The sequence below is a fragment of the Burkholderia seminalis genome (assembly GCF_001718535.1).
GTDB classification, from domain to species: Bacteria; Pseudomonadota; Gammaproteobacteria; order Burkholderiales; family Burkholderiaceae; genus Burkholderia; species Burkholderia seminalis.
This window is the reverse complement of sequence record NZ_CP013400.1, coordinates 2169539-2226157: the sequence shown is the minus strand read 5'-3', so window position 1 is coordinate 2226157 and position 56619 is coordinate 2169539. Positions and strand designations below refer to the sequence as shown.

At 68.8% G+C, this 56619-nt stretch carries 50 protein-coding genes (2 of these 50 only partly in view); 33 read left to right on the top strand and 17 right to left on the bottom strand.

Features of this window, described 5'->3' with window-relative positions:
- On the bottom strand, nt 1-946 hold the 5' portion of the coding sequence (locus WJ12_RS30535) for an FAD-dependent oxidoreductase (RefSeq protein ID WP_069245976.1). The gene continues 674 nt to the left of window position 1, outside the view; only the first 946 of its 1620 coding nucleotides appear in the window; the start codon lies at nt 944-946; the stop codon falls past the left edge of the window.
- On the bottom strand, nt 946-2460 hold the full coding sequence (locus WJ12_RS30530) for a polyamine aminopropyltransferase (protein WP_049033466.1): 1515 nt from the start codon (nt 2458-2460) through the stop codon (nt 946-948). Before WJ12_RS30530 ends, WJ12_RS30535 begins: the two co-directional genes overlap by 1 nt.
- A 121-nt stretch (nt 2461-2581) precedes the next feature.
- On the opposite strand from WJ12_RS30530, the gene WJ12_RS30525 reads away from it, so the two are divergent.
- The 6 genes from WJ12_RS30525 to WJ12_RS30505 are packed head-to-tail and all read left to right on the top strand — an operon-like array spanning nt 2582 to nt 6477.
- Nucleotides 2582-2968, top strand: a complete 387-nt coding sequence (locus WJ12_RS30525; RefSeq protein ID WP_034189370.1) for a DUF350 domain-containing protein — start codon at nt 2582-2584, stop codon at nt 2966-2968.
- 26 nt (nt 2969-2994) lie between these two features.
- The gene (locus WJ12_RS30520; RefSeq protein WP_059556808.1) at nt 2995-4035 is read left to right on the top strand and encodes an SPFH domain-containing protein; all 1041 of its coding nucleotides are present in this window, start codon (nt 2995-2997) and stop codon (nt 4033-4035) included.
- Nucleotides 4036-4044: 9 nt separating this feature from the next.
- Entirely contained in the window at nt 4045-5553 is a 1509-nt protein-coding gene (locus WJ12_RS30515; protein WP_059556807.1) for a DUF4178 domain-containing protein, read from the top strand.
- Nucleotides 5550-5699: a hypothetical protein gene (locus tag WJ12_RS36170; RefSeq protein WP_155291822.1), complete on the top strand. Its 150-nt coding sequence runs from the start codon at nt 5550-5552 to the stop codon at nt 5697-5699. The genes WJ12_RS30515 and WJ12_RS36170 overlap by 4 nt, the downstream gene beginning before the upstream one ends.
- Entirely contained in the window at nt 5696-6079 is a 384-nt protein-coding gene (gene speD / locus WJ12_RS30510; RefSeq protein WP_049035595.1) for an adenosylmethionine decarboxylase, read from the top strand. The genes WJ12_RS36170 and speD overlap by 4 nt, the downstream gene beginning before the upstream one ends.
- A gap of 44 nt (nt 6080-6123) precedes the next feature.
- Entirely contained in the window at nt 6124-6477 is a 354-nt protein-coding gene (locus WJ12_RS30505) for a hypothetical protein (protein WP_226103936.1), read from the top strand.
- 208 nt (nt 6478-6685) lie between these two features.
- Here WJ12_RS30505 and WJ12_RS30500 read toward each other — a convergent pair whose 3' ends face one another.
- Nucleotides 6686-7138, bottom strand: coding sequence for a type II toxin-antitoxin system RatA family toxin (locus WJ12_RS30500; RefSeq protein ID WP_034189375.1), 453 nt, complete (start codon nt 7136-7138; stop codon nt 6686-6688).
- Between the two features lie 191 nt (nt 7139-7329).
- On the opposite strand from WJ12_RS30500, the gene WJ12_RS30495 reads away from it, so the two are divergent.
- Together WJ12_RS30495 and WJ12_RS30490 are read left to right on the top strand one after the other, a co-directional pair.
- The gene (locus WJ12_RS30495; protein WP_034189376.1) at nt 7330-8370 is read left to right on the top strand and encodes a bifunctional nicotinamide-nucleotide adenylyltransferase/Nudix hydroxylase; all 1041 of its coding nucleotides are present in this window, start codon (nt 7330-7332) and stop codon (nt 8368-8370) included.
- Between the two features lie 73 nt (nt 8371-8443).
- The gene (locus WJ12_RS30490) at nt 8444-9877 is read left to right on the top strand and encodes a nicotinate phosphoribosyltransferase (RefSeq protein ID WP_059556805.1); all 1434 of its coding nucleotides are present in this window, start codon (nt 8444-8446) and stop codon (nt 9875-9877) included.
- Nucleotides 9878-9922: 45 nt separating this feature from the next.
- Here the strand turns inward: WJ12_RS30490 and WJ12_RS30485 are convergent, their stop codons facing one another.
- On the bottom strand, nt 9923-10795 hold the full coding sequence (locus WJ12_RS30485) for an NmrA family NAD(P)-binding protein (protein ID WP_059556804.1): 873 nt from the start codon (nt 10793-10795) through the stop codon (nt 9923-9925).
- 177 nt (nt 10796-10972) lie between these two features.
- On the opposite strand from WJ12_RS30485, the gene WJ12_RS30480 reads away from it, so the two are divergent.
- Nucleotides 10973-11881 (top strand): LysR family transcriptional regulator, encoded by a 909-nt coding sequence (locus tag WJ12_RS30480; protein ID WP_034189518.1) that lies wholly within the window; start codon nt 10973-10975, stop codon nt 11879-11881.
- Nucleotides 11882-11896: 15 nt separating this feature from the next.
- Here WJ12_RS30480 and WJ12_RS30475 read toward each other — a convergent pair whose 3' ends face one another.
- Nucleotides 11897-13357, bottom strand: coding sequence for an aminotransferase-like domain-containing protein (locus tag WJ12_RS30475; RefSeq protein ID WP_059556803.1), 1461 nt, complete (start codon nt 13355-13357; stop codon nt 11897-11899).
- Nucleotides 13358-13483: 126 nt separating this feature from the next.
- Between WJ12_RS30475 and WJ12_RS30470 the strand changes: the two genes are divergently transcribed.
- Nucleotides 13484-14371, top strand: a complete 888-nt coding sequence (locus tag WJ12_RS30470; protein ID WP_034189380.1) for a DMT family transporter — start codon at nt 13484-13486, stop codon at nt 14369-14371.
- Between the two features lie 42 nt (nt 14372-14413).
- On the opposite strand, the gene lysA is transcribed toward WJ12_RS30470, so the two are convergent.
- Nucleotides 14414-15652, bottom strand: coding sequence for a diaminopimelate decarboxylase (gene lysA, locus WJ12_RS30465; protein WP_059556802.1), 1239 nt, complete (start codon nt 15650-15652; stop codon nt 14414-14416).
- 111 nt (nt 15653-15763) lie between these two features.
- Between lysA and WJ12_RS30460 the strand changes: the two genes are divergently transcribed.
- Nucleotides 15764-16678, top strand: a complete 915-nt coding sequence (locus WJ12_RS30460) for a LysR family transcriptional regulator (protein WP_059556801.1) — start codon at nt 15764-15766, stop codon at nt 16676-16678.
- A 56-nt stretch (nt 16679-16734) separates the two neighbouring features.
- Nucleotides 16735-17334 (top strand): GNAT family N-acetyltransferase, encoded by a 600-nt coding sequence (locus WJ12_RS30455; protein WP_059556800.1) that lies wholly within the window; start codon nt 16735-16737, stop codon nt 17332-17334.
- Nucleotides 17335-17426: 92 nt separating this feature from the next.
- On the opposite strand, the gene WJ12_RS30450 is transcribed toward WJ12_RS30455, so the two are convergent.
- Both WJ12_RS30450 and WJ12_RS30445 read right to left on the bottom strand, forming a co-directional pair.
- Nucleotides 17427-17996: a DUF4142 domain-containing protein gene (locus WJ12_RS30450; protein WP_049034712.1), complete on the bottom strand. Its 570-nt coding sequence runs from the start codon at nt 17994-17996 to the stop codon at nt 17427-17429.
- 368 nt (nt 17997-18364) lie between these two features.
- Nucleotides 18365-18988, bottom strand: coding sequence for an HAD hydrolase-like protein (locus WJ12_RS30445; protein ID WP_034189385.1), 624 nt, complete (start codon nt 18986-18988; stop codon nt 18365-18367).
- Between the two features lie 138 nt (nt 18989-19126).
- Between WJ12_RS30445 and WJ12_RS30440 the strand changes: the two genes are divergently transcribed.
- Together WJ12_RS30440 and WJ12_RS30435 are read left to right on the top strand one after the other, a co-directional pair.
- Nucleotides 19127-19570, top strand: coding sequence for a GNAT family N-acetyltransferase (locus WJ12_RS30440; protein WP_034189386.1), 444 nt, complete (start codon nt 19127-19129; stop codon nt 19568-19570).
- 58 nt (nt 19571-19628) lie between these two features.
- A complete protein-coding gene (locus tag WJ12_RS30435; protein ID WP_006480837.1) occupies nt 19629-19847 on the top strand; it encodes a DUF1653 domain-containing protein in 219 nt (72 codons plus the stop codon).
- A 49-nt stretch (nt 19848-19896) separates the two neighbouring features.
- On the opposite strand, the gene WJ12_RS30430 is transcribed toward WJ12_RS30435, so the two are convergent.
- From WJ12_RS30430 to WJ12_RS30415, 4 genes are all read right to left on the bottom strand, one after another.
- Nucleotides 19897-21108 (bottom strand): winged helix-turn-helix domain-containing protein, encoded by a 1212-nt coding sequence (locus WJ12_RS30430; RefSeq protein WP_059556799.1) that lies wholly within the window; start codon nt 21106-21108, stop codon nt 19897-19899.
- Between the two features lie 336 nt (nt 21109-21444).
- Nucleotides 21445-22515, bottom strand: a complete 1071-nt coding sequence (locus tag WJ12_RS30425; RefSeq protein WP_059556798.1) for a terpene synthase family protein — start codon at nt 22513-22515, stop codon at nt 21445-21447.
- A gap of 52 nt (nt 22516-22567) precedes the next feature.
- On the bottom strand, nt 22568-23608 hold the full coding sequence (uppS, locus tag WJ12_RS30420; RefSeq protein ID WP_226103937.1) for a polyprenyl diphosphate synthase: 1041 nt from the start codon (nt 23606-23608) through the stop codon (nt 22568-22570).
- A gap of 128 nt (nt 23609-23736) precedes the next feature.
- Entirely contained in the window at nt 23737-25125 is a 1389-nt protein-coding gene (locus WJ12_RS30415) for an MFS transporter (RefSeq protein ID WP_059556796.1), read from the bottom strand.
- A 212-nt stretch (nt 25126-25337) separates the two neighbouring features.
- On the opposite strand from WJ12_RS30415, the gene WJ12_RS30410 reads away from it, so the two are divergent.
- Complete coding sequence (locus tag WJ12_RS30410) at nt 25338-25967, top strand: TetR/AcrR family transcriptional regulator (protein WP_034189391.1); 630 nt, start codon at nt 25338-25340, stop codon at nt 25965-25967.
- A 136-nt stretch (nt 25968-26103) separates the two neighbouring features.
- On the top strand, nt 26104-27831 hold the full coding sequence (gene treA, locus WJ12_RS30405) for an alpha,alpha-trehalase TreA (RefSeq protein ID WP_059556795.1): 1728 nt from the start codon (nt 26104-26106) through the stop codon (nt 27829-27831).
- A 79-nt stretch (nt 27832-27910) separates the two neighbouring features.
- Here treA and WJ12_RS30400 read toward each other — a convergent pair whose 3' ends face one another.
- The 3 genes from WJ12_RS30400 to WJ12_RS36165 form a co-directional block, all read right to left on the bottom strand.
- On the bottom strand, nt 27911-29398 hold the full coding sequence (locus tag WJ12_RS30400) for a carbohydrate porin (protein ID WP_059556794.1): 1488 nt from the start codon (nt 29396-29398) through the stop codon (nt 27911-27913).
- 119 nt (nt 29399-29517) lie between these two features.
- Nucleotides 29518-29787 (bottom strand): hypothetical protein, encoded by a 270-nt coding sequence (locus WJ12_RS30395; protein WP_049035638.1) that lies wholly within the window; start codon nt 29785-29787, stop codon nt 29518-29520.
- A gap of 499 nt (nt 29788-30286) precedes the next feature.
- Nucleotides 30287-30508 carry a hypothetical protein gene (locus tag WJ12_RS36165; protein WP_154233767.1) on the bottom strand — a complete coding sequence of 74 codons (222 nt, stop codon included), beginning with the start codon at nt 30506-30508 and terminating at the stop codon, nt 30287-30289.
- 361 nt (nt 30509-30869) lie between these two features.
- Here WJ12_RS36165 and WJ12_RS36535 point away from each other — a divergent pair, with 361 nt between their 5' ends.
- Both WJ12_RS36535 and WJ12_RS30390 read left to right on the top strand, forming a co-directional pair.
- Entirely contained in the window at nt 30870-31007 is a 138-nt protein-coding gene (locus tag WJ12_RS36535; RefSeq protein WP_167361904.1) for a hypothetical protein, read from the top strand.
- A 121-nt stretch (nt 31008-31128) separates the two neighbouring features.
- Nucleotides 31129-32775 (top strand): Nramp family divalent metal transporter, encoded by a 1647-nt coding sequence (locus WJ12_RS30390; protein WP_034189395.1) that lies wholly within the window; start codon nt 31129-31131, stop codon nt 32773-32775.
- A gap of 85 nt (nt 32776-32860) precedes the next feature.
- Here WJ12_RS30390 and WJ12_RS30385 read toward each other — a convergent pair whose 3' ends face one another.
- Nucleotides 32861-33757: a helix-turn-helix transcriptional regulator gene (locus WJ12_RS30385; RefSeq protein WP_059556957.1), complete on the bottom strand. Its 897-nt coding sequence runs from the start codon at nt 33755-33757 to the stop codon at nt 32861-32863.
- Nucleotides 33758-34041: 284 nt separating this feature from the next.
- On the opposite strand from WJ12_RS30385, the gene WJ12_RS30380 reads away from it, so the two are divergent.
- The 15 genes from WJ12_RS30380 (at nt 34042) to asnB (ending at nt 50340) form a co-directional block, all read left to right on the top strand.
- Complete coding sequence (locus tag WJ12_RS30380; protein ID WP_034189396.1) at nt 34042-34869, top strand: helix-turn-helix transcriptional regulator; 828 nt, start codon at nt 34042-34044, stop codon at nt 34867-34869.
- A gap of 255 nt (nt 34870-35124) precedes the next feature.
- Nucleotides 35125-37332, top strand: a complete 2208-nt coding sequence (gene sctV, locus WJ12_RS30375; RefSeq protein WP_059556793.1) for a type III secretion system export apparatus subunit SctV — start codon at nt 35125-35127, stop codon at nt 37330-37332.
- Nucleotides 37329-37607, top strand: coding sequence for a type III secretion system export apparatus subunit SctS (gene sctS, locus WJ12_RS30370; protein WP_006480854.1), 279 nt, complete (start codon nt 37329-37331; stop codon nt 37605-37607). Before sctV ends, sctS begins: the two co-directional genes overlap by 4 nt.
- Nucleotides 37607-39643, top strand: coding sequence for a type III secretion system outer membrane ring subunit SctC (gene sctC / locus WJ12_RS30365; protein WP_049029126.1), 2037 nt, complete (start codon nt 37607-37609; stop codon nt 39641-39643). The genes sctS and sctC overlap by 1 nt, the downstream gene beginning before the upstream one ends.
- The gene (sctD, locus tag WJ12_RS30360; RefSeq protein WP_059556792.1) at nt 39624-40958 is read left to right on the top strand and encodes a type III secretion system inner membrane ring subunit SctD; all 1335 of its coding nucleotides are present in this window, start codon (nt 39624-39626) and stop codon (nt 40956-40958) included. Before sctC ends, sctD begins: the two co-directional genes overlap by 20 nt.
- Before the next feature lie 141 nt (nt 40959-41099).
- Nucleotides 41100-41312, top strand: a complete 213-nt coding sequence (locus tag WJ12_RS30355; RefSeq protein ID WP_034180511.1) for a hypothetical protein — start codon at nt 41100-41102, stop codon at nt 41310-41312.
- A gap of 148 nt (nt 41313-41460) precedes the next feature.
- Nucleotides 41461-41940: a hypothetical protein gene (locus WJ12_RS30350; RefSeq protein ID WP_034189520.1), complete on the top strand. Its 480-nt coding sequence runs from the start codon at nt 41461-41463 to the stop codon at nt 41938-41940.
- Between the two features lie 50 nt (nt 41941-41990).
- On the top strand, nt 41991-42872 hold the full coding sequence (gene sctJ / locus WJ12_RS30345; protein WP_034189400.1) for a type III secretion system inner membrane ring lipoprotein SctJ: 882 nt from the start codon (nt 41991-41993) through the stop codon (nt 42870-42872).
- A complete protein-coding gene (locus tag WJ12_RS30340) occupies nt 42869-43618 on the top strand; it encodes a SctK family type III secretion system sorting platform protein (RefSeq protein ID WP_069245975.1) in 750 nt (249 codons plus the stop codon). Before sctJ ends, WJ12_RS30340 begins: the two co-directional genes overlap by 4 nt.
- A complete protein-coding gene (sctL, locus tag WJ12_RS30335; protein WP_034189402.1) occupies nt 43600-44229 on the top strand; it encodes a type III secretion system stator protein SctL in 630 nt (209 codons plus the stop codon). Before WJ12_RS30340 ends, sctL begins: the two co-directional genes overlap by 19 nt.
- The gene (sctN, locus tag WJ12_RS30330) at nt 44226-45605 is read left to right on the top strand and encodes a type III secretion system ATPase SctN (RefSeq protein ID WP_069245974.1); all 1380 of its coding nucleotides are present in this window, start codon (nt 44226-44228) and stop codon (nt 45603-45605) included. The genes sctL and sctN overlap by 4 nt, the downstream gene beginning before the upstream one ends.
- Nucleotides 45598-46245: a hypothetical protein gene (locus WJ12_RS30325; RefSeq protein ID WP_069245973.1), complete on the top strand. Its 648-nt coding sequence runs from the start codon at nt 45598-45600 to the stop codon at nt 46243-46245. Before sctN ends, WJ12_RS30325 begins: the two co-directional genes overlap by 8 nt.
- Nucleotides 46239-47048 (top strand): type III secretion system export apparatus subunit SctT, encoded by an 810-nt coding sequence (gene sctT / locus WJ12_RS30320; RefSeq protein WP_034189405.1) that lies wholly within the window; start codon nt 46239-46241, stop codon nt 47046-47048. The genes WJ12_RS30325 and sctT overlap by 7 nt, the downstream gene beginning before the upstream one ends.
- 16 nt (nt 47049-47064) lie before the next feature.
- On the top strand, nt 47065-48096 hold the full coding sequence (locus WJ12_RS30315) for an EscU/YscU/HrcU family type III secretion system export apparatus switch protein (RefSeq protein WP_034189406.1): 1032 nt from the start codon (nt 47065-47067) through the stop codon (nt 48094-48096).
- 276 nt (nt 48097-48372) lie between these two features.
- Complete coding sequence (gene asnB, locus WJ12_RS30310; RefSeq protein WP_034189407.1) at nt 48373-50340, top strand: asparagine synthase (glutamine-hydrolyzing); 1968 nt, start codon at nt 48373-48375, stop codon at nt 50338-50340.
- A gap of 40 nt (nt 50341-50380) precedes the next feature.
- On the opposite strand, the gene WJ12_RS30305 is transcribed toward asnB, so the two are convergent.
- Nucleotides 50381-56619: the end of an LWXIA domain-containing protein gene (locus WJ12_RS30305; protein WP_069245972.1), read on the bottom strand. Its footprint extends 7273 nt past the window's final position; the window shows 6239 of its 13512 coding nt (coding positions 7274-13512); its start codon lies beyond the right edge, outside the window; its stop codon occupies nt 50381-50383.

Here is a 56619-nt window from a genome sequence, read left to right as displayed (position 1 = left end):
TCGCGCGCACCGCGAACCCTTCCCGCGACCACGCGTTCGAGCCGGTGCGTGCGGTGATCGAATCGCCCAGCTTCGTCACCATCGTGTGCAGCCCGTCGGGCCAGGTCAGCACCGCGCCGTCGCCCGCATCGCCCGCATGGCCGCCGCGCGACGAGAAATAGTGGAGGCCGGCCCAGGCCGATACATGCTCGTAGCTCGCGCCGTAGTCGTCGCGACAGCAGTAGTTCAGGTACCAGTGAAGCGCCTTCGCGGTGTAGCCCTCGTCGAGCAGCCACTGGCGGAACGACCGCCGGTCGAGCGCGCGCCAGCGCGGGTCGCGCGACGATTCCGCGAGCGGGATGCAGAACACCTTGCGGCCGTCGGCGCCGCGCGCGGTGCGCAGGCCGTCCGTGTACGCGAAGAACTTCGCCTGCTGCGCGAGCTCGTCGGGGTCGAGGCCGGCGGTCGGCACGATGCCGTCCTGCCACTGGCCGGCGATGAAGAGCCGCTCGTCCGGCGCATGGACGAGCGCGCGTTCGTCGTACACCGGGCGGGCGGAGAACGGCGCGGATTCGATCACGCCGAGATCGGCGAGCATGTCGCGCAGATGCGTGGATTCGAGCGACGGCAACGGCAGGTAGTGCGCGCCTTTGGGATAGCCGAGTTCGCCGAAGCGCCCGCCGGCCGCATTGCCGCCGAATTCGGGCCCCGCGAGCACCGTGAAGCGCTTGTGGCCCGCGCGGGCGAGCTGCCATGCGCACGACAGTCCGGCCGCGCCGGCACCGAGGATCGCGACATCCGTGTCGATCGTGCCCGACGGCGGCGGCAGCGCGGCATGATCGCGCAACGCGTGGCCTTCGCGCATGCCGGGATAGCCGACGCGCGTCGTCGTCTCGATCCAGCCGGTGCGGCCGCATGCGGCGAGCGACGCGGCCGCCGACGCAACGAGGAACGTGCGGCGGTCCATCAGCGCAGCACGTGTTTCCAGTCGTCGTCGAAGCGGCGCACGAGCGGCTGGTCGTTGAGTTCGTTCGGCGACATCGGCAGCGCCGGCATGTCGGCCGGGAAGTGGAACATCTCGGCGGCCGTCTGCGCATCGAGCCAGCGGGTCGGCACCGAGTAACGCGTCGGCACCGTGAAGTCGCGGCGCTTGCCGGCGATCACGAAGCCCCAGTCGCCGAACGACGGCACGTAGCAGTGGTACGGCCACGTGTTGAGCCCGGCTTCGTGCAGGGTCGCGATGATGGTCCAGTACGCGTGCGGCGCGAAGTACGGCGACGTCGACTGGATCACCGCATAGCCGTTCTCCGACAGGTGGCGCGCAAGCAGGCGGAACACCGGCACCGAATACAGGCGGCCGAGCCCGAAGTTGGTCGGATCGGGAAAGTCGACGACGATCGCGTCGTACACGTCGGCGTTCGATTCGAGCCAGCGTACCGCATCGTCGTTGATCACGCGCACGCGCGGATCCTTCAGCGAGCCCTGGTTCAGCCTGACGAGCGGCGCGGACGTCGAGAACAGTTTCGTCATCGCGGGGTCGAGATCGACGAGCGTGATCTGTTCGAGGTTGCGATGCTTGAGCAGTTCGCGCACGGCGAGCCCGTCGCCGCCGCCGAGCACGAGCACGCGCTTCGCCCACGGCAGCGCCTCGATCGCCGGATGGATCAGCGCTTCGTGATAGCGATGCTCGTCGCGCGACGAGAACTGCAGGTTGCCGTTCAGGTACAGCCGCAGGTCGTCGTGCCACTGCGTGAGCACGATGCGCTGGTACGGCGTCGTTTCCGAATAGATCGTCTCGTCGCCGTACACGCCGTGCTCGGCCCAGTGCGTGATGCGGTCCGACAGGGCGAAGCCGGCGACGAGCAGCCCGATCACGAGCGACGCGCGCATCAGCTTGCCGCGCACGTTGCGGATCTCGTCGCGGAACAGGTGTGTCGTCCACAGCGCGACGCATGCGTTCAGGAGGCCGAACAGGAAGCTCGTGCGCAGCAGGCCGAGGCGCGGCGCGAGCACGAGCGGAAAGATCAGCGACACGGCGAGCGAGCCGAGGTAGTCGAAGGTCAGCACTTCGCTGACGGTATGACGGAACGCCTGGCGCCGCTGCTGGAACGCACGCATCACGAGCGGGATCTCCATCCCGATCAGCAGGCCGAGCGCGAGCACGAGCGCGTAGAGCGCCGCGCGGAACGGCGCGGCGAGCCACGCGAATACCGCGAACAGCAGCGCGGCCGACACGCCGCCGAGCAGGCCGACGAGCAGCTCGATATCGACGAAGCGGTCGAGCACGTCGTCGTCCTCGACGAACTTCGCGAGCCACGAGCCGATCCCCATCGCGAACAGGTAGCAGCCGATCACCGACGAGAACTGCAGGATCGAATCGCCGAGCAGGTAGCTCGACAGCGCGCTGCTGATCAGTTCGTAGCCGAGCCCGCACGACGCGAGCACGAGAATCGACAGGACGAGCGCGCGCTTATGCAGCATGGCGCGTCCGTTGTGCAGCGATCGGCAATGTGGATATACTGGCGCGGAATTTTGACCGCTGGCCCCGCGCGGGCCGGCCGGCGACGGGGCGGCGAACCGAGCACAAAATCCGAGGGAAAGAATGAATAGTGCCTATCTCTATGCGGTTCATTTACTGTCGGCGTTCGTGCTGCTTCTTGTGTTCGCGGCAGTGTACCTGAAGGTCACCCCGTTCGACGAACTGGCGCTGATCCGCGACGGCAACGCGGCCGCGACGCTGTCGTTCGGCGGCGCGCTGATCGGTTTTTGCCTGACGCTCGCATCCAGCATCGCGCACAACTCGACGCTTGGCGAAGTCGTGGTCTGGGCCGTCGGCGCGATGATCGTGCAACTGATCACCTATGCGGCGCTGACGCGCCTGATGCCCGGCATGAATCATGCGATCGAGGATCGCAACATCGCGATGGGCGGCCTGATGGGCACCGCGTCGCTCGTCGTCGGCATCATCAATGCCGCCTGCCTGACCTGACGCGCCACGCGTCCGAGGAGACCGACATGAGTCTGGGTTCATTCATCCGCAAGCAGTTCATCGATGTCCTGCAATGGACGGAAGACACCGACGGCGTGCTGGCCTGGCGCTACCCGATGGAAGACCAGGAGATCCAGTACGGCGGCAAGCTGACCGTGCGCGAAACGCAGGTCGCGATCTTCGTCAACGAAGGCAAGGTGGCCGACGTGTTCCAGCCGGGGTTGTACACGCTGGAAACGAATACGCTGCCGGTGCTGACGTACCTGAAGAATTGGGACAAGTTCTTTCAATCGCCTTTCAAGTCCGATGTCTACTTCTTCAGCACGCGCTTGCAGCTCGGCCGTCGCTGGGGCACCGCGCAGCCGGTGACGATCCGCGATCGCGAGTTCGGCTTCGTGCAACTGCGTGCGTTCGGGATCTACTCGTACCGGATCGTCGACGCGGCCGCGTTCCACCGCGAGGTGAGCGGCACGCGTGCGCAGTACACGGTCGACGATCTCGAGCAGCAGTTGCGCAACCTGGTCGTCACCGCGATGAGCACGACGTTCGGCTCGGCCGACGTGCCGTTCGTCGACATGGCCGCGAACCAGTCGCTGCTGTCGCAGCGCGTGGCCGAGGCGCTGGTGCCGGTGTTCACGCGCTACGGGCTCGCGCTCGACGCGTTCGCGGTGGAAAGCGTGTCGCTGCCGGCCGAGCTGCAGAAGGCGCTCGACCTGCGGATCGGCGCGGGGATGGCCGGCGATCTCGCACGCGCCACGCAATACCAGACGGCGCAGGCGATTCCGCTCGCCGCGCAGAACCCGGGCGGCATCGCCGGGGTCGGTGCGGGCCTGGCCGCCGGCGCGGCGATCGGGCAGGCGATGGCCGGCCAGATCGCGGGCGCCGCGCAACCGGCGCCGGCCGCGCCGCCCGCGCCCGCCGCGGTGCCGGCGGGCGCCGCGCCGGCAGAGGGCACCGACTACGTGCAGCGGCTCGAGCAGCTGAAGGCGCTGTTCGACAAGGGCCTCGTGACCGAAGACGAATATTCGCGCGCGAAGGCCGAGATCCTCGCGAAGCTCACCCGGTAAGCATCGCGCATGTTCAGTACCTCGTGCCCCCAGTGCGGCGCGCCGGTCGAGTTTCGCTCGGCGGCGGCCGTGATGGCCGTCTGCGCGTTCTGCCGCAGCACGCTGCTCAAGCGCGGCGCCGACGTCGAGCGGATCGGCGAGCTGGCTACCGTGATCGACGATGCGTCGCCGATCCAGATCGGTACGGCCGGGCGCTACGGCAAGCGTGCGTTCACGGTGCTCGGCCGCATCCAGATGACCTACGACGCCGGCGCGTGGAGCGAGTGGTACGTCGTGTTCGACGACGGCGCGTTCGGCTGGCTGTCGGATGCGTCGGGCCAGTACGCGGTCACGGTGCGCGAGCCCGACGATGCATCCGGCGGCGCATGGCCCGCGTTCGGCACGCTCGAGCCGGGCATGCGGATCGACCACGGCGGCCGGGCGTATCTCGTGTCCGACGTGCGTACCGCGCGTTGCACGGGCGGCGACGGCGAATTGCCGTTTCGCGTCGACGCCGGCTGGGAGGCGCGCGTCGTCGACCTGCGGACCGGCAATGCATTCGCGACCTACGACTATTCCGACGCCGATTCGAACGGCGGCAGTCCGGCCGTCTATACGGGCGAAGCGCTGGAATTTGATGCGCTCGCATTCACCGGGCTGCGCGATACCGAACACGACACGCGCGAGAAGCGCGGCGCGGAGATGGTGCCGTTCGCGTGCCCGAGCTGCGGCGCGCCGCTGACGTATCTGCCGAACGTGGCCGACTACGTCGTGTGCGGCAGTTGCCACGCGGGCGTGCAATGCACGGCCGAGCAGCAGACCGTGTTCGCCGCGCAGCGCAAGCTCGATGCGGTGAAGGGCGCGCTGGAACTCGGCGCGATCGGCACGTTCGACGGCGTGAAGTACACGGTGATCGGCATGATGCGGTGCCGCATGCCGGGCGACGCCGAGACCTGGGACGAATACCTGCTGCTGAACCCGAAGCGCGGCTTCCTGTGGCTCGTGCAGAGCGAAGGGCGCTGGGAGCGCGTGCAGGTGCTCGACCAATGGCCGACGATCGGCGGCGAGTCCGACGTGATCGACGGCGGCAAGACCTACCGGCTGCGCGAGGCATACGACTCGGAGGTCGTCTACGTGGTCGGTGCGTTCAATTGGCGCGTGCAGGTGGGCGATCGCACGTCGATCGTCGACTATGGCTGGCAGAAGGACAAGCTGACGCGCGAGCGCAGCGACGCGGAAATCGTCTGGTCGCGCGCACGGCCGCTGTCGGGCAGCGCGCTTGCCGAACGTTTCGGTACGCCGGCGCTGGCGGCGGTGGCCGCTTCAGGCGCGGCCGCATCGACGGGCCTGTTCGGCGGAAAGGGTCCGCACAGTTTCGCGCCGCTGCCGTGGGTGTTCAGCGCATTGCTCGTGATCTTCAACATGGGATCGCTGTTCGCGTTCAGCGGCCGCTCCGTCTACGTGCTGATCGGCCTGCTGGTACTGTGGCTGCCGGAATGGCTGTGGAAGGGTTTTGCGTCGGACGGGGGCCAGTCGTGATCCGGTACATCCTCTACGGCATCTACGGCCTGATCGTCGTCACGCTGTTCAGCTGCGCATCGATCGGCGGCAGCGGGTCGGGCGGCAGCGGCTGGGGCAGTTCGTCGGCCCGCAGCGGCTACTCGTCGTACGGGTCGCACAAATGACCGCGCGCGACGGGATCGAGCCGCCACGCGCGACGCTCGGCTCGCACGTGCTGGCCGACCTGGCCGGCGCCGACGCGGCGTTGCTGCGCGACGCGGCACGGCTCGAAGCGATCCTCACCGACGCCGCGCAACGGGCCGGCGCGCGCGTGATCGGCGCGCATTTCCATCACTTCGGCGGGGCGCACGGCGTGACGGGGGTCGTGCTGCTCGCCGAATCGCACATCACGATCCATACGTGGCCCGAGCATCGCTTCGCGGCCGTCGACGCGTTCATGTGCGGCGCGGCGCGCGCGGCCGAAGCCGTCGACGCGATCGCCGCGGCGCTCGGCACGCACGCGCAGGTCCGTCAGCAGGTGGCGCGTGGCGGGGCGTTGACCTGAAAGGGCGTTGCCCAACCGTTATCGACATGCTCAAAAGAACCGGAATGACCGCATCGATCGGCCTGGCCTGCTTCGTTGGCAACGTTGCCGCGCAGTCGCCGCCAAAACCGCCCGGGCCGGTCGTGATGATCCACTTCGACTACGACGCGAAGGACGACGCGCGCCTTCACCGGCTCGAGCAACGGCTCGATCGCGCGGTGCGGCGGGCGGGGGCCGGTGAACTCGGCGAGACCGAACTTCATCGCGACGGCAACGACGGTTACCTGTATTTCCATGGCGCCAGCGCCGACCGCCTGTATGCGATCGCGCGCCCGATCCTGAAATCGTCAGGATGGCTGACCGGAATGGCAGTGACGTTGCGCCGCGAATCGGGCACCGAAGCGTTCGTGACGCGCTAGCGGTCGAACCGGAACGTCGACACGCTGTACAGGGTCGCGGCCGGCGTGAGAACAACGCAAATGCCGAACACGATCATCTCCTCATCAGGTGGGCCGACGGCTGTCACGCGGCCGTCATGTGACGTTGCCGCACACGGTTCGGGATATCGGGCTCCCCGGATCGTGTTCGTGTCGATACCGTGACAGCGCGCGTGCGCGGCTCCCGCGGTCAGTGCGGCAGCGCTTCGGCTTCGGCCCAGCGCTTGAACGAATCGAGACGCCGGCGCGTCTGCACGAGATAGAACGCACCGATCAGCGGCTCGAGCAGCCAGCGTAGCCAGGACGGCTGCGCGCGGAAGTTGTACGTGAACTTCACCTCGGTCGACCCCGGCGTGTGTTCGGTGAAGTTCCAGCTGCCGCTGAAGCGTTCGAGCACCTTCGGCCCTTCGACCATTTCGACGGCGGCGACTTGCGGCGGACGGTACGAGATGTAGCGCGACACCATCGTCGCGCCCGACTGGCTGCGGCAGAATGCGTCGACGCCCACGTTGGCCGTGGTCCCGTCGAGCAGGTAGGCGTCGGTGAGGAAGCTGTCCCACACGAGCCGCCGCGCATAATCCTGCGACCACGTGAAGAGGCGCCTGCGATCGACGCCGACGGTCCGGCTGACTGAGATCCTCATGATGGCGGGCGCGAAGGCGTGGATTGGGATGCAATCGAGTGTACCCCGCCAATAACCTGCGTTTCGTCATACTTCGTCAAGTCGAGCATGCGCTCGACTGCGTGTGATTGACGCACCTCGGGATTTCCCCTAGGATTCATTCCAACCCTTCGGGACAGACCCGGAGCGTTTCAATCTCTTGAGGGAGCCTCATGAGTACGCAACAGAACCGGCGCTTCGACGCGCTCGTTTTCATTGGTCGTTTCCAGCCTCCGCATCGTGGTCACCTGAACGTGCTGAAGTCGGCACTGAGCCGGGCCGAGCGCGTGTGCGTGCTGATCGGGTCGACCGACAAGCCCCGCACCATCAAGGATCCGTTTTCGTTCGACGAGCGCCGGCAGATGCTGGCTTCGCTGCTCGACGCGTCCGAGCGCGACCGCGTGACGATCGCGCCGCTGCAGGATTCGACGTACAACGACGGCGACTGGGTGCGCTGGGTGCAGGAGGCCGTGGCCGTCACGCTCGGCGATGTCGCGCAGCGCAAGGTCGGGCTGATCGGCCACGAGAAGGACGCCACGTCGTATTACCTGCGGATGTTCCCGCAATGGGAGCTCGTCGACGTCGATGCGACGGAAGACATTTCCGCCACCGAGATCCGCGACCAGTATTTCGCCGAACGCACCAACAGCTTCGTGCAGTGGGCCGTGCCGGAACCCGTGTTCGGCTGGCTCGAGCGCTTTCGCACGCAGCCGGAATTCGCGCAGCTGAAGTCGGAGGCCGAATTCATCGCCGCGTATCGCAAGGCGTGGGCGGCCGCACCGTATCCCGTCACGTTCGTGACGGTCGACGCGGTGGTCGTGCACTCGGGCCACATCCTGCTGGTGCGTCGCCGCAGCGAGCCGGGGCGCGGCCTGTGGGCACTGCCGGGCGGGTTCGTGAACCAGGACGAGCGGCTCGACGCGGCCTGCATCCGCGAGCTGCGCGAGGAAACCGGCCTCAAGCTGCCCGAGCCCGTGCTGCGCGGCTCGATCAAGGATCGCCAGGTATTCGATCATCCGACGCGCTCGCTGCGCGGCCGCACGATCACGCACGCATGCCTGTTCAACTTCCCGACCGGCGAGCTGCCGCGCGTGAAAGGCAGCGACGACGCCGACAAGGCGCGCTGGGTGCCGCTCAACGAGTTCGCGCAGATGCGCAACGTGATGTTCGAGGATCACTTCGACATCGCGTACCACTTCCTGGGGAAGCTGTGATCCGCTGATTCCCCGCATTCCGTCCGCCGCGACAGACGCGGCGGCACTTCAACGGCCTAGAGGAGCTCTAGCCATGCAAAACGATCCCGGCGGCTTTGCCGCGGTTCTCGCCAATCCGATTCTCAATACGGATTCCTACAAGGCTTCCCACTTCCTGCAGTATCCGCCCGATGCGTCGGCGATGTTCTCGTACGTCGAATCGCGCGGCGGCCGATACGACCGCACGCTGTTCTTCGGCCTGCAGATGCTGCTGAAGGAATATCTGTGCAAGCCGGTCACGCCCGCGATGATCGACGACGCACGCGATTTCTTCGCGGTACACGGCGAGCCGTTCAACGAAGCCGGGTGGCGTTACATCGTCGAACGCTACGACGGCTACCTGCCGGTGAAGATCCGCGCGGTGCCCGAGGGCGCGGTGGTGCCGGTGCACAACGTGCTGATGACCGTCGAATGCGACGATCCGCAGGTGTTCTGGCTTGCGTCCTATCTCGAGACGATGCTGCTGCGCATCTGGTATCCGGTGACGGTCGCGACGCGCAGCTGGCATCTGCGGCAGACGATTCGCCGCTTCCTCGAAAAGACCGACGACGATCTCGCGCAACTGCCGTTCAAGCTGCACGACTTCGGCGCGCGCGGTGTATCGAGCGCGGAATCGGCTGCGATCGGCGGCGCCGCGCACCTCGTGAACTTCATGGGCTCGGACACGGTGCTCGGCGTGCTGGCCGCGAACCGCTTCTATCGCGAGCCGATGGCCGCGTACTCGGTGCCGGCCGCCGAGCACAGCACGATCACGTCGTGGGGCCGTGACGGCGAGGCCGATGCGTATCGCAACATGATCCGCCGCTTCGGGTTGCCCGGTGCAATCGTGTCGGTCGTGTCGGATTCCTACGATCTGTTCGCCGCGCTCGATCTGTGGGGCGGCGAACTGCGGCAGGCCGTGATCGATTCGGGGGCGACGCTCGTCGTGCGGCCGGATTCGGGCGATCCCGTGACGATCGTGCTGCAGACCGTGCGCGCGCTCGACGCGTCGTTCGGTTCGACCGTAAACGGCAAGGGGCGTCGCGTGCTGAATCGCGTGCGCGTGATCCAGGGCGACGGTGTCGACGAGGCGTCGATCGAAGCGATCCTGACGGCGCTCGACGACGCGGGCTATGCGGCCGGCAACGTCGTGTTCGGCATGGGCGGCGCGCTATTGCAGCAGGTGAACCGCGATACGCAGCGCTTCGCGATGAAGTGCTCGGCGGTCCGGCGCGGCGGCGTGTGGCACGACGTTCGCAAGGATCCGGTCACCGACCGGGGCAAGCGTTCGAAGCAGGGGCGGCTCACGCTGCTGCGCAATCGGCGCACCGGCGAGTATCGGACCGTGACGCTGCCCGTCGCGTGGGACGACCGCATGCTGGAAGGCGAGTGGGACGACGCGCTCGAGACCGTGTTCGATACGGGGCGGTTGCTCGTCGATACGACGTTTGCCGAGGTGCGCGCGCGGGCGCATGCGGGCGAGGCGTAACTGACGGCGGGCGCGGCAAGGCCGCCGCGCCCGCCGGCGCTCCGTTTACGCTTCGCCGGCGCGGGCGACGAGCCGGCGCAGCACGGCGTCGGCGTCGATTTCGCCTCGAACGACATCCGCGCGCGCCGACTCGAAATCGATCCAGCCCTCGTTGAAGCCGTCGAGCATGCGCATACGAGGTTCGGGGTAACGCATGTGCTGCGCATCGAACAGCGCCGCCCATGTGTCGCGCGGCACGGCTTCGGCGTGCACCGGGCGCCCGAGCACGCGGACAAATGCGGCCGCGAGGTCGTTTGGGCTGACGCGGCGAGGCCCTTCGAGCTCGACGACGCGTGTGCCGGTCCATTCGTCCTGCAGCAGCGCGGCCGCGGTCCGGCCGACGTCGTCGGTCGCCACCATCGGCACCGGTTTGTCGAGCGGCTGGAGAAAACTGTGGACGACACCGGTGTCCCGGGCGGTCGCGACGTCCCAGGCGGCATTCTCGAGGAACCACGCGGGACGCAGGAACGCGACGGGCAACGGCAAATCGGCGAATGCCTGCTCGATCATCGTCAACTGCGTCAGCAGATTCACCTGTGTCGCCTGCGCGCCGATCGTCGACAGGCAGACGACCTTGCGCGGACGCGCCGCCCGCAACGCCGTGCCGACGGCATCGATGACGGCGCGCGTTTCGGGGAACCCCGGAGACGGATCGAAGCACGGCGGCAGCAGGACGAAGACGCCGTCCGTGTTCGCGAAGGCCGCCGTCAGCGCGGCGGCGTCGGTCATGTCGGCAACCGCGACCTCGCAACCGCGCTCGGTCCACGGTGCGGCGCGGTGTGCGGCGCGCGCGACCGCGCGTACGGTTTGGCCGGAGGCGAGCAGCGTTCGGGCGAGCGCGCCGCCGACCTGCCCGGTGATACCGGTAATGGCATACATGGTTCGACATCCTCATCGAGAAGGGAGCGGGCGCACCGATTCGGTCGGGCGCCGGGACTGCATCCGGCGTTCGGACTTGCCGTCGCGATGCATCGGGTTGCATGATAGGGACTGGCGATTCCTGATGGAATCGAATTCATGTCATTGGATTGGTGATCTTGAGTCATGAGTGAAATCATGGGTATCGACGGGCGCATTCTGGCGAACGTGAGCGTGTTGGCCGCGATCGTCGAAAGCGGCAGTTTCGCGCGCGCGGCCGACGCACTCGGCTTGTCGCCCTCCGGGGTCAGCCGGGCCGTGGGGCGGCTCGAGGCACGCGTCGGCGTGCGGCTGCTCGATCGCACGACGCGGTCGGTCACGCTGACGGACGAAGGGCGCCGGCTGTACGAAGAGATCGGCCCGCTGCTTGCCGGCATCGGCGATGCGCTCACGCTGGCCGCCGGTTCGGCCGCCGCCGTGCGCGGCAGGTTGCGCGTGAACGTCGATGCGTATTTCTCGCGGCGGATGCTGGCGCCGCATCTTCCGGCGTTCCTGGCGCGCCATCCCGATCTGTCGCTGGAACTGGCGGCGCGCGAGCAACTCGGCGATCTGGTCGCCGACGGATTCGACGTGGCGGTGCGGTTCGGCGAGCCGCCCTCGTCGTCGCTGGTGGCGCGCAAACTGCTGGAAACCCGTGCGCTGACGGTCGCTTCGCCCGCTTACGTGAAGCGGCACGGCCGTCCCGTGGTGCCGGCCGATCTTGCCGGCCATGCGTGCATCCAGATGCGCAATACGCTGACCGGTCAGCCGCTCGAATGGGTCTATCGGCTGGGGCGCAAGCGCGTGCCGGTCAAGACGGCGGGCCGGCTGCTCGTCAACGACGCCGGCACGATGCTCGGCGCGTGTCTGGCCGGTGTGGGTGTCGCGCGTTTCAAGGCGAGCGGGGTGGCGGGCCTGATCGAGCAGGGGCGGCTCGTCGAGCTGCTCGCGGATTGGCGCGGCGAGTCGTTTCCGCTGTTTGCCTACTATCCGTCGCGTCACCTGCCGCCCGCAAAGGTGCGGGCGTTCGTCGATTTCGTCGCGGAGATCGTGGCGGCCGGCCCTTAGCGTGCCCGCCTGCCGTCAACGCGGGCCGGCAACCGGCCGTGCGATCGCGTGCGCCGCCGAACGCGTTGCGTCCATCGCCCGCGCAAGCGCATCGAACACGGCGGGCCCCTTGCAGCGCGATACGTTGAAGCGCAGGTACGACGTCGCGCCGTGCGACGGACTGAACACGTTGCCGGGCGCGAGCACCACGTCGTGATCCAGCGCGTGGCGCGCCACGCGCGCGCCGTCGAGCCCGTCGGGCAGTTCCGCCCACACGAACAGGCCGCCGCGCGGCTCCGTCCAGATGCCGAGCCCGCCCCGTGTGAGGCGCCGGATCGTTTCGCCCATCGCATCCGCGAGACGCGCGTGCAGGCTGTCGAGATGGCGCCGGTACGTGCCGTCGATCAGCAGCCGGTGCACCACGTTCGCGCCGATCTGCGCGTTGCCGAACGACGTCGCGAGCTTCAGGTCGACGAGCGCGTCGATCCATTCCGGGCGCGCGGCGACGTAGCCGCAGCGGATCGCGGCCGACAGCGTCTTCGAGAAGCTGCCGATCGACACGACGCGCGACAGCCCGTCGAATGCCGCGAGGCGCGGCGCGGGCGTGCTTTCGAAATCCGCGAAGATGTCGTCCTCGACGATCAGCAGCCCGTGCTCGGCCGCGAGCGTCAGCAGCCGGTGCGCGACGGGCGGCGCGAGCGTCGCGCCGGTCGGGTTGTGCAGCGCCGCGTTGGTGATGTACAGGCGCGGGCGATGCTCGGCGAGCACCTGCTCGAAGCGCCCGAGATCGGGGCCGGTCGGCGTGTACGGGACGCTGACGATCCGTGCGCGGTGCGCGCGCAGCAGCGCCTGGAAATTGAAGTAGCACGGATCGTCGAGCACGACCGTGTCGCCGGGTTCCAGCAGCAGGCGGCACACGAGATCGAGCGCATGCGTGCCGCCGTCGGTCAGCATGATCTGCGTGGGCTCTGCATGGACACCGTGCTGCGCGAGCCGCCACGTGAGCTGCTGGCGCAGCGCGGACAGGCCGAGCGGCGTCGCGTAGTCGGTCAGCGCGTCGGCGTCGTCGCGCGACACGGCGCGCAGCGCACGGCGCAGGCTCTCGTCCGGCAGCCACGACGACGGCAGCCAGCCGCAGCCGGGCTTCACCGAGGTCGGCGCCGCTTCGAGCGACTGGCGCGACAGCCACAGCGGATCGAGTTCGCGATCGAGGCGCGGGCCGAGATCGGCGAGCGCGAGCGGCGGCGCGTGGCCCGACACGTAGAAGCCCGAACCGCGCCGCGCAATCAGCACGCCTTCGCTCGCGAGCCGCTCGTACGCATCGACGACCGTCGATTTCGATACCCCCAGACTGTCGGCCATCATCCGGATCGACGGCACGCGTGCGCCGGGCATCAGCGCGCGGCTCGCGATGCGTGCGTGCAAGGTATCCATCACGGTTTCGACGCGTGTACGCGACGCCGCGGGCGGAACGGGAGACGGGGCGACCTGGCTCATGGCGAAAAATGAACTGTACGGCCGGTTGTCCAGTACAGTTCGTCCGGATTGTATTGGGCTGTAGCTTACGCGCTTTTCGCGGGCGGCGGATCATCGGTGATCTACTTTTCCCGTTCAGGATTTCCCGTGCAAAAGACGACCGACGGATGGCTCAGCGGCCTGCTGGGCGTGATCATCTTCAGTGGCTCGCTGCCTGCGACGCGTATCGCGGTGCAGGGGCTCGATCCGCTGTTTCTCACGTTCGCGCGGGCGACGATCGCCGGTGCGCTCGGCCTGCTGCTGCTCGCCGTGCTGAAGCAGCGGCGGCCGACGCGTGCCGAGATCGTGTCGCTGGCCGTCGTCGCGCTCGGCGTCGTGGTCGGTTTTCCGTTATTGACGGCGCTCGCGCTGAAGCATGTCACGTCGGCGCACGCGATCGTGTTCGTCGGCCTGCTGCCGCTGGCAACCGCGTTGTTCGGCGTATGGCGCGGCGGCGAGCGGCCGCGGTTGCCGTTCTGGATCTTCTCGATCGTCGGCAGCGGCGCGGTGGCCGCGTTTGCGCTGCGCAACGGCGGGCAGGCGTCGGTCGTCGGCGATGCGCTGATGCTGGCGGCGATCGTCGCGTGCGGGCTCGGCTACGCGGAAGGCGCGCGCCTGTCGCGCCAGCTCGGCGGCTGGCAGGTGATCTCGTGGGCGCTCGTGCTGTCGCTGCCGCTGATGGGGCCGCTCGCGTGGTTCACGTGGCCCGCGTCGTTCGACGCCGTCGATGCCGCCGCGTTGTGGGGGCTCGCGTACGTGTCGCTGTTCAGCATGCTGATCGGCTTCGTGTTCTGGTATCGCGGGCTCGCGCTCGGCGGGATCGCCGGTGTCGGCCAGCTGCAGTTGCTGCAGCCGTTCTTCGGTTTCCTGCTGGCGGCCGGCCTGCTGCACGAAACGGTGCCGCCGTCGATGATCGTCGTGACGGTGGTCGTGGTCGGCTGCGTGGCGGGCGCGAAGTATTTCTCGAAGATGGCGCCCGTGCGGCGCGCGGGGTGATCGAGGCGCGCGGGCGCGCGCCCCGTCCCGCGATGCGCGGCGTTATTCGAACGTCTCGAGTGCGAGCAGTTCCTCGATCGTTTGCCGGCGCCGGATCAGCCGCGGCGTGCCGTGATCGACGAGCACTTCCGGCGCGAGCGGCCGGCTGTTGTAGTTCGAGGACATCGACGCGCCGTATGCGCCCGCATCGTGCAGGAACAGCAGGTCGCCGATCTGCGGCTGCGGCAGCTTGCGGTGCGTGACCACGCCGCCCGTGTCCTGCGTGAACACGTCGCCGGATTCGCACAGCGGGCCCGCGATCGCCAGATCGACGGCCGGGCGGCCGGCCGGCAGCGTGCCGTCGTGCGCGTGCACGGACACCGCGTGATAGCTGCCGTACATCGACGGCCGCATCAGGTCGTTGAAGCCCGCGTCGATCAGCACGAAATCGTGCTTCGGCCGGCGGTTCACGGCCTGCACTTCGGTGACGAGCGTGCCGGCTTCCGCGACGAGGAAGCGGCCCGGTTCGATCTCGATGCGCACCGGGTGGCCGAGGTGCCGCTCGATCCGCTTGCGGGCGGCGTCCCACTGGCTGAAGTAGTGACCGACGTCGACGCGCGGTTCGCCGTCGCGATACGGGATCGACAGGCCGCCGCCGGCCGAGATCGCGTCGATGTCGTGGCCGAGCGACGTGACGAGATCGACCATCGCATCGCACACCTGCGACAGGTGGCCGTAGTCGACACCCGAGCCGATGTGCATGTGGATGCCGACGAGCTTCAGCCCGTACTGGCGCACGATCTCGATCGCGCGCGGCACGTCGTCGATCCAGATGCCGTGCTTGCTCTGCGGGCCGCCGGTGTTGGTCTTGTTGCTGTGGCCGTGGCCGAAGCCGGGATTGACGCGCAGCCACACGCGGTGGCCCGGCGCGTGCTCGCCGATGCGCGCGAGCATGTCGAGCGAGCCGGCGTTGACGGTTACGCCGTGCTTGAGCACGGCCGCGAGCGTCGGGCGGTCGATCAGGTCGGCCGTGAACACGACGCCTTCCGGTTCGCCGGCCGGGCTGAAGCCCGCCGCGAGGCTGCGTTCGATCTCGCCGAGCGACACGGCGTCGACGCACGCGCCTTCCTCGCGCATCAGCTTCAAGATATGGACGTTCGAGTTCGCCTTCTGCGCGTAGCGGATCACGTCGAACTGGCGCAGTTGGGCAATGCGGTCGCGGATGAGGTCGGCGTCGTACACCCACAGCGGGGTGCCGTATTGCTGCGCGAGCGTCGCGAGCTGGCGGGAATCGAGTGACATATGGTGGATGAATCGGATCGAATGAACGGATAGCGTGGATGATGCACCCGATCGTCTATACAGTAAAATGCCTGTTTTTAGATGTTCGATTCATTTCTGATATAGATAGTCATGCTCACGCACCGTCACATCGAGGTATTCCGCGCGCTGATGGTCACCGGCAGCACGACGCGCGCGGCCGAGATGCTGTACACGTCGCAGCCGACGATCAGCCGCGAGCTCGCGCGGATGGAGCAGGTCGTCGGCTTCGCGCTGTTCGAGCGCGCGCATGGCCGGCTGCGGCCGACGATGGCCGCGCTCACGCTGTTCGACGACGTGCGGCTCGCGTATGTGGGGCTCGAACGCGTCGCGGCGACGGCCGCGCGCCTGCGCGAGTTTCGCGACGGCCAGCTGTCGGTGATCGCGCTGCCGGCGTTTGCGCACGCGATCCTGCCCGGCGCGGCCCGCCGTTTTCACGGCGCGCATGCGGGTGTCAGCCTGTCGGTCGAAACGCAGGAATCGCCGATGCTCGAAGAGTGGCTGACCGCGCAGCGTTACGACCTGGGGCTGACCGAGCACGACGTCGCGCCGGCCGGCACCGTGCTCACGCCGCTGCTCGAAGTCGATGAAGTATGCGTGCTGCCCGACGGTCACCCGCTGCTCGCGCAGGACGCGATCGACCTGCTGGATCTCGCCGATCGACCGTTCGTGAGCCTGTCGCTGAACGATCCGTACCGCATCCTGATCGACGAGGCGTTCGCGCAACTCGGCGTCGCGCCGCGCTCGGTGGTCGACACGCCGTCGGCCGTATCGGTGTGCGCATTCGTGCGGCAGGGGCTCGGCGCCGCGATCGTCAATCCGCTGACCGCGCTCGATTTCGTCGGGCGCGACCTGCACGTGCGGCCGCTCACGCGATCGTTTCCGTACCGCGTCAGCATGATCGTGCCCGAGCACCGGCCGAAGAATCTGCTCGTCGATGCGTTCGCCGATGCGCTGCGCGGCGAGGCGAAGGCCATCCGCAGGCGGCTGGCCGCGCACCTCGGCTAGCGGCCCCGTATGATGGGCGTTTCGCCGCCATCGTCCTCGTTTCCCGGAATCTCGCCATGACCGCCGCATCGTCTTCCCTCGAACCACCGACACTCCGCGGCGAGCGCGTCGTCCTGCGGCCGCTCGATGCATCCGACCGGCAGGCGCTGCTCGATGCCGCCGCCGACGGCGAGTTGTGGAACCTGACGGTCACGGTCGTGCCGGGCGCGGGGACGATCGACGCGTATATCGATACCGCATTGCAGGGGCGCGCGGCCGGCACCGTGATGCCGTTCGTGATCGTCGATCGCGCATCGGGCCGCGTGATCGGCAGCACGCGCTTCTGGAAGATCGACCGCAAGAATCGCAAGCTCGAGATCGGTCATACGTGGTTGAGCGAATCGGCGCAGCGCACGCGTGCGAATACCGAGGCGAAGTGGCTGCTGCTGGCGTATGCGTTCGACACGCTGCACTGTGTGCGCGTGCAGTTCACGACCGACGAGCTGAACGAGAAATCGCGCGCGGCGATCCTGCGGATCGGCGCGAAACAGGAGGGCATCGTGCGTCACGAACGGATCATGCCGGATGGCCGCAAGCGCAATTCGGTGCGCTTCAGCATCATCGACGACGAATGGCCGGAAGTGAGCGCGCGGCTGGTGGCGAAGCTCGCGACCTGACGCGTGACGTGCGTCGCGCCGCCGGCGGGAGCGTCGGCAGCGCGACGACGGGGAAGTGGTGTGCCGCGCGCGAGGCGCGGCGCTGTATCGCGTTACTGCGCCGAAGCGAGGTGATGACGCTGCGCGAGCTTCTGCGCGTCCGCGTAGTGCGCCTGCAGGATCGGCAGCGACTGGCGTGCGACTTCCTTCAGCTTCGTGTCGCGGCCCGAGGCGATTTCGGCCTGGAATGCCGAGATCGCCTTCTGCTGGCCCGCGAGCGCGACCTGCTCGATGTATGCCTTGTCGAACTCGGCGCCGCGCAGGTTCTTGATGCTGCTCAGCACGGCCGTGTCGGGGTCGTTGGCCGGCACGTCGACGCCGCGCGGGCTCGCCGCGCGCATCGCCTGGATGATCTTTTCATCGTCGGTCGACACGCGTTGCGCGAATGCCTTGACCTGGCTGTCCGACGTGCGCGAATCGGCGATGCGCGCCGCGTCGTGCTGCGTCGACACGGTCTTCGTGCCGTCGGTGATGAAGGCCTGGTCGGCTTCGTGGATGCGCGTCGCGGCGGCGGCCGGCGCAGCCGGTGCCGGTTGCGCGGTTTGCGCGGTCGCCGTCACGGCGACGAGAAGCAGGCCAGCGGCAGACAAAGCAAGGCGCGAGATGGGGGGGAAGCGGTTCATGAGGACCTCCTGTCAATCGGGGCTCTGGTTGAAAAACGGATCACGTGATCCGTCGCTGTGCGAGAGACCGGGCGCGCCCGGACCGGATTCGACCACCGCTCTGCCGCGGCGCCGGTCGAAGTGTTTCCCGGCCCGACTGATTCTAGGAGGGCGGTCGGGTAGCAGGTGCAACCGCGATGTGGCTTGTGTAACGGTTGGTAAGACGAAACGATGCGCGCGCCGGCGGACAGGTAGTGCGTACCTGATGCCCCTGCGGCGGCGGCAATTTTTGCGTGCGCGTGACGCATGCGATGCATGGGACGCACGCGCGTGTCATCGGTGGTTGAGCGTCGTGCTGTCGGGTCGCGCATGCGATGCGCGAGCAAGCGTCACACGCGATCGAGCAACGCATCGAGGCGCGGCAGCAGCGGCGTCGTGCAATGTGCCTGCAATGCGTCGGGCGCGGTGTAGCCCCACGCGACACCCTGGAACGCGATGCGTGCGCGTCGCGCTGCGTCGGCGTCGCGGATTTCGTCGCCGACGTACAGCACTTCGTCGGCACGTACGCCGGCCTCGCGCACCAGCGCGCGCAGGCGACGCGCCTTGCCGAACAGCGGAATGCCGCATGCGAACGTGTCGACGTGGGCACTGGCACGCGGGCCGAGCCGGTCGCGCACGATGTCTTCGGTGTTGGACGTGGCGATCGCGATACGGATGCCGCGCGCGGCGAGCGCGTCGAACGTTGCGTCGACGCCGGGGAACAGCGTCACCTGCGCGACGCGCGGCCGCATCAGGCGGCGCATGTCGATCGTCACGCGCGGCACTTTCCACATCGGCACCTCGAGCGCGCGAATGATGTCGCGTGCCGACATGCCGCGCAGCGCGGGGCGCAGTTCGGGCGTCGCGTCGCGGAAGCCGTGCAGGCGCGACGCTTCCGACAGCGCCGCGAGAAAGCTGTCGAGCGAATCGGCGAGGGTGCCGTCGAAGTCGAATGCGATGAGGCGGAAGGGCATGAGGCGACGTGACCGGTTCATGGGGCGGGTGACATTGTCGCCGATTCGGCCGCGGCGGATCGATGGTGTACCTTGTCCGCCGCTTCACGGCGCGGTATCGTCGATGCTCCGCCTTCCGACCTCGACCGGAGAACCGCCGTGCCCGCAGCCGCCCCCGCCACGCTGAGATTTTCCACCGACAAGCGCGAACTCGACATCGACGCGATCCACGACTTCCTGCATCGCGATGCGTACTGGTCGCAGGGTATTCCGCGCGACGTGGTCGAGAAGGCGATCGAGGGTTCGCTGTGCTTCGGTGCGTATGTCGGCGACCGGCTCGTCGGGTTCGCGCGGCTCGTTACCGATCATGCGACGTTCGCGTACCTGTGCGACGTGTTCGTGTTGCCGGCCGATCGCGGCAACGGCTACGGCCGTGCGCTGATCGATCACGTGTTCGCGCAGGAGATGGTGCAGCGGCTGCGCCGCATCATGCTCGTGACGACCGATGCGCACGAACTGTACCGGCCGGTCGGCTTCGGGCCGTCCGCGAATCCCGAGCGGCTGATGGAGATCCGCCGCCCCGACATCTACGCGAAACGCTGACGCGCGGCGCAGCGCATACAATACGCGCTTTCCGTTTTTTGCCGAAGAGAAGCCCATCATGACCGAACAGGAAGCCGAACAGCTCGCGACGCACCGTCACTACAAGGGCGGGCTGTACCGCTACATCGGTGTTGCACGCCACTCCGAAACCGAGGAATCGGTGGTCGTGTACGAGCATCTGTGGCCGCATGCGCGCGGGCTGTGGGTGCGCCCGGAAGCGATGTTCAACGGGAACCTCGAGGACGGTACGCCGCGCTTTCGCAAGCTGCGCGACTGATCCGTGAGCGGCGGCGCGTGCGCCGCCGCCGCGCGAGCCGGCCAATCCGTCACGAGCCGGCCAGCGCCTTCACCAGCTCGGGCGGCGCGTGTCTGACCGTCACCTCCGGTGTGCCGTGCCACGCCGCGAGTCTCTTCACGGCCTTCGCGACGTCGGCCGCGAGCCCCGCACCGACGCGCACGCCCGGCTCGACATGCACCGCCTTCAGCTCGAACGTGCCCAGCGTGCGATGCGCTTTCGCATCGACGCGGCCGACCAGCCGGCCGCGATGCAGCACGGGCAGGCAGAAATAACCGTAGCGCCGCTTGTGCTCGGGCGTATAGCACTCGATCGTGTAGTCGAAGCCGAACAGCGTCGACGCGCGCCGCCGGTCCCAGACGACCGGATCGAACGGCGACAGCAGCGTCGTGACCGTCGAGCGCAGCGTGTCGGCCTCGGCGGCCGGCAGCCAGGCTTCGAGCGAGCGATGCACGTAGGCCGGTTCCTTCCAGTCGTCGATCCGCACCGGAATCAGGTCGCCGGCTGCCGCGAGCCGCTCCAGTTCGTCGCGGTACGAGCGGCGCGGCAGCCGGTAGTAGTCGGCGACCCAGTCCGCGCGCACGACGCCGAGCGCACGGCACGTGTAGTCGAGCAGCGCCGGCAGCACGGCTTCGCGTGGCGGCAGGTCGCGTGAATCGTCCCAGCCGGGCAGCACGCGTTCGCGGACGTCGTACACGCGCTGGAAATTGCGGCGTTCCGACACCATCAGGTCACCCGTCGTGAACAGCACCTCCAGGTGCCGTTTCTCCGGCTTGCGATCCCACCATCCGTTGCCCTTCGCGCCATCCTCGCGCGCGAAATCGGCCGACCGCACCGGGCCCTCGTCGCGAATCCGCGCGAGCAGCCGCTCGATGTCGGCCCGGTTGCGCTCATGCCATTCGGCCGCGTATTTCCAGCCCATCCCCGACGGATCGAGCATCTTGTAGCGCATCAGCCCGAACTGCTCGACCGGCAGGAAGCATGCCTCGTGCGACCAGTACTCGAACAGGCGCGCTTCGGCGAGATGTTCGTCGAGCCACTGCGGCGCGAAATCGCCGAGGCGGCTGAACAACACGAGATACGGACTGCGCGCGACGACGTGAATGGTGTCGATCTGCAACTGCGCCATGCGGCGGATCGTGTCGAGCACGTCGGTTTTGGTTGCCTTGCGGCGGGGCGGCGTCAGCAGGCCCTGCGCGGCGAGATGCAGCGCGCGGGCGGCGGCGGGCGAGAGCGTAAGCATCGGAATGGCGGTCGAGGGTGGTGATCGGGGACCACTTTAGCGCGAAAGCGGCGCACGCGTGCGATGCGCTGCCGCCGCGCGTCTGACAATGCTTGACAGATAGGTTTCGCAAGTTTCCCTATAGTGCAGTTCATGGCGCGGCGACAAATGCGCGCAACGATTCCGCTTCCGACGCACATATGTCCATGGCACGCAGGAAGCGAATCCTGGATTCTCAACCCCCATCGGGAATTCAGGAGCCCTGAGCGGACATCCATGCGGCTGTGCACCGGCCCCGAGTGGATGTCCGCTGATTTTTTTGTATCGCCGGATTTTCACGCGCCGCCGCCGTGCCTGTCACGCCGCGGCACTCGTTTCCCCGGGCCGCAGCGCGCGCGACAGGTCGTAGTGTCTGGCCGCACCGTAGCGTGGCGAACCGAAATGCCAGTCGTAGTTGCCGCGGATGTACGAGCGCGCGCCTTCGAGCAGGCGCAGCGACGTTCGATCGTCGGTGCGCGCCCGCACGCGGGCCTCCAGTTCCAGATAACGCATCAGATACCCGTTGTGGATCGCGGCCGCCGCGTCGAGCGCGGCTTGCGGCGCGAGGCCGCGTTCGTGCATCAGGACGCAGACGAGATTGCTGCTCGATTCGCCGGCTTCCTTCGGATACGAAAAGATGTCGTTGCAGAGGCACAGGATCAGGCCGGACAGCTTGCGCAGGCGCAGGACCTCTTCGTCCGCATAGAATGCGACGGGCGCTTCGTACCCCGCCGCGATGTCGATCAGTGCAAACGCGCCTTCGCCGCATCCGTTGTACGTGCGGCCGGAAAGGTATTCGGCCTCGCCCGGCACGACATCCGTCGCGTAGCGGCCGGCCTCCCACAGCGTCGAAAACAGGAACGTCATCATGCCGGCCGTCCAGCGTGCGTATTGCGCGGCCGTGGACGCGGCCGCGATGCGCGTGCAGATGTCCTGCGTCGCGCGTTGCAGCGCGGGCAGGAACGCGGCCATGTTCGGCAGGCGCGCGGCCAGCGCATCGCGCAGCGGCACCGGATCGTGACCGGCCGGATCCGCGATCATCTCGTACAGCCACAGGTAGAGCGCCCCGAGATCGCCCGGCGAGCGGGCGACGCCATGCAGGCTGCACAGGCCGTCGTCGATCGAGAAAATCCAGCCGTACGCGCGGGTCGCCGAGCACAGGCCGTCGAAGGTCGAGTACGCATAGACCCGTGCGCAGTATTCGCCGATCTTGCCGTGACGGATGCCGCTGGCCCAGCGCGGATCCTCGAGCAGGCCATGACCGTTCATCCAGGCCTGCAGGTTGGCTTCGGCGCGGTCGGCGTCGGGGTGCACGGGCGTCCGGAACGGGTGAAACAGGTGCGGAAGCACCAGCGTGGGCGCGGCGGCAACGGTTTCGACGGCGGACATGGCGTACCTCGCGGATAGCGGGTGACAACGGGTATCGTGAAGGGAGTCCGGCTTACTTGCCGAACCGGCGCGCGCGCTTGCCGTACGCATCGATGGCCTGATCGAAATCGTCGCGTCCGAAATCGGGCCAGCAGGTCGGCGTGAAATAGAACTCCGAGAAGGCGGTTTGCCAGAGCATGAAATTCGACAGGCGCTGCTCGCCGGACGTGCGGATCACGAGGTCCGGCTCGGGCTGGCCGGCCGTACAGAGCCGGCTCGCGATCATTTCCGGGCTGAGTTGCGCGAGCAACTGATCGACGGTGCCGGCCGCGACGTGCTCCTCGATCAGCGACCGGATCGCATTCAGCAGGTCGAGGCGGCCGCTGTACGCGACGGCGATGTTGACGTCGAGCCCGCGCGCATCGGCCGTGCGTCGTCGCGCGGCGCCGATCCGTTCGGCCGTGTCGGGCGGCAGCTTCGTCAGGTCGCCGATCACGTGCAGGCGCCAGCGGCCGCTGGCGGCGAGCTCGTCGAAAACGTCGGCGATCACCGCGAGCAGCCCGCGCAATTCCTCGGCGTCGCGGTTCAGGTTTTCGGTGGACAGCGGCCACAGCGTGACGAACGGGATGGCGGCTTCCTCGCACCACGACAGCAGCGCATGCACGTTGCGGCCGCCGGCCCGGTAGCCGTCGGCGGTCGGCAGGCCGAGCCGGTCGGCCCAGCGCCGGTTGCCGTCGAGGATGACGGCGAGATGCGTGGGCAGCGGCTGTGCCGCAACGCTCGGTACGGCGGGCGAATCGATGGCGAATGTTTCCGGCGCGCGCACAATCAGCTCTTGAGTCATGGCGACTCCTTCGAGGCGGGAAGCGATCGAAACGTCAAACAGCAGGGGGATTGTTATGCCAACTTCCGTATGTCGGCGTGGGGATGAATGTTCGCGCCGATGCGACCGCCCATTATTGGCCGATATATTCGGGATTTTCAAGTTAACGACGTGCGCGCAATCGCGGTGCGTCGGCCGTGCGGCCGGGCGGGCATTGCACCGCGGCGCATGGATCTCCGATCCGATTCGGTGCAGGCGATTTTCCAGCTGATGTCTTGTCGAAGCCGTCATTCCGGCCCGCGTTTTTCGCGCGTTTCGATTTCTTGAATAAACCGGAAATTAAAAAATAAAAACGAGGCAATCGACAGGCGGCCGAGGGCGGCGGAAACGATTCCGACGCGCCGACCGCGTGTTGCCGCTCATTGCCGCTTGCCGCGCGCCACTTCGTCGCCGGCGCCGGGCGGCAGCCGCCGCGTGATCGGAATCGACGCGAACGAGCACAGCCCGACCACCAGGAACGCGGGCCAGAAATCCGACCACATCATCTTCTGGTGGCCCTGCAGCCAGTGCGACACGTGCAGCACGAGGCCGGCCACCGTCACGCCGAGGCCGAGCGACATCTGCTGCACGACGCTGCCGAGGCTCGTGGCACGGCCCGCGTCGCGCGGCGAGATGTCCGCGTAGATCATCGAGTTCAGGCTCGTGAACTGCAGCGCGGGGAAGATGCCGCCTACGAGCACGATCAGCCAGATCGCCCAGGTCGCCATGCCGGGATGGAACACGCCGTACGCGGCGATCGCGAGGCCCGCGAAGGCCGCGTTGTAGATCAGCACCGTGCGAAAGCCGAAGCGGCGCAGCGTATGCGTGGCCGTCGAGCGGCTCACCGCGCCGCCGAGCGCGGACGCGCACGTGATGAGCCCCGAATGGAACGCGCTCATGCCGAGTCCTTCCTGCAGCGCGAGCGGCAGCAGGAACGGCACCGCGCCGAGGCCGATGCGGAACAGCGACCCGCCGACGACGCTCGCGTGATACGTCGGGATCTTCAGGAAACTGAGATCGAGCACCGGCCGTTCCTTGCGGCGCGCATACGGCACGTAGAGCGCCAGCATCGCGGTGCCGGCCACGCACATGAGGAGCGCGTTCGAGCGCGACGTGAGCGCGCCGTCGATCAGCGTGAGCCCCATCAGCAGCAGGGCGGCGCCGCTCGCCGACAGCAGGAAGCCGAACCAGTCGAGCGGGCCGGGATCGGGCTCGTGCGTGTTCGCGATGTGCTTGCTCGCGAGATAGATCCCGTAGAGGCCGATCGGCACGTTGATGAAGAAGATCATCCGCCAGTGCAGGTAGGTCGTGATGAAGCCGCCGACGAGCGGTCCGACCGTGGGCCCGAACAGCGCGGGAATCGCGAGGTAGTTCATCGCGCGCACGAGATCGGAGCGCGGCACCGCGCGGAAGATGATGATGCGGCCGACCGGGACCATCATCGCGCCGCCGACGCCCTGGATGAAGCGCGCGAACGTGAGCACGCCGAGCGAGTTGGAGGCCGCGCACATCAGCGAGCCGACGACGAAGATGCCGATCGCGGTGCGGAACACGGAGCGTGCGCTGAAGCGGTCGGCGAGCCAGCCGCAGATCGGAATGAACACGCCGAGGCCGACCACGTAGGCCGTGATCGCGATGTTCAGTGTGACGGGGTTGTGCCCGAAGTCCCTCGCCATCGCGGGCAGGGCGGTGACGATGATGTTCGCGTCGACGCTTTCCATGAACAACGCACAGGCAACGATGAGCGGTGCTAGAAAGACGGGCGACATGGGCTGGGCGCGCGGTAAAGACGCCATTATGCCCACAATGTGACCGTTGCGTCACGCATGACAACAGTTGTTCCGCATGTTGCAACAGTCGTCCTTTCCGGCCGGATGCGCGGAAGGAACGACTGCGCATGCGTGCCGATTTCTTTTGACGGTGGGCACGTGCGTTTCTAGAATATGAGCGTTTGCTCATATTCGAAACTCGCCTGTCCGCCATGTCCGGATCGTCCTCGCGTATCGCGCTGTCGCCCCGCAAGGCGCCGCGCCAGCGCCGCTCGGCGGCCACCGTCGACGCGATCGTCGAGGCCGCTGCCCGCATTCTGGAGCGCGACGGCTTCGACGGTTACACGACGAACGCCGTCGCCGCGCTGGCCGGCGTGAGCATCGGCTCGCTCTATCAATACTTCCCGAATCGCGACGCGCTGACGGCCGCGCTCGTCGAGCGCGAGAGTGCGCATCTGCTCGACGACGTCGACCGGGCGGCCGCGCTGTCGTCCTGCGACGACGTGCTGCGCGCCCTGGTGCGCGGAGCCGTCGCGCACCAGATGCGCCGGCCGGTGCTCGCGCGGCTGATCGATTTCGAGGAAGCGCGGCTGCCGCTCGGTGCGCGTGCGGCACGCGTCGCGGACCGCATCCACGCGACGCTGCTGCATGCGCTCGGCTTGCGCGATGCGCCGCGTGTCGCCGCGCCCGACGTCGTCGCGCACGATCTGCTGGCGATCGTGAAAGGGATTGTCGACGCGGCGGGCGCGCGCGGCGAGACCGATGCGGCGGCGCTCGAGGCGCGTGCATGGCGGGCCGTGCGCGGTTACCTGCGCGAGTCGCGCGAATCGAAACTTGCTTGATGTGCGCGTTTCGTGCGACAGTCGGACCGACTCGCACCACCACATGACGCGTATCGATCGAGGGCCATCGAGACGAACGCGCGCGCGAACGAGACCCCTTGCCGATCCATTCACCATCGAAAGGAGGGGACACGTCATGACGCCACGTCGTGCCGCACCGATTGCAACTCGCTTCCCGGTTCATCTCTCGTCACGCGCTGCGCCACCCGCGCCGCGTCTTCGCTGGGCGGCCACGCTGGCCGTCGCCTATCTCGCTGTCGCAGGCTGCGCCGCGCAGGCCGACAACGCGAACCAGGCCGCCGCGCAAGCGGCGGGCCAGTCTCCGGCCGCGGCCGCCACCGCCGCGGCACCCGCCGTATCGGGCACGCTGCTGCCGCCGCCGAGCCAGCTCTACGGCGACCTGTTCGTCGCGGTGCAGACCGCGCAGATCTACCCCGACCAGAAGACCTTCGTCGACGCGACGCCCGATACCGATCCCGCGACGATCGTGCAGTTGTATCAGCAACAGAAATCGCAACCGGGCTTTTCGCTGAAGACGTTCGTCGGCCAGCACTTCACGCCGCCGCCGGAAAGCGGCGTGACGCCGCCGCCGAACCAGACGCTGCGCCAGCACATCGACTGGCTGTGGCCGCAGCTCACGCGCACGAGCGTCACGGTGCCCCAATACGGTTCGCTGATCGCGATGCCGAAACCGTATGTCGTGCCGGGCGGCCGCTTTCGCGAAGGCTACTACTGGGATACCTATTTCACGATGCTCGGCCTGCAGGTGTCGGGACGCGAGGATCTCGTCGACAACATGCTCGACAACTTCGCATATCTGATCGATACGATCGGCCACATCCCGAACGGCAACCGGACGTATTACGCGAGCCGCTCGCAGCCGCCGTTCTTCGCGTACATGGTCACGCTCGCCGCGCAGGCCGAAGGCGACAGGGTCTACCAGAAATACCTGCCGGAGCTGCGCAAGGAACACGCGTACTGGATGCAGGGCGAAACCACGACGCCGCGCGGGCAGGCCGCGCGCCACGTGGTCGCGATGCCCGACGGCGCGGTACTGAACCGCTACTGGGACGCGAGCGACACGCCGCGCGACGAGTCGTATCTGGAGGACGTGACGACCGCGAAGTCGGCAACCGGCCGCCCGGCGAACGAGGTCTACCGCGACCTGCGTGCGGGCGCCGAAAGCGGCTGGGACTACAGCTCGCGCTGGTTCGGCGACGGCAAGACGCTCGCGACGATCCGCACGACGTCGATCGTGCCGGTCGACCTGAACAGCCTGATGTTCCATCTCGAGACGACGATCGTGAAGGGCTGCGCGGTCGCGCGCGACATGGCATGCGTGATCGATTTCTCCGGGCGCGCGGCACGGCGTGCGGCCGCGATCAACCGTTACCTGTGGAATCGTCACGGCTATTACGGCGACTACGACTGGCAGTTGCGCAAGCCGCGCGACGGCGTGACGGCGGCCACGCTGTATCCGCTGTTCGCGGGCGTCGCATGGCCCGAGCGCGCGAAGGCGACCGCGCGCGAAGTGCGCAAGACGCTGCTGCAACCGGGCGGGCTCGCGACGACGACCGAGAACACGGGCCAGCAGTGGGATGCGCCGAACGGGTGGGCGCCGCTGCAGTGGATCGCGATCGACGGGCTGCGCCGTTATGGCGAACCGGCGCTCGCGAAGGACATCGGCACGCGCTTCCTGTCCGACGTGAAGCATGTGTATGCGACGGAAGGCAAGCTCGTCGAGAAGTACGTGGTCGAAGGCGCCGGCACGGGCGGTGGCGGAGGCGGTGAATATCCGCTGCAGGACGGGTTCGGCTGGACCAACGGCGTCACGCTGAAACTGCTCGGGCTGTACGGCGAGTAATTCGCGGCGCGGCACACGAGCAAACGGGCCGGACGGTCGCGCGAGCGGCCGACCGGCCCGTGTTTTCATGCGGCGCGCATCAGAACGTGATCGTCGTGCGTACGCCGACCACCGTTTCGTCGCCGATGCGCGCGCCGGCCGCGTTCGGGTTCGGGATGCCGCCGCCCGGGCGGAAGAAGTGCTGCAGGTCGGCCTGCAACTGCCACCACGGCGTGACCTGGTACTGGTAGGTCGCTTCGACGACCGTCTCCGCGCGACGCACCGGATAGCCGGGCGTCGTGTACACGCCGGTATCGCCGTCGAGGCCGCGCGCATGCGAGCCGATCTTCGCGTAGCCGATCGCGATGCCGGCGACGTCGTTGTCGCGTCCGGCGAACGGCGCCTTCAGCGTCACGCCTGCGTTGGCCGCGAAGTCGACGACATTGCGGTCGCCGGGTGCGCCCATCACGCGTGCGAACACGCCGAGCGCGCGCGGGCTGTCGGCCGACGGCCGCCACACCATCTGGTCCGCGACCGCATAGAACCCGTAGTTGCCGCGATGCGTGGCGGGCGTGCCGTGACTCGCCGGATCCGCGAGCGACAGGCCGTCGGTGCCGTAACGCGGGTCGTTCGCGTGCTGCGACTGATACCAGAAGCCGAGCTTGTACGTGCCGGGCAGGCCGACGGGCTGCGGCGCCTTCGGATCGGCCGGCGGCGCGTTCAGCGCGTACTGCACCTCGCCGATCACGAACGCACCGCTGCGCAGGTTGAAGTGGGTGCCGTGCGCGTTCAGCACCTGCGCGTCGCCGTCGGTGCGGCCGGCCGGGTTGCCGTCGAACACGCCGATCATCGCGGTCCACGCGTCTGCCGGCTTCACGCGCAGGCGCACGCCGAGCGACGACAGCGGATACGCGGGGCCGCCGGCCGGCAGGTCGGTCGACGGCAACACGGGCCAGCCGAACGTCGCGTTCATGAACGTCGACGCGTTCTGGCTTACCATGAATTCCTGGTCGACGCTTTGCTGGCCGACCTTCACGTCGACCTTGCCGTCGAGCAACGACTGCTGGTACCAGAGCTCCCACAGGCGCGTGGTCGAGTTCGCTTCGATGCCGGTCGCGGTCTGCAGTGTCTGCAGGTAGCGCTGCGTGAGGTTGGTGCCATGGATCTGCAGCCCCGACACGTTGAACGTGCCGCCCGGCAGGCCGATCGCCTTGCCGGTATCGACGTTGAAACCGAATTGCGTGAGCCCCTGGTACGCGCCGCCGCGATGCGTGCCGCCGGACGTGTTGTACAGGTACTCGCTGGTTTCCTGCAGGCTCAGCGTGACGCCGTGATCGCCCAGCAGGTCGCGCAGGCCGCCCATGTCGCCGAGCAGGTTCGAACGCTCCCAGAAGCCGGTGGGGGCGGGCGCGGCGGCATCGGCGGCCTGTCGTGCGGGCGCGGCGGCGTCGCTGGCGCCGGCTGCCGGTTCGGCCGCGGCCGGTGACGACGCCTGCGCGAACGCGGGGGTGGCGGCAAGCGACAGCAGCAGCGTGGCGAGCGCATTGACGCGGCGCTTGCGCGGGACAGGTTCGAGGTGATTCTTCATGCGGATTCCGTTGATGATTTGATTAGCTAGACTGAATAAATGAAGGCGCGATGCGGGAAATGCGACGAGACGATCGTGCGGCGTTCCAGGGCGAGTGGTACCGCCGCGCGGCGACGGGATTACGGCAGCCAGCCGCCGACGCGCCACACCTGCGCGAAGCCGAGGCGCGAGGCGGCCGCGCACAGCAGCGCGGCGAGCGCGACCGCGGCCGCCATCGCGGCGACCAGCACGCAGTCGAGCGGGCGTGGTGCCGCGGGCACGTGGGCGAGCGCGATGCCGCGCCAGTTGCTGAACGCGTGGGCGAGCGGCGAGAGGCCGGAAACGAATGCACGGTCGCACGCGACGTGGGCGATGCGCTTGAGTCTGAGCGCGAAGGATGGAAAGAACATGACGCTGCCTCCGTCCGGTCCGGCAAACGCCGGACGACGTGATCGAGCGCGGGCGCATGACGCAACCTGCGATCGGAGGGTGGAACGTAACGGAGCGTGCGACTGGCGAGGCGGCGATGGCCGGCCCGGGAGGAAGCGCGCTAACCCGACGAATGCGAGCTAGCGGCGAAAGACATGCGTCTGGCTGCTATCTCGCGATGGCTTGGCCGGCCTGGACCGGCATCGAACTGCAACTAGAGCATGTGTCCACGGGGGGACTCCCTTGATGAATTGGGGCGGATTGTAGTCGCGACTTTTGCTGCGGCGCAAGCAAAAAACGCACGAAAGATGACGTCCGTGGCCTGCGCGTCGCAACGGACCGCGGTCGCGCGGCAGCGGCCTGGCGGGGGCCGGAAGCGCACGCGGCGGGATACTCCGTGCCGTTGCGCGCACGCATCGCCGCCGGAGCGCATCCTGACGCGCTGAAAGGTTTCGGTGCGCCATTTCAAGGGCAAATCTTTCAGCGGCGAAACGCGGGGAATTTATTTCGAGAAATGGGGTTGGGAGGGGTTGACTTCACTTTCGGGCCGTCCATAGAATCCGCCATCTTCACTCTTGGGGCCGCCGCCTTGGACGCCTGCAGTAGTCGATCTTCGAACGAAATTTCCGCCTGAGCGACCGACGTCCGCGCCTCATCGAAGCCGCCGTTTGTCTCCCGGGCAAACGGTGCGCGCAGCAGCATTCCGCAGCAAATCCCTACGTGCACCCTGATTCGCGCCGGTTAGCGTGATGCGTTTTCGCATGCGTTGGCCGGTTTCACCGCCGCCTGGCAGGCGGCCGCGTTCGCGCGTGCCTTTTCCCGGCTCGCGAATGGCGGCCCGCCGGCCTGACGGCGGTCAACCGTGTTTTCCGGAACACCGCACAGGAGCCGCCATGAACGACAGTGACAGTTGTCCCTTATGCCCGTTGCACGCACCGACCCTTTTGAACCCCGGTCGCAGGGACAATCCGGCCGACTAGCCTGACACGTCGTTCAGGCCCCGGACTGGCCCCGCGCCCACGACGCGGCCGGCACGCCTGCCGTCGCCGCACGGAGCCAGACCATGAACTTCGGCCTTCTGCTGTCGAACCTTCCGCACGTCACGGAATCGCGCAACCAGTACGACGCGATGCTGACGCTCGACGCCCGTCCGCGGGTGTTCTCCCGCCTGCTGAACCAGCTGAAATCGTTGATCCACTGAAGGAAGCGCCGAGCGCGCCTCGGCATGCGCACGCGTGGCCGCCTTCGGGCGGTCGCCCCGTGCGCATTCCAAGGTCACACGCTTATCGAATCGCATAACCCTTAGCCGTACGGAACACATCATGTCCACGCCATCCAACGTCTCTCCACCGATCGCCGCCGAACGCAGCGCCGTGCTCGACGACGCCCACCTCGGCGACATCCGCGGCGCACTCGGCACGATCCCGCACCACGACACCGGTGCGCGCGGCACGTGGTGGGCGCGCCTGCGCACGCTGCTCGCGATCATCGGCCCGGGCCTGATCGTGATGGTCGGCGACAACGACGCCGGCGCATTCGGCACCTACACGCAGGCCGGCCAGAACTACGGCACGACGCTGCTGTGGACGCTGCTGCTGCTCGTGCCCGTGCTGTACGTGAACCAGGAAATGGTGCTGCGCCTCGGCGCGGTCACCGGCGTCGGCCATGCACGCCTGATCTTCGAGCGTTTCGGCAAGTTCTGGGGCGCGTTCAGCGTGATCGACCTGTTCCTGCTCAATGCGCTCACGATCGTCACCGAGTTCATCGGCATCACGTTCGTGCTGGATTTCTTCGGATTGCCGAAGGTGGCCGGCGTGTGCGTGGCCGCCGCGCTGACGATGGCCGCGGTGAGTACCGGCGATTTCCGGCGCTTCGAGCGGTTCGCGATCGGGCTGTGCGTGATGAGCCTGCTGCTCGTGCCCGTGCTCGTGTCGATCCATCCGAGCGTCGCGCAGATGTCGCGCGATTTCTTCGTGCCGAACTGGCCCGCGCACGCGAAGCTGTCGGACGTGATGCTGCTCGTGATCGGCATCGTCGGCACGACGGTTGCGCCCTGGCAGCTGTTCTTCCAGCAGAGCTACGTGATCGACAAGCGCATCACGCCGCGCTTCATGAAGTACGAGAAGGCCGACCTGTGGATCGGTATCGCGTTCGTGCTGGTCGGCGCGGTGGCCATGATCGGCTTCAGCGCCGCGCTGTTCAGCGGCCATCCGGAAGCCGGCAACTTCACCGACGCGGGCGGCATCATCGCGGGCCTGGAGAAGTATGCGGGTCGCACGAGCGCGACGCTGTTCGCGATCGCGCTGCTCGACGCATGCATCATCGGCGCGGCGGCGGTGTCGTTGTCGACCGCGTATGCGATCGGCGACGTGTTCAAGATCCGCCACTCGCTGCATCGCGGCGTGACCGACGCAAAGGGCTTTTATCTCGTCTACTTCGGCATCGTCGCGGCGGCGGCCACGCTCGTGCTGATCCCGGGCAGTCCGCTCGGCCTGCTGACCGAAGCCGTGCAGACGCTGGCCGGCGTGCTGCTGCCGAGTGCCACGGTGTTCCTGCTGGTGCTGTGCAACGACCGCCAGGTGCTCGGCCCGTGGGTCAACTCGACGAAGCTCAACGTGTTCACGGGCGCGGTGATCTGGGTACTCGTGCTGCTGTCGATCATCCTGACCGCGTCGGTGATGTATCCGGATATCAGCGGCGAAGCGATCGTCGACGTGCTGGTGGGCGGTACCGTGCTTGCGATCGCGGGGTATCTCGCGACGGTCCTGATTCGCCGCAACAAGCGCGTGGTGGAGCCGGGTGTCGACCGGTCGCTGCGCGATACGTGGCGGATGCCGCCGCTCGACACGCTCGAGCCGCAGAACATGACGCTCGCGACGCGGATCTGGATGGCCGTGCTGCGCGGCTATCTCGTGATCGCGGTCGGGCTCGTGATCGTGAAGGTCGTGCAGATGACGCTGCTGAAGTAACGTCGCACCGCAACCCGCGCATGCCGGCCCTCGAGGCCGGCATGCGCGTTTACGCGTTCGAATTCGCCAAGCGGCGGCGCCGCGCTCAGATCAATTCGAGCTTCGACGTCAGGTACGTGAGCTGGATCCGGTTCGCGACGCCGAAGCGCTTGCGCAGCTTGCGCAGGTGATAGTCGACGTTGTGCGCGCTGGTGTCGAGGCGCCGGCCGATCTCCTTGTCGGATGCGCCTTCGGCAATGCCGAGCAGCAGTTCCTGCTCGAACGGCGTGAGCCCGTTCACCGCGCGCTCGCGCGACGTCGAGATCAGTTGCGGCGAGGCGAACTTGTGCACCGACAACCCGATCGACAATGCCTGCTCGATCGTCGCCGGCGTGATCCACTCGCGCGTGCGGCGCGGCGCGGTGAAGCTCATGAACGCGTGCAGCCGCGTGCCGGGCACGGCCATCGAATACATGATGCCGCTGCACATCCCGTCGTCCTGCATCGTCTGCAGGAAGCCGTCGAGCGTGGCGGGGCGCTCGCTCGGGCCGTCTTCGCGCTCGCGGTACTCGCGGCGCAGCTGCTGCAGGTCCCACACGATCGGCATGTTGCAGACGCGCGCGCCGAGCGTGCGCGGATCGACGTCGTGATGGTTGTGCCGCACGTAGTCGCCGCGATAGGTGGGCGGCGTGAACGCTTCGTGCAGATAGAGGCTTTCGACGCGCTCGCGCGAGAATTCGAGCGCGAAGTACGCGAACGTCGAGAAGCCTGTCAGATGCAGCAGGCTCGTGACGATCCGGTTGCGCTCGGCCGTGCTCTGCGCGTGCGCGAGCGTATCGGCGACGCCGAGCTTCGGCGCGTGCGGCTGCGTGACGTCGCCGCCCTTCACGTCGTCGCACCAGACGACCTGCACGGTGCGCTCCCGGCGCGCATCCGCGCAGGCGCCCGACGCGCGCGGAAAGGTTGGGGCGACCGCTTCTTCATGCAATGCAATATCGGACATGAGCCATCCCTCGGAATCGACGCGCATCGCCTGGCGGCGGCCGTATCGTGAACGGCATTCGCGGCGGTGCGATCGAGCATCGTTTTGATATGCGCCGATCGTCATCCCTGACGAAACGCGGGGGCATTGTACAAAAATGCCTGTGTATGCGTAATATGCCGTAATACTAATTGCGGCGAAAGGTTCATGTTCACGCGCGTATATTGACTACCAGAAAATCATAAAGAAAAGACCAGATCGTGACGGGGCGCAGTTTCATATATTGGGAAAGGGGCGGGCTCCTCATGACACATGCTGACGGCGCACCACGCGTCGAATGGTTCTCACATGCCGATATCGCGGCCGCGGCCGCTTATTCGAGCGAATATCAGGCAATCGAGCGCGACGTTTTTACCGGCATTCAAATCGGATCCGGTAAAACCGACCTTGCGCCAATCGATTTCGCGCAATGCCATGCGCGATTGCGGCAAATCGGTTTCAGTACGCTCGGTTACGGCGCCTACGAAATGATCGGGCGGCGCATTCTGTGCGCCCATCTGCTGCGCGATCTCGCGCCGGCAACGTTCATGCAGCCGTTCATCGAAGGGATGCTCTACGAGAGCGACCCGCGTTTCGCGCAGGTGCGGCAGAGCGGCTTTCCGGTCGCATGGCGGCTCGACGAGATCGAGGCGGCCGCGCAGGGCAGCGGCGACCGCAAGGTGCTGGCGCTCGCCGGCCATCTGCGTGCGCACGCGATGAACAGCGGCGTGATCTTCAGCCTGTCGGCGCCGCGTCTCGACCTGCGCGTCGCGGTGAACGTGACGTCGGAGACGCACGGCACCGAATGGATCGACGATCGCGTGATCGGCGGCGCGCTGGCGGTGAGCCTCGCCGTGCATCGCGTCGCGCTGCCGTTCCTCGAGGCGCGTATCGCACGCATGCGCGGTTTCGCGCTCGGCGACGAGCAGCAGCAGGTGCTCGATCGCCTCGTGCACGGGCTGTCCGACCAGGAGATCGCGAGCGCGCTGCGCACGTCGCTGCACAAGGTCGGCCATCACATCCGGTCGCTCGAGAAACTCTTCAACGTGCAGAACCGCGCGCAGCTCGCGTACCTCGCCGCGCGGCGCCTGTAACCCCGAAACGGCGCACCGCCGGCGTGCGCGCCGGCGGCCCGGCACGCAATGGAAGCGGTTCCGGCGGCGCGTGCCCGAGCGTGCCGCCGGGTTTCGTAGTCCGATTCGATCGTCGCCGGAAAACGCGCTTTCGCGCTACGAGGCGCATCCCTTTTTCCATCGTTTCCCGTCGCTACACTCGTCCCATTCAACGGTCCGCGCGGCACGGGCAGGATTGCCCGTGCCGGCCGGCGATAACGACAGGACGACGGCACGATGGCTGAACCGAAGGCGCTCCCCCGCGACTGGCAGCGGTTGTTTTCCGCCGGCCGCGGCGTGTCCGGACCGCGTCTCGGGGGCGCATCGCCGCGCGCCGACCTGTTCATCGCGGTGTTCATCGTCGCGGTCGTCGCGCTGTTCATCCTGCCGCTGCCGCAGGCCGCGCTCGACGGGATGATCTCGCTGAACCTCGCCGCGAGCGTCGTACTGCTGACGGTATCGACCTACGTGCCGTCGGCGGTGAGCTTCTCGTCGTTTCCCGCCTTGCTGCTGTTCACGACACTGTTCCGGCTCGCGCTGAACATCGCGTCGTGCAAGCTGATCCTGCTGCACGCGAACGCTGGCCACGTGATCGACGCGTTCGGGCGGCTCGTGGTCGGCAACAACGTCGTGGTGGGCGGCGTGGTGTTCCTCGTGATCGCCGTCGTGCAGTTCATCGTGATCGCGAAAGGGTCGGAGCGGGTGGCGGAAGTCGGCGCACGCTTCTCGCTCGACGCGATGCCCGGCAAGCAGATGAGCATCGACGCGGACTTGCGCGCGGGCATCATCAGCGCCGACGAAGCGCGCGAGCGACGCGAGAAGCTGGAGCAGGAATCGCAGATGCACGGCGCGATGGACGGCGCGATGAAGTTCGTGAAGGGCGACGCGATCGCGGGCCTCGTGATCGCGTTCATCAACATCGTCGCGGGGATCGCGGTCGGCACGCTGATGCACGGGATGGATATCGGCCAGGCGCTGCAGCGTTACGCGATCCTGACGGTCGGCGACGGGATGGCGTCGCAGATTCCGTCGCTGCTCGTGTCGATCGCCGCCGGCATCGTCACGACTCGCGTCGCGACGCGCGATGCGCGGCAGCGCCAGCTCGGCGAACAGCTCGGCGAGCAGCTGGGGGCGCATCCGCGCGCGCTGCTGATCGCGGCGGTCGTGCTGGCCGGCTTCCTCGTCGTGCCCGGTTTTCCGAAATGGTCGTTCGCGCTGATCGCGATCGGCCTCGGCGTGTTCGCGTTCTCGCAGCTCAAGCGCAAGACGGCCGCGCCGAGTTTCAACCTGATCCAGATCGCGGGGCGCGTCGGCGCGGCCGACGACGGCCAGCCCGCGAAGGTGTCGCATGCGGCCGGCGTCACGTCGCTGATCGCGGTGTCGCTGTCCGACGACCTGCGCGCGAGCCTGAACCTCGCGCAGTTGCAGGCCGCGCTGTCGAGCGCGAAAGCGCGCGTCGATGCGGACATCGGCACGGTGTTCCCGCGCATCACGCTGAACGACGACGAAGGCGCGGCGGCCGGCACGTACCGGATCTATCTGCAGGACGTGCTCGCCGCGCACGGCGCGCTGAAGCCGGGCTGGCTGCTGTGGGACGGCGTCGCGCCGCTGCCCGAGCGCGCGGAGCGCCAGCCGGCCGAGGCATTCGGCCCGTTCGCGACGGCGCTGTGGATCAAGCCCGACGGCCCCGCGCCGGACGGCAAGTGGCTGTCGAGCGAAAGCGCGCTCGCCGCGCATGTCGAGCAGATCGTGCGCCAGCATGCGGACGAACTGCTCGGGATCCAGGAAACGCAGGCGCTCGTGCACCTCGTGCGCCGCGAGCACCCGGAACTCGTGGGCGAGCTGACGCGGCTCGTGCCGCTGCAGCGCGTGACCGAGGTGCTGCGCCGGCTGCTGGCCGAGCAGGTACCGATCCGCAATTTGCGCGTGATCTTCGAAAGCCTGATCACGTGGGCGCCGAACGAACCGGACGACGTGATCGCGCTGGTCGAGCTCGTGCGCGTCGATCTGCGCCGGATGATTACCGACCGCCACGCGGGCACGACGCGCCAGCTGCGGGTCGTGTTGTTCGAGCAGAACCTGCAGGAGCGGATCGAGAGCGCGGTGATGCGCACCAAGCAGGGCAATTTCCTCGCGCTGTCGAGCGCGGTCAAGCAGGACATCGGCGAGCAGGTGCGCGCGATCGTGCAGGCCGCGCCGGCGGGCGGCGCCGGCGGGCACGGCAATGCGCAGGGCGCCGTGCGGCTCGCGGTGATGGTCGCGCTCGGCGCGCGCCGCTACGTGAAGACGATCCTGCAGCCGGTCCTGCCCGACCTCGCGGTGCTGTCGTACCAGGAGGTCGAGGAAGACGTGCAGCTGCATACGGTCGGCTGGGTCAAGAACCCGCCGGACGACGGCACGGTCGGCGCGGGTGCCGGCGTGCGTGCGCCGGGAGCCGTGCAATGACGAGCTCGACGATCCTCGACCTGACGCGCCAGGCGCTGATGCTCGTGCTGCTGCTGTCGCTGCCGATCGTGCTGATCGCCACCGTCACGGGCCTCGTCGTCGCGATCCTGCAGGCCGTCACGCAGGTGCAGGACGCCAACATCGGCATCGCGGTGCGGCTGATCGCCGTGATGGTCGCGCTCGTGCTGTTGTCGGGCTGGCTCGGCGGCGAAGTGCTGCGCTTCGCGCAGCAGGCGCTGGAACGCATGTTCGTTTCTTCCACAGGAGTCCTTTGATGCGTCGACGCGTCGCCTCGATCCGGTTTCAACCGCGCAGCCTGCAACGGGCCGCGCTTGCCATGTGCGCGACCGCGCTGCTCACGGCGTCGCTGTGCATGGCGCCCGCGCAACATGCGCGGGCCGCGGACCTGCGCTGGCGCAACAAGCCGTTCACGATCGTCGCGAACGGCAAGAAGATCGGCGACTTCATCCGCGAGCTCGCGTCGTCGCAGGGCGTGACGGCGGTGGTCGACCCGAAGGTCGACGGCGTGATCAGCGGCCGCTTCTCGGGCACGCCGCAACAGACGCTCGACACGATCTGCTCGACCTACGGGCTCACGTGGTACTACGACGGCTCGTTCCTGTACGTCGATCCGGCCGATCAGTCGCAGACGCAGATGATCCCGATCCCGCCGAACGCAGCCGGTGAGATCGGCCGCGCGCTGCAGGCGATGCAGATTCCCGACAAGCGCTACACGCTGGTGATCAACGACCGCGCGAACAGCGTGTACGTGGCCGGCCCGCGCCGCTACGTCGAGCTCGTGCGGCAGGCGGTCGGCTCGGTCGGCGATCCGTCGGCGAACGGCGCGCATGCGGACATCCGCGCGTTCCGGCTGAAGTACGGCTGGGCGTCGGATTTCACGATCAACCGCTCGGGCAAGGAGGTGACGGTGCCGGGCGTCGCGACGATCCTGAGCCGCCTGTTCGGCAAGGGCGGCGGCACGAACGCGCTGCCGTCGAGCACGCCGCTCGGACAGGCCGCGCGCCAGGTGAAGCTGGGCTCGGGGCTGACGATCGCCGTGCCGCGGCTCGACTTCCCCGATATCGCCGGCGGCCCGCGCGCGGGCGGTTACGCGGGCGACAGCAGCGCCGGCGGCGGGCTTGCACCGTTCGGGAACGCCGGCGGCGGCGACGCGCTGCCGCAGATCGTCGCCGATCCGGCGATCAACGCGGTGATCGTGCGCGACCTGCCGGAGAACATGTACCGCTACCAGTCGCTGATCAACCAGCTCGACGAGCGGCCGCGCATCGTCGAGATCAACGTGACGATCATCGACATCAACGAGGATTCGCTCGACAGCCTCGGGATCGACTGGCGCCTGCACACGACGCACGGCGACGTGCAGATCGGCAACGGCGCGAATCCGCTGAACGGCAACACGCAGTACAACGGCTCGGGCAATCCGCCGCTCACGTTCGGCGTCGGCACGTCGGAAACCGGGCAGACGGGCACCTTCCTGCCGACCGGCATCGCGTTGACGGCATCGATCGGCGGCTCGCTGCGCAACTACCTGCTCACGCGCGTGAACGCGCTCGCGCAGAAGGGGCAGGCGCAGTTGCGTTCGAAACCGAAGGTGCTGGCGCTCGACAACACCGAGGCGATCCTCGAGAACCTCACGCAGTTCTACGTGCAGGTGCAGGGTTACCAGGATTCGTCGCTGTACAGCGTGACGACCGGCACGAGCATCAAGGTGACGCCGATGATCGTCGACGAGGCGATCCGCAACGCGGCGGCCGTGTCCGGCAATCCGCAGAGCGTGATGATGTCGATCGACATCCAGGACGGCAACGTCGTGCAAGGGCAGGCCGTGTCGAACATTCCGGTGATCCAGCAGCGCAACATCGTCACCAAGTCGATGATCGACGAGGGCAAGAGCCTGCTGATCGCGGGTTTCAACGACGACGAGGTGAAGCTGAACAAGAGCGGCGTGCCCTGGCTGTCCGACATTCCGCTGATCGGCAACCTGTTCAAGTACACCGACAAGTCGGGCAACCACATGGAGCGGTTCTACCTGCTGACGCCGCGCGTGGTGACGACCGCGTCGATGTATGCGCCGGACGGCTCGCCCGTGAACCCGGGTGTCGACGCGCCGGCCGGCCAGGAAGGACTGTCGATGTACCGCCCGCCGGACAACGACGTCGCGGTGCCGCTGACGCCGAAGCCGCTGCCCGGCACGAAGTTCGGTCCGCCCGCGCTGCCGCCGCCGAAGGATGCGGCGGCGCAGCCCGCGACGACCGCAGGAGCCACTCCCCATGTCGACGAGCATCATTGATCCGCACGGCGACGGCGCATTGCCCGGCGGCGCGGGGGGCGGCGCGGCCGCGCTCGCGTCGCCGTGGAACCTGTGCTTCCTGAGCGGGCCGATGTACGGCCGCACGATGTCGCTCGCGCGCGGCGCGAACTGGGTCGGCACCGCGGCCGATTGCGAAGTGATCCTGCCCGATCGCGAGATCGGCGCGAAGCAGGTGTGCCTGCAGGTCGGCGCGCTCGCGGTGACCGTGCAGAACCACGGCGGCGAGACCGGCGCGGCGGTGCTGTTCAACGACGAACCGCTCGGCGCGGGGCGCCGCTCGCTGACGCCGCACGACGTCGTGACGGTTGGCTCGATCCGGCTCGGCATCGCGCGGCATGCGCAGGCGAGCGTCGCGGTGCCGGACGAAGCCGATGCGCCGGACGCCGCGCGCGAGGCCGCGTGGCTCGGCTGGCTCACGGGCGGCCTGCGCCGCCTCGGCAGCCGCCGGCTCGTGATCGCGCTGGTCGCGTTGTGGATCGGCGTGCTGCTCGGCGCGCTCGGCTACGGCTTCGTCGCGTGGTCGGGGCGCCTGCCGTGGCAGCACGAATCGGTGCTCGCGCGCACGCACCGGCTGCAGCAGCTGCTGCATGCGTATCCGGAGCTGGCCGTCGCGCCGCGCGACGACGGCGTGATCGTGTCGGGCTACGTCAGCGATCCGGCCGCGCGCGAACGCGTCGCGCAGATCGTCACGGAGGTCGACAACGCGGCGCTCGGCAACATCTACGTGGTCAGCGACCTGGTGGCGACCGCGCAGACCTATTTCAGCGATACGGCGCTGACGGTGACGTATCTCGGCCGCGGCCGGATCGAACTGACGGGCGCGGCCGCGCGCGCGCAGATCGAGCCGCGCATCCGCAACTACATGAAGGATGCGCGACCGGCGCTCGAAGTCGTCGATCACGTGCGCGATGCCGATCCGGCCGCGCCGCGCACGGCGACGACGCTGGGCGGCACGGCTGGCATTCCGGAGATCACGACCGTGTTCGCGGGCGACGGCGACCAGCGCTACATCGAGACGGCCGACGGCAGCCGCTATTTCGAAGGCGCGCGGCTGAAGGAGGGGGCGACGGTCGTGTCGATCGGCCCGGACGAAGTCGTGTTCGAACGCGGCGGCCAGCGCATCACGATGCCGCTCGGCGGCCCGTCGGCGCGTGCGCCCGAACAGGCGCCGGCGCCGCCCGTGGCACCGCTCGCGAGCGGCGCGGCCGCCGGGGTCGCGCAGCCGGTGCCGGGGCCGACGCTGTTGCCGGAGGCGGCGGCAACCGCGGCGGCATCGAAGGAGAAGGCGCACTAGCGCCGCGACAGGTCATGCGCATCGCGCGGCGCGCGGTGCGCGCATTACGCGAGGCGTCGCAGCGGTGCGGCGGCTCACGTCGCCGGCGGGGCATGGGGCCGCCGCCGGAAGGTGGATGAACTTCACTTAAAGGAGCACAACATGGGTACGCAGGCAGCAGGTGGTGCAACCAACACGAACCAGGTCCAGCAGCAGGCCGACGACCTGACCAAGACGCAGCTCGAACTGACGAAGATCAACTTCCAGGTCCAGCAGTCGACGGCGACGTTCGAAACCAGCAACGCAGTGACCGCGCAAGAGGGGACGGCGAACGCCCAGGTTGCGCAGCACCTGAGCTCGGCCGGCCGCGCATGACGCCGGTCGCCGGCCGTGCCGCGCGTGGCCGCGCGCCGGGTCTGCCCGAGCAGGGCGTCCGGCGGCGGATGCGTGCGTGCCGGCCGGTTTGTTTCGGGCTGGCCCGACCGATCCGGTCCGGCGTCGGCCACTCGAGGAGGGCATGAACATGTCAGTGACAGGCGTAGGCGCGGCGCCGCCGGGCGCGGCCGCGCTCGCGAGCGCCGCGCAGCAGCAAACGGGTGCGGCGTCCGATCCGGCGCAGGTGCGCCAGTTCGATGCGCTGATGCAGCCGGGGGCATCGGCGGCGGCCCCGCCGTCCGCGTCGGGCGTCGCGATGTCGCGCGCGCCGGCGGATGCGGCGCCGGCCGTGCAGATGACGCCCGCGCAGGCGAACCAGTCGTCGCTCGTCGAGCGGTTGCGCACCTACGGCAACGATCTCGATTCGCGGTACGCGAACATCGACAAGCATCGCAGCGAGATGCTGACGTCGATGGCGGACAGCCGCAGCGACCCGCTGATGACGATGGTGAAGGCGATGGACTTCCAGTGGACGGCGACCACCACGATTTCGGAATACCAGTTGAGCCTGTCGGTCGCGCAGGCGGCGAACGGCTTCACGCACACGGTGCTGAAGACGCAGGAGTGATGGCGCGCGTGGGCCGGATCCGGTCTCGCGCGCCCTGAAGCGGACAAACGATGACGACGATCGATTCGACGCCGCGCGTGCATGCGTGGCGCAGCCGGGCGGCGCGCGCGCTGCTCGCGGGGCTGCTCGTGCTGTTGGCCGGGTGCCAGAAGGAGTTGTACTCGGGCCTGTCGGAGCGCGACGCGAACCAGATGGTCGCCGTGCTCGGCGACGCGGGCATCAGCGCGTCGAAGGACAACGACGCGCGCGACACGTCGGACCGCAACGCGTGGCTCGTGAGCGTCGCGGACGGCGACATGCAGTCGGCACTCACGGTGCTGCAGGCGAACGGGCTGCCGAAGCCGAGCTATGCGAGCCTCGGCGAGCTGTTCCAGAAGCAGGGCCTCGTGTCGACGCCCGCCGAGGAGCGCGTGCGCTACCTGTACGGCGTGTCGCAGGATCTGTCGCGCACGCTGCAGGACATCGAGGGCGTCGTGGTCGCGCGCGTGCAGGTCGTGATTCCCGAGAACGATCCGTTGGCGGACAAGATCAAGCCGTCGTCGGCGGCCGTCTACATCCGCTACCGGCCCGGCGTCGACCTGCGCGCGATGGCGCCGATGGTCAAGGATCTCGTCGCGCACAGCATCGAAGGGCTGCAGTACGACAACGTGTCGCTGTTCCTGCAGCCGGCCGCCGCGCGCGCGACACGCGTGGACGGGATCGGCAGCGCGGTGTCGGACGTCCTGCGGCTGCGTTCGCCGCTCGGCTGGCTCGTGTTCGCGCTGATCCTGTTGACTTGCGCGGTCATCGCGCTGTCGGCCGCGCGGCGCGGGATGTTCGGCGCGCGGCTCGCGGGCCTGCTCGGTGCGCCGCGCGGGGCGAACGGCGCCGGCGGCGCGTCGCAGCCGGGCGGCGGCCTGCGCGCGGCGGACGGTGCGCGCGACGGCGCATGAGCGATCCGCACGCGCCGCCGCCGGGCGACGGGCTCAACCCGGCCGACGCCGCGCCGCCGCCGTGGCTGCAGCCGCTCGCGGCACCGCCCGCGCCGCGCCGCGCGGCGTTTCATGCGCTCGTCTGCGACTTCAACCTGCGGCCCGACCGCTACCTGCACGTGACGCGCGTGCCGGCCGACTGGCCCGCGCGCTACCGCTCGCCGGACGCGTTCGGCGCGGCCGGCCGCAAGCTGCTCGCGCGGCACCTGCTCGCGGCGAACGACGTGGCCGGCCGGCACGACTTCGACGTCGCGAACCCGTGCGCGCGGCTCGCGCTGCTGCCGGGCGCGGCGCTCGAGCAACTGGCCGCGTATGCGGGACTGCTGCTGCATCGCGCGTGGCTGCGCGACGCGCTGGCCGGGCGCCGCATCCGCGCGGAAGTCGCGGCGCGGCTCGGCGGCGACGCGCTGGACCTCGTGCTCGAACGCGCGCCGGAATTCGGCGCGCTGGCGGAAACGCTCGAACCGTGGCGTGCCGATCCCGCCGCGTTGCCGGTCGTGATCCGCGCGCGCGGCGGCCGGCTGCTCGCGGATTTCATCGGCGCGGCCGGCGAGGCGGTCGCGCGGCGCGTGCGCCTGAAATTCAACCGCGCGATCGACGACGAGGCGCCTTACTGGCTGAACCGCGCCCAGCGCGACCAGTTCGGCGAACTGATGTTCCTGTTTCTGATTCCCGAGAGGCTTGCGTCATGGGACTGGCTTTTCTGATCACGAGCGACAACCTGCAGCTGCTGTCGGAGCGCAAGGTGCTCAAGGAGCGCGAGTACGCGGCGCTGCTCGATGCGTCCGCGGTGATCGCGACCGCGCATGAAGAGGCCGCGCGCATCGTCGCCGACGCGCAGCGCGAATTCGACAAGCGCCAGGCGGCCGGCTACGACGAAGGGATGCGCCGCGCGCAGCGCGAGCAGGCCGCGCAGGCCTACGCGCAGGCGCTTGCCGCCACGCGCACGATGGAGACGATGAAGGATGCGATGGCCGATATCGTCGTGAAAGCCGTGCGCGCGATCGTCGGCGAGATGAGCACGCAGAAGCTGTACGAGGCCGCGCTCGCGCGGATCGCGCCGCTCGTGCGCGACGAGGCGTTTCTGGTCGTGCATGTCGCGCCCGGCCGCCAGGACGAGATGCGCGACGCGCTCGACGGCGCGTTCGCCGGACAGTCGAACCGGCAGAAGATCCGCATCGTCGAGGACGCGCGGCTCGAGCGCCACGCGTGCACGGTCGAGACACCGTCCGGGCGCATCGACGCGAGTCTCGACCTGCAGATCGACGCGCTGCGCCAGGCGATCCGCCGCGATGCGCTGAAGGGCGCCGCGCGATGAACGCGCCGCTCGACGATCCGCAACCGTTCGGCGGCGACGACGACGGCGCGCCGTTCGATCGCGGCCGCCTCGTCGGCGAACTCGACGCGGGGCTCGCGTTCTTCTCGCCGGTATCGGTGCAGGGTCGCGTCAATCACGCGGTCGGGCAGATCCTGAACGCGACGGGCATCCGCGCGCGGCTCGGCGAGATCTGCGAGTTGCGCACGCCGAACCAGCCGACGCTGCTCGCGGAGGTGGTCGGTTTCTCGCGGCAGACGACGTTGCTCACGCCGCTCGGCGACGTGGCGGGGCTGTCGCCGGAGACGACCGTCGTGCCGTCCGGGCGCGAGCATGTGTTTCCGGTGGGGGACGGGCTGTTCGGCCGGGTGCTCGACGGGCTCGGCCGGCCGCTCGACGATCGCGGGCCCGTGACGGGCGCCGCGTGGGTGTCGACGCAGCAGGACCCTCCGAATCCGCTCGCGCGCAAGATGATCGACACGCCGTTTCCGACCGGCGTGCGCGTGATCGACGGCCTGATGACGCTCGGCGTCGGGCAGCGCGTGGGCATCTTCGCGCCGTCCGGCGTCGGCAAGAGCACGCTGCTCGGGATGATCGCGCGCGGCGCGCAGGCCGATGTGAACGTGATCGCGCTCGTCGGCGAACGCGGTCGCGAGGTGCGCGAATTCATCGAGCACAGCCTGTCGCCGGAGGTGCGCGCGCGGTCGATCGTCGTCGTATCGACCTCCGATCGCCCCGCGATGGAGCGCGTGAAATCCGCGCTGGTCGCGACCGCGATCGCCGAGCACTTCCGCGACGCGGGCAAGCGCGTGCTGCTGCTGGTCGATTCGCTGACGCGTTTTGCCCGCGCGCAGCGCGAGGTCGGCCTCGCGAGCGGCGAGCCGCCGACGCGGCGCAGCTTCCCGCCGTCGACGTTCGCGGTGCTGCCGCGCCTGCTCGAGCGTGCGGGGCAGGGTGCGTACGGGTCGATCACCGCGCTCTATACGGTGCTCGTCGAAGGGGACGAGGAATCGGACCCGATCGCCGAGGAAGTGCGGTCGATCCTCGACGGCCATATCGTGCTGTCGCGCAAGATCGCGCTCGCGAACCGCTATCCGGCGATCGACGTGCTCGCGAGCCTGTCGCGCGTGATGCCGCTCGTCGCGAGCCGCGCGCACCAGCAGGCGGCCGCGCGCGTGCGCGAGCTGATCGCGAAGTACCAGGAGATCGAGCTGCTCGTGCAGATCGGCGAGTATCGCGAAGGCAGCGACCGCCTCGGCGATCTCGCGCTGCGCGCGCGCGACGCGATCGGCGCGTTCTGCGCGCAGGCGTCGAACGAGGACGTGCGTTTCGATGCGCAGCTCGCGAAGCTGATGAAGCTGGCGAACGATCATGTCTGAAGCCGACGACCGCCTCGTGCTCGCGACGCTCGCGCGCCTGAAGCGCGTGCGCGAGATGCGCAGCCAGATCGCCCGCGTCGCGGCCGCGCGCCAGCAGGGCGTCGCCGCGCAGAGCCGTCGCGCGCTCGATGCCGCGCAAGCGCAGCTTGCGCAACAGGTTGCCGCGAAGGCCGCGATCCAGGTGCGGCTCGCCGACGATCTGCGCGAGGCGCGCGCGCTGCAGGAGGCCGCGGCCGATACACGCACGTTCGACCGCCACATCGGCACCGCGAACGCATCGGTGAACCAGGCCGCGCACCTGCATCGCGGCCACGAGGCGACGCTCGCCGACCTGCAGCGCGCCGCGCGCAAGGCGAAGGCCGCCGAGGACAAGCTCGAGAAGGCCGGCGAGAAGGCGCTGCAGGCGCGCGCCGCCCGGATCGAGCGCGACGCCGACGAAGTCGCGGACGGTTACGCGGTGCGGCGTTTCTCGACGGCCGGCGCATGGGTGGCCGGGGCGGCCGGGGCGGGCGATACGGCCGGTCATGCGTCCACGCCGCCTGAAGCGGCCGCCGCGTTCGATGCGGAGATGTCCGGCCCGGCTGGCGAGGCCGCGGCCGACGATGCCGCGCCACCCGCGGCCGCGGAGCGCCGATGCTAGATCAGGCCGCGGGTTTCAACGACGTCGCGGGCACGCTGCGGCCGCTGCTCTACGTGATGCCGCGCCTGTTGCCGGTCATGTTCGTCGTGCCGGTGTTCAACGAGCAGATCATCACGGGCCTCGTGCGCAACGGGATCGCCGTCGTGATCGCCGCATTCGTCGCGCCCGCGATCGATTCCGCGCAGGTGGCCGCGCTGCCGTTCCTGATGTGGTGCCTGCTCGTCGCGAAGGAGGCGGTGGTCGGCATGCTGCTCGCGGGTGCGTTCAGCGCGGTGCTGTTCGCGATCCAGGGCGTCGGTTACCTGATCGACTTCCAGACCGGCAGCGGCAGCGCCGCGTTCTTCGATCCGATGGGCGGGCACGAGGGCGGCCCGACGTCGGGATTTCTGAATTTCGTCGCGATCACGCTGTTCGTCACGGCGGGCGGCCTGCAGGTGCTGGTGCAGCTGTTCGCGCAGTCGTACGCGTGGTGGCCGATCGGTTCGCTCGGCCCCGATTTCTCGTCGATGCTGCAGACCTTCATCGTGCGGCAGACCGACACGATCTTCGAATGGATGGTGAAGCTCGCGGCGCCGGTGACGATCGTGCTGGTCCTCGTCGAGCTCGGCATCGGCCTCGTCGGGCGCGCGGTGCCGCAGCTGAACATCTTCGTGTTCTCGCAGCCGCTGAAGAGCGCGCTGGCCCTGCTGATGATGATGCTGTTCCTGCCGGTGGTGTACGCGTCGCTGCATTCGCTGCTGAGCCCCGACAGCGGGCTGATGGCGCTGCTGCGCGCGCTGTTCGCCGCGCACGGCGGCGGCTGAGCGCGGCGGCACCGACATGGCCGAAAAGGACCAGAAGCCGACCGCGAAGCGCCTGCGCGAGGCGCGCGAGAAAGGCGACGTGCCGAAGAGCGCGGAGACGGTTTCGTCGGCGTTCTTCGTCGGCGTGTGCGTCGCGCTCGCGGTGGGCATCGGTTCGCTGTTCGCGCGGCTGCAGGCGCTGTTCCGGCTCGTGTTCGACGCGGTGGGCGCGGCGGACCCGGCCGCGCGGCTCGCGGTGCTGATCGACGGCGCCGCGCGCGACTGGGCGACGCTGTCCGCGCAGATCGTCGCGGCCGGGTTGCTGGCCGGGCTGCTCGCGGGCTTCGTGCAGGTGGGCGGCGTGATGGCGTGGAGCCGTCTCGTGCCGCAGCTGTCGCGGCTCAATCCGGCCGAGGGCATGAAGAACCTGTGGTCGCTGCGCAACCTCGTCAATCTCGCGAAGATGCTGCTGAAGACGGCGCTGCTGGTCGCGACGCTCGGCTGGCTGATCGTCGAGTCGCTCGACCCGGCGGTGCAGTCGGGTTTCACGCGGCCGGTCTCGATCCTTGCGCTGATCGTGAAGCTGCTGATGCTGCTGTTCGGCTGGGCCGCGCTGATCTACATCGTGATGGCGCTGATCGACATCGTGCACCAGCGGCACGAGTTCAACCAGAAGATGAAGATGTCGATCGACGAAGTGCGGCGCGAGCACAAGGAGGACGAAGGCGATCCGCACATCGAGGCGAAGCGCCGGCAGCTCGCGCGCGAAGCGCAGTTCGCGTCGCTGCCCGACCGTATCGGCTACGCGTCGGTGGTCGTGTATTCGCCGCGCGTCGCGGTGGCGCTCTATTACGGCGGGATCGGCACGCTGCCGTGGGTGCTCGCGCGCGGCGAGGGCGACGCGGCCGAGCGGATCGTGCGGCTCGCCCGCGACGCGTTGCGCCCGACGCTCGCGAACGTCGGGCTCGCCCAGGCGCTGTACGAGACGACGCCCGAGAACGGCACGATTCAGCCGCAGCATTTCCGCGAGGTCGCGCAGTTGCTGAAATGGGCGACCGGCGGGGGGTGACGCGGCGTGGCGCGGTGGCGGCGAGCGTTTGTGCATGCCGCCCTTATTTCCCGCGCGCGTCGCGCATCGGCCGTCCGTTCCCGTTCGATATGGCCCCTTGGCGGGGCGATCCGCCCCCGGGGCTTGACGCGGGTTTTTTTCCGGATTTCGTCTGCGTTCACCAGTGAATTATTGCTGATTTATTTCTTCGTAATATGGCCCGACCGTCACGCCCGACGGCGGCCGCGAGTTTGCGCGGTACATGACGGAACAGGTCAACAGGGGCAGACAAATCAAATGTGCGGAATCGACGGCTTTCTGAATAGCGTCGCCTTCGATGAGGAGACAGCGCGCGGCACGCTCGCGCGAATGACGACGAGCCTCGCGCATCGCGGGCCGGACGGGCAGGGGATCTGGGTCGACCCGGAAGCCGGCATCGCGCTCGGCCACCGGCGACTTGCGATCCTCGACCTGTCGGTGCATGGCCGGCAGCCGATGGCATCCGCGTGCGGCCGCTACGTCATGGTCTTCAACGGCGAAATCTACAACCATCGCGAACTGCGCGCGGAGCTCGAGCGCGCGGGTCGCGCACCGGCGTGGCGCGGCCACTCCGACAGCGAGGTGCTGATCGCGGCGATCGTCGCGTGGGGTATCGAGGCAACGTTGCGCCGCGCGACCGGCATGTTCGCGTTCGCGCTGTGGAATCGCGCGTCGCGCGTGCTGACGCTCGCACGCGACCGGATCGGCGAGAAGCCGCTCTACTACGGCCGGATCGGCGACGCGCTGGTGTTCGCGTCCGAGCTGAAGGCGCTGCGCGGTTATCCGGGCTTCGACGGCGCGATCGATCGCGACGCGCTGTGCCTGTACCTGCGCCAGTCGAGCGTGCCTGCGCCGTATACGATCTATCGCGGCATCCACAAGCTGCCGCCCGGCACCTACATCCAGTTCGAGCATGCGCGCGACACGCCGCGCGTGCGGGCGTACTGGACGCTCGAGCAGACGATCGAGGCGGGCCGTGCGCAGCCGTTCGAGGGCAATGCCGACGAAGCCGTCGACCAGCTCGACGCGATCCTGCGCCGGGCCGTCGCGCGGCAGATGGAAGCGGACGTGCCGCTCGGCGCGTTCCTGTCGGGCGGCATCGATTCGTCGACGATCGTCGCGCTGATGCAGGCGCAATCGTCGACGCCGGTCGACACGTTTACGATCGGCTTCCACGAGGCCGGCTACGACGAAGCCGGTTACGCGAAGGCCGTCGCGCGCCACCTCGGCACACGCCATACCGAACTCTACGTGACGGCCGACCATGCGCTCGGCGTCGTCCCGAAGCTGCCGTCGATCTACGACGAGCCGTTCGCCGATGCGTCGCAGATCCCGACCTTCCTTGTGTCGGAACTGACGCGCCGGCACGTGAAGGTGAGCCTGTCCGGCGACGGCGGCGACGAGCTGTTCGGCGGCTATACGCGTTACTTCCTGACGCCGCGCCTGTGGCGCAAGCTGCACCGCGTGCCGGCGGCCGTGCGGGCGCGCATCGCGGCCGCGCTGCATGCGCTGCGGCCCGATCACGCGGACCAGCTCGCGGCCGTCGCGCAGGGCGCGTGGGGCGGCGTGGAGGCGCGCGACACGGCGACGCGCATCGGCGATCGCCTGCACAAGCTCGGCCACGTGATGACGGCCGAGAGCCGGATCGGGCTGTACCGGCTGCTGATGTCGTCGGTGCATCATCCCGAGCGGATCGCGCTGTCGGGGCAGGAGCCGCCGACGCCGCTCGACACGGTGTCGGCGTGGCCCGCGCACCTGAGCTTCGCCGAGCAGGCGATGGCGATCGACACGCTCACCTACCTGCCGACCGACATTCTCGCGAAAGTCGATCGCGCGGCGATGGCCGTGAGCCTCGAGACGCGCATGCCGTTCCTCGATCATCACGTCGTCGAATTCGCGTGGCGCGTGCCGGCGTCCGTGCGCTTGCCGGAAGGGCAGTCGAAGGCGCTGCTGCGCCGGCTGCTCGACCGGTACGTGCCGTCCGCGCTGATCGACCGGCCCAAGCAGGGCTTTTGTGCGCCCGTCGATCACTGGCTGCGCGGCGCGCTGCGCGACTGGGCCGAGGCGCTGCTGCGCCCGTCGCGGCTACGCGAAGAAGGCTTCTTCGACGCGACCGCGGTCGAGCGGCTGTGGCGGCAGCACCAGACCGGCCGGATGAACTGGCAGCACCCGTTGTGGACGGTGCTGATGTTCCAGGCGTGGCTGGAACATCAGCGGGCGGCGTGATGCGGCGTGATATCGGCGCCCCGCGGACGGCGCGCCGATATCAGCCCACGATCAGCGGCGTGCCGACCGACAACTGGTTCGGATCGCGTGAAACCGACGGATTGAGCTGCAGGATCTCGTTGAGTGCGAGCATATCCTGCTTGCCGCGCGGCATCGCCTGCCGGTCGGCGCGCGACACGTGCGCGGCGTCGAGCAGCGACTGGCGATGCCGGTCGGCGATCACCCACAGCGAATCGCCGGCCACGACGATATAGGGCTGCGGCGACCCGGACGGTTGCGCGGTCGACGGCGTGGCGCTGGCCGACGGCGAAGCCGGCGCGGCAGGCGAGGTACCGGGCGACGCGGTTGTCGAAGCGCTCGGCGCGGCGCTGGCCGAAGGATGGGTCGAAGCGCTCGGCGACGCGCCGGGCGCGAGATGCGATTGCGACGAATTCGACTGATTCGACTGATTCGACGCGCCGGACCCCGAGCCGAAGAACGTCGTCCACAGACCTTCGATCAGCTTGTACGCGAACGCGCCGACCGGAATCAGCACGACGGCCGTGGGGATCTTCTTGATCAGCGGCGTCGCGTTCGGGAAATGCGTGTTCAGACGCCCGCCGAGCAGCAGCGCGGTGGACACGCCGGTCGCGATGGCGAGATCGTAATGGCCGCCGCTCCACTGCACGCCGGTGCCGAGACCGCCGTACGCGACGGCCATGAAGTCGCTCGCCGAATCGGTGAAGCGCACGATGCGGCTGCGCTTGTCGGCATTCACGCGGTGCGCGCCGATCGTATAGACGAGCCCCGCGTACGTGGCACCCAACGCACCGCTCGCGATGGCGGCCGAGCCGTAGGCGAGATCGAACGCGCCGTGCGCGTGCACGACGCCGCTGATGCCGACCGCGAGCGTCGCGGTCGATGTGATCGCGGCGCCTGCGCGACCCGCGATCCCGAACAGGTGGCGCGGGTTGCCGGTATGGAGCTGCTGCAGCGACGTGCCGCCGACGGTGCCCTGCATCTGCGCGAGCACGTCCGCGGCGAGCGCCTTGATGTGGGTGGTCGCGTCGTCGAAACTCATCAGCCCGACGCGATTCAGTTCGACGTACTGCGCGGCCAGCGTCCGCGCTTCGTTCGAGATTTGCTCCAGCTGGGCGCGCCGGTTCTGGCCGTAATCGTGCGCGCCCGAGCGCAACTGCCGCGACAGCGTCACTTCGAGCCGCGTGAGGACCGCCTGCGCGGCCTTCGGATCGCCGGCCTGCAGGCTGCGCACCGCGCCCTGGTGCATGACCTGGAACACGCGGCCGAGACGCGAGCCCAGCAGGAACGACGACGTCGCGCTGCTCAGCATGTCGTGCCGCAGCACGTGCGTCGCACCGAGCGTATCGGCGATCACGAGCGCGCCCGCCCCGGTGACGAGCGAGCTGAAGCCGATCGACTTCCACAGCTCCGCCTTGCGGAACGACGGCCGGTGCACGCGCAGCGCGTTGATCTGCGCGAGCGCCTGCAGTTCCTCGATCATCTTGGCCTGTTTCGGGTTCGCCGCGATCTGCCGGCCGACGCTGATCGGCTTCGACGGATCGTTCTTCAGCGCTTCGCGCTCGACCACCGACTGCCAGTAGGCGCGACTGTCGGCCAGCGGCCCGGCGGGATCGGCGCTCGTCACGACGGTGCCGCGTGCGGGCGCGCGGCCGCCGGCTTCCGCGAGCCAGCGTTCGCCGAAGCGGCGGGCGAGTTTTTCGGTGCGCGTGGCGGGCGGATGGTCGGCCGACGCCCACTGCGTCATCGCATGCTCGATCGTCGCCTTGCGGGCCTGGTTGACGAGCGAGGTCGTGTTGCGTTCGTACAGTTCGCTGCGCAGCGTCGCGAGCGCGTCGTCGGACAGGCCTTTCGACTTGCCGATGCGCGCGATTTCCGCGAACAGCACCTGCTGCTGGTTCGCGAACGCCTCGGGGCTCACCGGTTCGAAGACGCGCGTGAGCGCGTCGGCGCCGTGCAGCCGGGCGAACTTGCCGTGACGGTCGGTCTGGTAATAGTCGACGATCCGTTCCGCCAGCGCCCGCGTCAGGTCCTGGTTCGCGATGAAGTCGGTCCCGTGCGTGCCGTACGACAGCCCGACGTGCAGCCAGTCGATCGCCTTGCGGTCGAGCAGCGCATCGAGCAGCTCGACGTGGCCGGCGCCCGGCACCGGTTCGAGCACGGCGTCCCACCCGTGAAAGCTCAGCATCACGTTCGGCGCGGGTGCGCCGGGGTGATCGTGCGACCAGCGCTCGAACGACGTCATGAGCCGCGTGTATTCGGCGTAGCTGTCGTTGGTGCCGGCGATCGTGCGGCGGTCGTCCGCGGACACGAGCGGGCGGCCGGCCGCCGCTTCGAGACGAAGCTGGAAACCGTAGCGCGACGCCGCGGTGAGCCATTGGTGCAGATGCGCGATGTCGTCGAGCTCGAGCGTGCGCGTGGTGCCGTCCGGCGCCTCGCGCGTGATCGTCGCGTCAGCCTCGTTGTAGCGCGCGCCGATCGGGGAACCGAACTGGCGGGCGCGCCGGATGAACGCCGGGTCGTGCTTGCCGCCGCGCGCGGCCGCGAGCGTGTGCGGATCGACCGGAATCGACACCACCGGCATCGCGCCGCCATATTGGTCGATGTAGCGCACCGCGAGCGCCGGATCGTCGCGCAGGTTGAACGCACGTGCCATCGGTGCGACGCGGTCCTGGATCTCGGCCGGCGCGCGCACGAACGCCTGGATCGCGCGCTTGTCGATCATGCGTGCCGCGCTGTGGCGCGTGGCGTACGCCTGCATCCACTTCACGAACCGGTTGTGATCGCCGCGTGGATCGGCGACCGGCCCGCGCGACGGCATGCTCGACACCTCGCGCGCGAGACCAAGGGGGATGCCGAGCGCTTTCAGCATCGGTGCGTCGGCCAGGATCGTCTGCGGTTCGTCGGTCAGTGCGAGGCCGCCGGCATCGGGCTGGTTCCGGCGTGCGGCGACCGCCTTCACGCGGTCGACCGTCGGGAACCAGTCGGCCACCTTGGCGGCGCCGTAGCGCATCACCCATTCCGCGACCGTGCTCGAACCCAGGCTCGGCTGGTATGGCCGCAGCGTCAGCGGCTTGGCGGCCGGCGTTTTCGGCGGCTTCGGCGCGGCCGGCACGTTCGACGCATTCGACGCATTCGCGGCGCGGCGGCTGCGCCGGCCGCCCTTGCCGCGCAGCGCATTGCGCACCCGGCCGGCGGGGCGGGTCGTGCCGCCGCCCGCCGGCTGCGCGGCTTGCTGGGCGGCGGCGAGGTCGGCCTGCGCCGCTTTCACGCGATCGATCTGGCTGGCGATCTGCGTGCGGATCCAGCGCGTCGCGAGGTCGAACTTCGCCGGCAGCGCATCGAAATTCGATTTCTCGTCGAGCAACTGCGTGAGCCGTTGCGCAAGCGCGGCTTTCTGCGTGGCGGTCGCGCGCGGATCGAACGCATCGGGCGCGAGCGTCGACAGCAGGAAGTGCTGATTCGCGCCGAACGGGCCGCGCCCGAGCGGCATCTCGTCGAGCGGGCGGCCCGCGTCCGGCCGGTCGCGCAATTGCTCGGCGTCGTCGTACCAGCGCGCGTTGCCGTCGCGGATCGCGATGATGCCGCGGCGCGCATGCAGCGATTCGGCGACCGGATGATCGGTCTCGTACACGTACACGTAGTGATCGCCGCGGATGGCCTTCAGCTCCAGCGCGCGCATCAGATGCAGCGTGTTCGCGCCGCTGAAGTCGATCGCGAGCTGTTCGCTGTCCGGGACGAGCTTCGGCGGCAGCAACGGACTGTCGGCGCCGTCGATCTCGGCGATCTTGCGGCGCACGCCGGGATCGGCCTTCGCGAGGCCGCGCTGCACACGCGTGCCGAGTTTCTGCATCGGCGGCTTCTCGTCGCCGAGCGCCTTGCGCATCGCGGCCGGCGCGAAGCCGCCGTAGCGCTCGACCGTGTCGTGCGCGACGTCCGTCACGACGAATCGCACGCCGCGCCGGCCGCCGGACAGATTGCGCGCGCGCCGGCGGAACGCGGCGCCGAGATCGCGCGGTGCGATCGTCGCGTCGCCGAGCGAGGTCGACTCGTGATAGGTCCAGTCGTGCGCGGCGTTGCGCGTCGCGTAGCCGAGCACCTTGCCGGTTTCCTTGTCGATCGCGTAAAGCGTCGCGCCGTCGCCGGCCGCCTTCGCCGCCTGCTTCGGCCGGCGAAAACGCGGCGCGTCGGCGAGCGATTTCAGCGTCGTGACGACGCTCGCGTCGGGCGTCGCCGCCGCCTGTTCGGCTTCCCAGGTGCGGCCGTCGCTGCGCGCGGTGATCCGCGCGGCGCCGCCGTACTCGCGCAATTGCGTGAGCGACACGGGCGACACGTAGAAATCGACGTCCGCCCGTTGCGCGCCACCGTTGTCCTTCAGCGCGCGATAGACCGCGTCCGGGATCGGCGCGGCCGGATCGGCGGACGCCTTGTCGACGAACGTACCGTTGCCGTCGGTGCGCATGCTCGCGACGAACTTCGGCTGCGCATGGCGCGCCTCGACGGACGCGTCCGGCCGCGGTTCATGCTCGGCGATCAGCACGTGCGCATTCGTGCCGAACGCCTCCTTCATCTGCTGGAGCGACGCGAGCTGCGAACCGTCGATGCGGACCAGGTCGCGCTTGCCGTGCGACGCGAGGTGATCGAGCGCATGCCGGCGGCTCGCGGCGTCCGCCGTCGCGGCGGCGGCCGGCACGTTCGACGCCGGCTGCGGTGCGGGCGCCGGCATCTCGCGCGGCACGCCGCGCGCATGCATCGCGTCGGCCTGGTTCGCGTAGTACGCGCGATAGTTCATGTGGCCCGGCACGGACGGCGCGGCATCGCCGAAGGCGGCCGCGAGCCGGCGCAGCCCGGCTTCGTCGCCGGGCATCACGTGGTCGGCTTCCCGTGCGATCGCGTCGGGCAGGCGGGCGTCCCGGGCGATGTCGATGCCGCCGTCGTCGAGGATTTCGCGGCGCACCGCGAACGCGTTCGCCTGCGCGCGCGCTTCGGCCATCAGCGCACTGTCGGTCAGCGCCTCCGGCGACGAGCGATCGAGCGCGAGGCGGCGCGTGATCGTCTCGACCGCGTGCTGCGCTTCGTGGGCGAGCGTATAGACGAGCGTGCCGGTGCCGTGGAACTGCCCGTCGAGCACGATCCGCTGCTTCGCGGTATCGATCCGGCTGCCGCGCCCGGGCCGGCCCACCACGATTTGCCAGCCGGCCTCGCCGGCCAGCGCGACCTGCTGGCGCAACAGGCTCGAGCGGTCGATCAGCGCATGAGCGGCCTTCGGCAGCGGCGCGCCGCCGAAACGCATGCGGATGCGCGTGACGACGGACGGCTTCTGCACGAATGCGTCGGGCGGCAGGTGTTCGGCGATGCCCGGATGCGCGAGCTCGATCGCGCCGCGCGCGATGCCGTCCTCGAGCGTCACGCGCAGCGCGCCGATCTCGCGGACGATGCCTTCGACGTTCAGCTTCGGCGCATCGGTCATGACCGTCGACGGGTCGCTCAGGTAGAAGTCGCCATGCGCGTCGAACACGCCTTCGAAGTCGTAGTACAGGCGGTGCCGCGCGGTGATGTCGCGCGCGCGGTCGAGCTGCGCGAATGCGTCGCGGGTGACGCGCGCCGGCAGCACGCCGGCCATCACGTCGTGGCTGCTCAGCGACGCGAACGGCGCGTACATCACGGCCACGCGATCGAAGGCTGCGAACGGGCCGCCGACCGTGAGCGTGCGCAGCCCGTGCGCGCGCAGCGCCGCGAGGCCTTCCTGTTCGAGGCGGATCGATTCGATGTGACCGAGGATCGCGCGATTGTCGGTGCCCAGGTAGAGGCCGATCGCATTGCGGCGGCCGAGTTCGAACACGGTCTTCTCGATACCGGCGCCGGTTGCCGCGCCGGTGAAGCGCTCGACCGGCACGCGGGCGGCCGGATCGCCGCTGACGTGGACGCCGTTGCCGTCCACCTCGAGCGCGCCGAGGTCCGGGCGCAGGTGCGGCGCCGGATCGTAACGCAGCCACGCGTTCGTATGGCCGAGCCGTGCCTCGGCACCGAGCCCGACCGCGATCGTCGGCGGGGCGTAGACGGGGCGCTGCCAGACGTTCGCGAGCCACGCGGCGGCGTCGCGGCCGTTGCGTGCCGAGAGGATCACCGACGAGCCGGGCAGGCCGAGCACCGAGCGGTGCGCGAGCGTGACCTCGACCGGCGTGTATGGCCGGCCGTCCGGATTGACGAGGCGGCCTTGCGCGTCGGTGACGCCATGCACGATCACGATGCGGCCGTCGC

Excerpts from the sequence above, each read along its gene's own strand:
- WJ12_RS30350 (WP_034189520.1), top strand. The coding sequence starts at position 41,461 with ATGTCAGTGACAGGCGTAGGCGCGGCGCCGCCGGGCGCGGCCGCGCTC.
- WJ12_RS30445 (WP_034189385.1), bottom strand. The coding sequence starts at position 18,988 with ATGCCCTTCCGCCTCATCGCATTCGACTTCGACGGCACCCTCGCCGAT.
- WJ12_RS30380 (WP_034189396.1), top strand. The coding sequence starts at position 34,042 with ATGACACATGCTGACGGCGCACCACGCGTCGAATGGTTCTCACATGCC.
- WJ12_RS30520 (WP_059556808.1), top strand. The coding sequence starts at position 2,995 with ATGAGTCTGGGTTCATTCATCCGCAAGCAGTTCATCGATGTCCTGCAA.
- WJ12_RS30415 (WP_059556796.1), bottom strand. The coding sequence starts at position 25,125 with ATGTCGCCCGTCTTTCTAGCACCGCTCATCGTTGCCTGTGCGTTGTTC.
- speD (WP_049035595.1), top strand. The coding sequence starts at position 5,696 with ATGACCGCGCGCGACGGGATCGAGCCGCCACGCGCGACGCTCGGCTCG.
- WJ12_RS30355 (WP_034180511.1), top strand. The coding sequence starts at position 41,100 with ATGGGTACGCAGGCAGCAGGTGGTGCAACCAACACGAACCAGGTCCAG.
- WJ12_RS30325 (WP_069245973.1), top strand. The coding sequence starts at position 45,598 with ATGTCTGAAGCCGACGACCGCCTCGTGCTCGCGACGCTCGCGCGCCTG.
- WJ12_RS30530 (WP_049033466.1), bottom strand. The coding sequence starts at position 2,460 with ATGCTGCATAAGCGCGCGCTCGTCCTGTCGATTCTCGTGCTCGCGTCG.
- sctD (WP_059556792.1), top strand. The coding sequence starts at position 39,624 with ATGTCGACGAGCATCATTGATCCGCACGGCGACGGCGCATTGCCCGGC.
- sctC (WP_049029126.1), top strand. The coding sequence starts at position 37,607 with ATGCGTCGACGCGTCGCCTCGATCCGGTTTCAACCGCGCAGCCTGCAA.
- WJ12_RS30460 (WP_059556801.1), top strand. The coding sequence starts at position 15,764 with ATGCTCACGCACCGTCACATCGAGGTATTCCGCGCGCTGATGGTCACC.
- asnB (WP_034189407.1), top strand. The coding sequence starts at position 48,373 with ATGTGCGGAATCGACGGCTTTCTGAATAGCGTCGCCTTCGATGAGGAG.
- WJ12_RS30490 (WP_059556805.1), top strand. The coding sequence starts at position 8,444 with ATGCAAAACGATCCCGGCGGCTTTGCCGCGGTTCTCGCCAATCCGATT.
- WJ12_RS30485 (WP_059556804.1), bottom strand. The coding sequence starts at position 10,795 with ATGTATGCCATTACCGGTATCACCGGGCAGGTCGGCGGCGCGCTCGCC.
- WJ12_RS36535 (WP_167361904.1), top strand. The coding sequence starts at position 30,870 with ATGAACTTCGGCCTTCTGCTGTCGAACCTTCCGCACGTCACGGAATCG.
- WJ12_RS30385 (WP_059556957.1), bottom strand. The coding sequence starts at position 33,757 with ATGTCCGATATTGCATTGCATGAAGAAGCGGTCGCCCCAACCTTTCCG.
- WJ12_RS30425 (WP_059556798.1), bottom strand. The coding sequence starts at position 22,515 with ATGTCCGCCGTCGAAACCGTTGCCGCCGCGCCCACGCTGGTGCTTCCG.
- WJ12_RS30505 (WP_226103936.1), top strand. The coding sequence starts at position 6,124 with ATGACCGCATCGATCGGCCTGGCCTGCTTCGTTGGCAACGTTGCCGCG.
- WJ12_RS30435 (WP_006480837.1), top strand. The coding sequence starts at position 19,629 with ATGACCGAACAGGAAGCCGAACAGCTCGCGACGCACCGTCACTACAAG.
- WJ12_RS30475 (WP_059556803.1), bottom strand. The coding sequence starts at position 13,357 with ATGAGCCAGGTCGCCCCGTCTCCCGTTCCGCCCGCGGCGTCGCGTACA.
- WJ12_RS30410 (WP_034189391.1), top strand. The coding sequence starts at position 25,338 with ATGTCCGGATCGTCCTCGCGTATCGCGCTGTCGCCCCGCAAGGCGCCG.
- WJ12_RS30500 (WP_034189375.1), bottom strand. The coding sequence starts at position 7,138 with ATGAGGATCTCAGTCAGCCGGACCGTCGGCGTCGATCGCAGGCGCCTC.
- sctT (WP_034189405.1), top strand. The coding sequence starts at position 46,239 with ATGCTAGATCAGGCCGCGGGTTTCAACGACGTCGCGGGCACGCTGCGG.
- WJ12_RS30515 (WP_059556807.1), top strand. The coding sequence starts at position 4,045 with ATGTTCAGTACCTCGTGCCCCCAGTGCGGCGCGCCGGTCGAGTTTCGC.
- WJ12_RS30400 (WP_059556794.1), bottom strand. The coding sequence starts at position 29,398 with ATGAAGAATCACCTCGAACCTGTCCCGCGCAAGCGCCGCGTCAATGCG.
- WJ12_RS30390 (WP_034189395.1), top strand. The coding sequence starts at position 31,129 with ATGTCCACGCCATCCAACGTCTCTCCACCGATCGCCGCCGAACGCAGC.
- treA (WP_059556795.1), top strand. The coding sequence starts at position 26,104 with ATGACGCCACGTCGTGCCGCACCGATTGCAACTCGCTTCCCGGTTCAT.
- WJ12_RS30395 (WP_049035638.1), bottom strand. The coding sequence starts at position 29,787 with ATGTTCTTTCCATCCTTCGCGCTCAGACTCAAGCGCATCGCCCACGTC.
- WJ12_RS30525 (WP_034189370.1), top strand. The coding sequence starts at position 2,582 with ATGAATAGTGCCTATCTCTATGCGGTTCATTTACTGTCGGCGTTCGTG.
- WJ12_RS30480 (WP_034189518.1), top strand. The coding sequence starts at position 10,973 with ATGGGTATCGACGGGCGCATTCTGGCGAACGTGAGCGTGTTGGCCGCG.
- sctV (WP_059556793.1), top strand. The coding sequence starts at position 35,125 with ATGGCTGAACCGAAGGCGCTCCCCCGCGACTGGCAGCGGTTGTTTTCC.
- lysA (WP_059556802.1), bottom strand. The coding sequence starts at position 15,652 with ATGTCACTCGATTCCCGCCAGCTCGCGACGCTCGCGCAGCAATACGGC.
- WJ12_RS30495 (WP_034189376.1), top strand. The coding sequence starts at position 7,330 with ATGAGTACGCAACAGAACCGGCGCTTCGACGCGCTCGTTTTCATTGGT.
- WJ12_RS30450 (WP_049034712.1), bottom strand. The coding sequence starts at position 17,996 with ATGAACCGCTTCCCCCCCATCTCGCGCCTTGCTTTGTCTGCCGCTGGC.
- sctJ (WP_034189400.1), top strand. The coding sequence starts at position 41,991 with ATGACGACGATCGATTCGACGCCGCGCGTGCATGCGTGGCGCAGCCGG.
- sctN (WP_069245974.1), top strand. The coding sequence starts at position 44,226 with ATGAACGCGCCGCTCGACGATCCGCAACCGTTCGGCGGCGACGACGAC.
- WJ12_RS30430 (WP_059556799.1), bottom strand. The coding sequence starts at position 21,108 with ATGCTTACGCTCTCGCCCGCCGCCGCCCGCGCGCTGCATCTCGCCGCG.
- WJ12_RS30315 (WP_034189406.1), top strand. The coding sequence starts at position 47,065 with ATGGCCGAAAAGGACCAGAAGCCGACCGCGAAGCGCCTGCGCGAGGCG.
- WJ12_RS30340 (WP_069245975.1), top strand. The coding sequence starts at position 42,869 with ATGAGCGATCCGCACGCGCCGCCGCCGGGCGACGGGCTCAACCCGGCC.
- WJ12_RS30455 (WP_059556800.1), top strand. The coding sequence starts at position 16,735 with ATGACCGCCGCATCGTCTTCCCTCGAACCACCGACACTCCGCGGCGAG.
- WJ12_RS36165 (WP_154233767.1), bottom strand. The coding sequence starts at position 30,508 with ATGCTGCTGCGCGCACCGTTTGCCCGGGAGACAAACGGCGGCTTCGAT.
- uppS (WP_226103937.1), bottom strand. The coding sequence starts at position 23,608 with ATGACGGCTTCGACAAGACATCAGCTGGAAAATCGCCTGCACCGAATC.
- sctL (WP_034189402.1), top strand. The coding sequence starts at position 43,600 with ATGGGACTGGCTTTTCTGATCACGAGCGACAACCTGCAGCTGCTGTCG.
- sctS (WP_006480854.1), top strand. The coding sequence starts at position 37,329 with ATGACGAGCTCGACGATCCTCGACCTGACGCGCCAGGCGCTGATGCTC.